38 protein-coding genes and 4 tRNA genes (1 of these 42 only partly in view) are annotated in these 41,357 nt (G+C 53.9%); 23 read left to right on the top strand and 19 right to left on the bottom strand.

Annotation, left to right across the window (positions count from 1 at the left end; all coding sequences use genetic code 11):
• The first annotated feature begins 213 nt into the window (after positions 1 to 213).
• Positions 214 to 301 (top strand) — tRNA-Ser (locus tag OMR58_RS09065).
• Positions 302 to 632: 331 nt separating this feature from the next.
• Positions 633 to 2,297, top strand: a complete 1,665-nt coding sequence (gene agp / locus OMR58_RS09060) for a bifunctional glucose-1-phosphatase/inositol phosphatase (protein WP_264545746.1) — start codon at positions 633 to 635, stop codon at positions 2,295 to 2,297.
• A gap of 79 nt (positions 2,298 to 2,376) precedes the next feature.
• Here the strand turns inward: agp and OMR58_RS09055 are convergent, their stop codons facing one another.
• From OMR58_RS09055 to wrbA, 3 genes are all read right to left on the bottom strand, one after another.
• Complete coding sequence (locus tag OMR58_RS09055) at positions 2,377 to 3,747, bottom strand: NAD-dependent succinate-semialdehyde dehydrogenase (RefSeq protein ID WP_264545745.1); 1,371 nt, start codon at positions 3,745 to 3,747, stop codon at positions 2,377 to 2,379.
• Between the two features lie 150 nt (positions 3,748 to 3,897).
• Positions 3,898 to 4,128, bottom strand: a complete 231-nt coding sequence (locus OMR58_RS09050; RefSeq protein ID WP_105593389.1) for a YccJ family protein — start codon at positions 4,126 to 4,128, stop codon at positions 3,898 to 3,900.
• Between the two features lie 17 nt (positions 4,129 to 4,145).
• Positions 4,146 to 4,745 (bottom strand): NAD(P)H:quinone oxidoreductase, encoded by a 600-nt coding sequence (gene wrbA / locus OMR58_RS09045; RefSeq protein ID WP_200561371.1) that lies wholly within the window; start codon positions 4,743 to 4,745, stop codon positions 4,146 to 4,148.
• A gap of 256 nt (positions 4,746 to 5,001) precedes the next feature.
• Here wrbA and OMR58_RS09040 point away from each other — a divergent pair, with 256 nt between their 5' ends.
• Positions 5,002 to 5,928 (top strand): DMT family transporter, encoded by a 927-nt coding sequence (locus OMR58_RS09040; protein ID WP_105593555.1) that lies wholly within the window; start codon positions 5,002 to 5,004, stop codon positions 5,926 to 5,928.
• Here the strand turns inward: OMR58_RS09040 and rutG are convergent.
• The 6 genes from rutG to rutA all read right to left on the bottom strand — a co-directional run bounded on the left by rutG (position 5,925) and on the right by rutA (position 10,931).
• The gene (gene rutG / locus OMR58_RS09035) at positions 5,925 to 7,253 is read right to left on the bottom strand and encodes a pyrimidine utilization transport protein G (RefSeq protein ID WP_200548032.1); all 1,329 of its coding nucleotides are present in this window, start codon (positions 7,251 to 7,253) and stop codon (positions 5,925 to 5,927) included. The genes OMR58_RS09040 and rutG overlap by 4 nt on opposite strands.
• A gap of 93 nt (positions 7,254 to 7,346) precedes the next feature.
• Positions 7,347 to 7,859: an NADH-dependent FMN reductase RutF gene (rutF, locus tag OMR58_RS09030; RefSeq protein ID WP_200561369.1), complete on the bottom strand. Its 513-nt coding sequence runs from the start codon at positions 7,857 to 7,859 to the stop codon at positions 7,347 to 7,349.
• Complete coding sequence (rutD, locus tag OMR58_RS09025) at positions 7,844 to 8,668, bottom strand: pyrimidine utilization protein D (RefSeq protein WP_264545744.1); 825 nt, start codon at positions 8,666 to 8,668, stop codon at positions 7,844 to 7,846. Before rutD ends, rutF begins: the two co-directional genes overlap by 16 nt.
• Before the next feature lie 11 nt (positions 8,669 to 8,679).
• Positions 8,680 to 9,066 (bottom strand): pyrimidine utilization protein C, encoded by a 387-nt coding sequence (gene rutC, locus OMR58_RS09020; protein ID WP_105593384.1) that lies wholly within the window; start codon positions 9,064 to 9,066, stop codon positions 8,680 to 8,682.
• A gap of 27 nt (positions 9,067 to 9,093) precedes the next feature.
• A complete protein-coding gene (rutB, locus tag OMR58_RS09015; RefSeq protein WP_105593383.1) occupies positions 9,094 to 9,840 on the bottom strand; it encodes a pyrimidine utilization protein B in 747 nt (248 codons plus the stop codon).
• Complete coding sequence (rutA, locus tag OMR58_RS09010) at positions 9,840 to 10,931, bottom strand: pyrimidine utilization protein A (RefSeq protein WP_264545743.1); 1,092 nt, start codon at positions 10,929 to 10,931, stop codon at positions 9,840 to 9,842. Before rutA ends, rutB begins: the two co-directional genes overlap by 1 nt.
• A gap of 291 nt (positions 10,932 to 11,222) precedes the next feature.
• Between rutA and rutR the strand changes: the two genes are divergently transcribed.
• On the top strand, positions 11,223 to 11,894 hold the full coding sequence (gene rutR, locus OMR58_RS09005; protein WP_264545742.1) for an HTH-type transcriptional regulator RutR: 672 nt from the start codon (positions 11,223 to 11,225) through the stop codon (positions 11,892 to 11,894).
• Positions 11,895 to 11,945: 51 nt separating this feature from the next.
• On the opposite strand, the gene cycA is transcribed toward rutR, so the two are convergent.
• Positions 11,946 to 13,340, bottom strand: a complete 1,395-nt coding sequence (gene cycA / locus OMR58_RS09000) for a D-serine/D-alanine/glycine transporter (RefSeq protein WP_105593380.1) — start codon at positions 13,338 to 13,340, stop codon at positions 11,946 to 11,948.
• A gap of 814 nt (positions 13,341 to 14,154) precedes the next feature.
• Between cycA and sdiA the strand changes: the two genes are divergently transcribed.
• Positions 14,155 to 14,877 carry a transcriptional regulator SdiA gene (gene sdiA / locus OMR58_RS08995; protein WP_200561363.1) on the top strand — a complete coding sequence of 241 codons (723 nt, stop codon included), beginning with the start codon at positions 14,155 to 14,157 and terminating at the stop codon, positions 14,875 to 14,877.
• 128 nt (positions 14,878 to 15,005) lie between these two features.
• A complete protein-coding gene (locus OMR58_RS08990) occupies positions 15,006 to 15,629 on the top strand; it encodes an acyl-homoserine-lactone synthase (protein WP_105593378.1) in 624 nt (207 codons plus the stop codon).
• Here OMR58_RS08990 and OMR58_RS08985 read toward each other — a convergent pair.
• Positions 15,626 to 15,964, bottom strand: a complete 339-nt coding sequence (locus OMR58_RS08985; protein WP_105593377.1) for a GlpM family protein — start codon at positions 15,962 to 15,964, stop codon at positions 15,626 to 15,628. The genes OMR58_RS08990 and OMR58_RS08985 overlap by 4 nt on opposite strands.
• Before the next feature lie 142 nt (positions 15,965 to 16,106).
• Positions 16,107 to 16,331, bottom strand: a complete 225-nt coding sequence (locus tag OMR58_RS08980; protein ID WP_105593376.1) for a DUF2594 family protein — start codon at positions 16,329 to 16,331, stop codon at positions 16,107 to 16,109.
• Between the two features lie 524 nt (positions 16,332 to 16,855).
• Between OMR58_RS08980 and uvrY the strand changes: the two genes are divergently transcribed.
• The 7 genes from uvrY to OMR58_RS08945 all read left to right on the top strand — a co-directional run bounded on the left by uvrY (position 16,856) and on the right by OMR58_RS08945 (position 21,396).
• A complete protein-coding gene (gene uvrY / locus OMR58_RS08975; protein WP_105593375.1) occupies positions 16,856 to 17,512 on the top strand; it encodes a UvrY/SirA/GacA family response regulator transcription factor in 657 nt (218 codons plus the stop codon).
• 1 nt (position 17,513) lies between these two features.
• Positions 17,514 to 19,340 (top strand): excinuclease ABC subunit UvrC, encoded by a 1,827-nt coding sequence (uvrC, locus tag OMR58_RS08970; protein WP_264545741.1) that lies wholly within the window; start codon positions 17,514 to 17,516, stop codon positions 19,338 to 19,340.
• A gap of 71 nt (positions 19,341 to 19,411) precedes the next feature.
• Positions 19,412 to 19,960 (top strand): CDP-diacylglycerol--glycerol-3-phosphate 3-phosphatidyltransferase, encoded by a 549-nt coding sequence (gene pgsA / locus OMR58_RS08965; protein WP_105593373.1) that lies wholly within the window; start codon positions 19,412 to 19,414, stop codon positions 19,958 to 19,960.
• A gap of 173 nt (positions 19,961 to 20,133) precedes the next feature.
• Positions 20,134 to 20,209: transfer RNA gene (locus OMR58_RS08960), tRNA-Gly, on the top strand.
• Positions 20,210 to 20,253: 44 nt separating this feature from the next.
• A tRNA-Cys gene (locus OMR58_RS08955) sits at positions 20,254 to 20,327 on the top strand.
• Positions 20,328 to 20,340: 13 nt separating this feature from the next.
• A tRNA-Leu gene (locus OMR58_RS08950) sits at positions 20,341 to 20,426 on the top strand.
• A 256-nt stretch (positions 20,427 to 20,682) separates the two neighbouring features.
• A complete protein-coding gene (locus OMR58_RS08945) occupies positions 20,683 to 21,396 on the top strand; it encodes a YoaK family protein (RefSeq protein WP_264545740.1) in 714 nt (237 codons plus the stop codon).
• 102 nt (positions 21,397 to 21,498) lie between these two features.
• Here OMR58_RS08945 and OMR58_RS08940 read toward each other — a convergent pair whose 3' ends face one another.
• Both OMR58_RS08940 and OMR58_RS08935 read right to left on the bottom strand, forming a co-directional pair.
• Positions 21,499 to 22,083: an RraA family protein gene (locus tag OMR58_RS08940; protein ID WP_264545739.1), complete on the bottom strand. Its 585-nt coding sequence runs from the start codon at positions 22,081 to 22,083 to the stop codon at positions 21,499 to 21,501.
• Positions 22,084 to 22,124: 41 nt separating this feature from the next.
• Entirely contained in the window at positions 22,125 to 22,592 is a 468-nt protein-coding gene (locus tag OMR58_RS08935; RefSeq protein ID WP_264545738.1) for a GNAT family N-acetyltransferase, read from the bottom strand.
• 154 nt (positions 22,593 to 22,746) lie between these two features.
• On the opposite strand from OMR58_RS08935, the gene OMR58_RS08930 reads away from it, so the two are divergent.
• The 4 genes from OMR58_RS08930 to OMR58_RS08915 are packed head-to-tail and all read left to right on the top strand — an operon-like array spanning position 22,747 to position 27,343.
• Positions 22,747 to 23,178 (top strand): MarR family winged helix-turn-helix transcriptional regulator, encoded by a 432-nt coding sequence (locus OMR58_RS08930; protein WP_264545737.1) that lies wholly within the window; start codon positions 22,747 to 22,749, stop codon positions 23,176 to 23,178.
• A gap of 60 nt (positions 23,179 to 23,238) precedes the next feature.
• A complete protein-coding gene (locus OMR58_RS08925) occupies positions 23,239 to 24,876 on the top strand; it encodes an MFS transporter (protein ID WP_200546886.1) in 1,638 nt (545 codons plus the stop codon).
• Positions 24,876 to 25,967, top strand: a complete 1,092-nt coding sequence (locus OMR58_RS08920) for an HlyD family secretion protein (RefSeq protein WP_264545736.1) — start codon at positions 24,876 to 24,878, stop codon at positions 25,965 to 25,967. Before OMR58_RS08925 ends, OMR58_RS08920 begins: the two co-directional genes overlap by 1 nt.
• The gene (locus OMR58_RS08915; protein ID WP_444861307.1) at positions 25,967 to 27,343 is read left to right on the top strand and encodes an efflux transporter outer membrane subunit; all 1,377 of its coding nucleotides are present in this window, start codon (positions 25,967 to 25,969) and stop codon (positions 27,341 to 27,343) included. Before OMR58_RS08920 ends, OMR58_RS08915 begins: the two co-directional genes overlap by 1 nt.
• Positions 27,344 to 27,378: 35 nt before the next feature.
• On the opposite strand, the gene OMR58_RS08910 is transcribed toward OMR58_RS08915, so the two are convergent.
• Complete coding sequence (locus OMR58_RS08910) at positions 27,379 to 29,388, bottom strand: putative bifunctional diguanylate cyclase/phosphodiesterase (RefSeq protein ID WP_264545735.1); 2,010 nt, start codon at positions 29,386 to 29,388, stop codon at positions 27,379 to 27,381.
• Positions 29,389 to 30,146: 758 nt separating this feature from the next.
• On the opposite strand from OMR58_RS08910, the gene OMR58_RS08905 reads away from it, so the two are divergent.
• Positions 30,147 to 30,320 carry a hypothetical protein gene (locus OMR58_RS08905; RefSeq protein WP_172606586.1) on the top strand — a complete coding sequence of 58 codons (174 nt, stop codon included), beginning with the start codon at positions 30,147 to 30,149 and terminating at the stop codon, positions 30,318 to 30,320.
• Here OMR58_RS08905 and OMR58_RS08900 read toward each other — a convergent pair.
• Entirely contained in the window at positions 30,302 to 31,465 is a 1,164-nt protein-coding gene (locus OMR58_RS08900; protein ID WP_264545734.1) for a beta-glucosidase, read from the bottom strand. The two genes, OMR58_RS08905 and OMR58_RS08900, sit on opposite strands and share 19 nt — an antisense overlap.
• 123 nt (positions 31,466 to 31,588) lie before the next feature.
• Here OMR58_RS08900 and OMR58_RS08895 point away from each other — a divergent pair, with 123 nt between their 5' ends.
• Entirely contained in the window at positions 31,589 to 33,055 is a 1,467-nt protein-coding gene (locus tag OMR58_RS08895; protein ID WP_264545733.1) for a phospholipase D family protein, read from the top strand.
• A gap of 24 nt (positions 33,056 to 33,079) precedes the next feature.
• Here the strand turns inward: OMR58_RS08895 and mdoC are convergent, their stop codons facing one another.
• Positions 33,080 to 34,204 (bottom strand): glucans biosynthesis protein MdoC, encoded by a 1,125-nt coding sequence (gene mdoC, locus OMR58_RS08890; RefSeq protein ID WP_264545732.1) that lies wholly within the window; start codon positions 34,202 to 34,204, stop codon positions 33,080 to 33,082.
• Between the two features lie 253 nt (positions 34,205 to 34,457).
• Between mdoC and OMR58_RS08885 the strand changes: the two genes are divergently transcribed.
• From OMR58_RS08885 to OMR58_RS08875, 3 genes are all read left to right on the top strand, one after another.
• Positions 34,458 to 36,011 carry a glucan biosynthesis protein G gene (locus OMR58_RS08885; RefSeq protein ID WP_264545731.1) on the top strand — a complete coding sequence of 518 codons (1,554 nt, stop codon included), beginning with the start codon at positions 34,458 to 34,460 and terminating at the stop codon, positions 36,009 to 36,011.
• Positions 36,004 to 38,544 (top strand): glucans biosynthesis glucosyltransferase MdoH, encoded by a 2,541-nt coding sequence (gene mdoH, locus OMR58_RS08880; RefSeq protein ID WP_200560461.1) that lies wholly within the window; start codon positions 36,004 to 36,006, stop codon positions 38,542 to 38,544. Before OMR58_RS08885 ends, mdoH begins: the two co-directional genes overlap by 8 nt.
• 172 nt (positions 38,545 to 38,716) lie before the next feature.
• Positions 38,717 to 38,950: a YceK/YidQ family lipoprotein gene (locus OMR58_RS08875; protein WP_105592834.1), complete on the top strand. Its 234-nt coding sequence runs from the start codon at positions 38,717 to 38,719 to the stop codon at positions 38,948 to 38,950.
• Positions 38,951 to 38,976: 26 nt separating this feature from the next.
• On the opposite strand, the gene OMR58_RS08870 is transcribed toward OMR58_RS08875, so the two are convergent.
• Positions 38,977 to 39,375, bottom strand: coding sequence for a MysB family protein (locus OMR58_RS08870; RefSeq protein WP_105592833.1), 399 nt, complete (start codon positions 39,373 to 39,375; stop codon positions 38,977 to 38,979).
• Between the two features lie 292 nt (positions 39,376 to 39,667).
• On the opposite strand from OMR58_RS08870, the gene OMR58_RS08865 reads away from it, so the two are divergent.
• Entirely contained in the window at positions 39,668 to 41,017 is a 1,350-nt protein-coding gene (locus tag OMR58_RS08865) for a carbohydrate porin (protein WP_264545730.1), read from the top strand.
• Between the two features lie 65 nt (positions 41,018 to 41,082).
• Here OMR58_RS08865 and OMR58_RS08860 read toward each other — a convergent pair whose 3' ends face one another.
• On the bottom strand, positions 41,083 to 41,357 hold the end of the coding sequence (locus tag OMR58_RS08860; RefSeq protein WP_200546834.1) for a Kdo(2)-lipid IV(A) acyltransferase. The gene runs 646 nt beyond the window's last position; 275 of the gene's 921 nt are visible here — the last part of the coding sequence; its start codon lies off the right edge, out of view; it ends in the stop codon at positions 41,083 to 41,085.

Below are 41,357 nucleotides of genomic sequence, written 5' to 3'. Positions count from 1 at the left end.
CTGTCATTTTTGTATTGCAACATCATCGGTTTGAGAGGAAAAACCGTCTGTTTTATAATCACTTGCCGCAATGTTTGCCTGTAAAACAGCCAAAAGAATTCATATGTTCACAAAATCAACAAAATAGCGAAAAATAATCTTGGCAAACGAAAAAACTCCCCCTATACTGCGCTCCATCAGTTACCGGCACCTTAGCCCAAGCTGATACCGTGTGGAAGCGTGGCCGAGTGGCTGAAGGCACCGGTCTTGAAAACCGGCGACGGGAAACCGTTCTAGAGTTCGAATCTCTACGCTTCCACCATCCATTCTGACCCCGAGCTTGAAGAAGCTCGGGGTTTTTGCTTTTTACAGCTATCACCTCAAACGTCTTCTGTTTTCCCTCACATCCTGCTATTTTCTTGCTGTGATGAGCGATTGAGCATTACCGAAAACATCTTGTTTCTTTTCAATCTTCTAATGCCACTAAACCGCCGGGGGCAGAGTCTGCTATATTCTCAATATCGATGATGATTGTGAGTTTCTGGACTTTCTCTGGAGAGCGGTGGTGGTGACTCAGCGTTGTGCGCTGTTTTCTTCTGTGCTGCACGTTTATCTGCCAGTTATTCACCCTGATGAATCAATGGAATACACCTATGATTAAAAAGTTAAGTCTCTGTGCACTCGCTGTATGCTCTGCACTTTCCGGCGTGTCTGCATGGGCTGCCGATAGCGATTACCAGTTGGAACAGGTGCTGATGATGAGCCGCCACAACCTGCGTGCGCCGCTGGCGGACAATGGTAGCGTGCTGGCACAGGCGACGAAAAAAGCCTGGCCGAAGTGGGATGTACCGGGTGGTCAACTGACCACCAAGGGCGGCGTGCTGGAAGTTTATATGGGGCGCTATACCCGCGAATGGCTGGCGCAGCAGGGGCTGATTAAAGATGGCGAATGCCCGTCTCCTGACGCGATCTATGCGTATGCCAACAGCCTGCAGCGCACCGTCGCCACCGCGCAGTTCTTTATTACCGGTGCGTTCCCGGGATGCGATGTAGCGGTTTCTCATCAGGATGAAATGGGATCGATGGACCCGATCTTTAATCCGGTTATCACCAGCAACAGTGAAGACTTCAACAAGCAGGCGCTCTCAGCGATGAATGCCGAAGGCGAAAAGCTGGCGCTTAAGCCTGCATTCCAGCGCCTGGAAAAAATTATCGATTATAAAAACTCTGCGGCCTGCAACGGCAAAAAACAGTGCGATCTTTCCAGCACCAATCAAAACACCTTCAGCGCCGATACCGGCAAAGAACCTGGCGTTTCCGGCCCGCTCAAAGTGGGTAACTCACTGGTTGATGCGTTTACCCTGCAGTATTACGAAGGTATGCCGCTCGATCAGGTTGCCTGGGGACAAATTAAAACTCCGGAGCAGTGGAAAGAACTGTCGGCCATTAAAAATGGTTATCAGGACACACTGTTCACCTCACCTCTGGTCGCGCGAGAAGTGGCAGCCCCGCTGGTGGACTATATTCGCAGCATGCTGATCGACCAGGATAAAGACGGCGCGCCGAAAGTCACGCTGATGGTCGGCCATGATTCTAATATCGCCTCATTACTGACCGCACTGGACTTTAAACCTTATGAATTAGCGGATCAGAACGAGCGCACGCCGATTGGCGGAATGATTCAGTTCCAGCGCTGGCTGGATAAGAAAAACAACCGTGAGCTGGTGAAGGTGGAATACGTTTATCAGAGCACCGAGCAACTACGCGATGCAGAACCTCTGTCGCTGGATAACCCGCCGAAACGCGTGACCCTGCAAATGGCCGGTTGCCAGACTGATGCTAACGGTTTCTGCCCGTGGGATCAGTTCACTGCGGTGTTGAATACTGCGCTGCAGGGTACGTCAATGCAGGTTCCTGAACCTGTTGCCGCTTCAGCCGATGCGGCTGACGTAACGAAAGAGGCATCGGACAAAGCCGCTGCCGATCAGGCTGCTGCTAAAGCAACACAGGATAAAGCCGCGACGGAAGCCAAAGATAAAGCGGCGGCTGAACAGCAGGCAAAAGACAAGGCAGCTCAGGAAAAAGCTGCGAAGGAAAAGGCCGCCGCGGAGAAAGCTGCTGCTGAGAAAGCCGCAGCCGAAAAAGCTGCCGCAGAACAGGCAGCAAAAGATAAGGCGGCCGCCGATAAGGCCGCTGCTGACAAAGCGGCAGCGGATAAAGCCGCAGCAGAGAAAGATAAGGCCAGCGAACCTAAGACCGCTCAGCCTGATTCTGCCAGCAGTGCTGATAAAACACAGGCGCAGCCGTCAGCGAGCTGATTGCGTTTTTCCAGACCCGCCAACGTTAAAAGGCCTACACCCGGGTGTCGGCCTTTTTTTCACTATTTTCAAGGTGGGCTTATTTGCTGATCACCACCAGCTTTTGATTCACAAACTCTTTAATACCAAGATCGGAAAGCTCACGGCCAAAACCAGAACGTTTGATGCCGCCAAACGGTAACTCCGGTGCGGTATTACTGGCCGAGTTGATATACACCATGCCGGTTTCAATACGCGATGCCAGCGCTTTGCCGCGAGCGATATCTCCGGTAAACACGGCACCACCCAGACCATAGTGGGAGTCGTTAGCCAGTTCGACGATCTCATCGTCATTACGCACGATGTAGATCTGCGCTACCGGGCCGAAGAACTCTTCAAACCAGGCGGGATTATCGCGGGTTATTCCGGTAAGAATGGTTGGCTGATAGAAACAGCCTGCACCGTCCACCGGCTTGCCGCCCAGTACCAGTTTTGCGCCTTTTTCAACGGCCTGTTTCACCTGTTTCTCAAGGCGATCGCGCGCTTCAGCAGAAGAGAGTGGACCAAGCGTCGTGTTGGGATCTAACGGATCGCCAATTTTCACCGCCTCAAAAGCAGCAACGAGTTTTGCCATAAACGTCTCGGCGATCTTCTCGTGTACCAGGAAACGTTTCGCGGCGGTACATACCTGACCACAGTTACTGAGGCGCGCACCCGCACCCGCCTTCACGGCTTTGTCCAGATCGCAGTCATCGAGCACCACGAAAACGTCGTTACCACCGAGTTCAAGGGTCGTTTTCTTCAGATATTTACCCGCCTGCTGCGCTACCGCGCTGCCCGCACGTTCTGAACCGGTGAGGGCTGCGCCCTGTACGCGGTCATCGGCAATTAACTCTGCGATTTGCTCATTACTGGCGAACAGATTGGTCCAGGCGCCCTCTGGCGCACCTGCCTGGCTGACCAGATCAGCAAACAGCGTTGCGCAATGCGGAACGTTTTGCGCATGTTTTGCCAGCACCGGATTACCGGCGGCGAGGTTAGGAGCCAGCACCCGCATCAACTGATAGAAAGGAAAATTCCACGGCTCAACGGCGACCAGCACGCCGATCGGATGATGTTCCACCCAGGCCTCACCCAGCTTGCTGGGATAACGTACCGGAGAGAGGAAACGCTCGGCGTTTTCGGCATAGTAGCGAGCGATCTGTGCACAAAGCTCAACTTCTCCCCGGCTTTGGCCAATCAGCTTGCCCATTTCTTCACTGGCGGCGGTGGCCAGTTCCTCTACGCGTTCCTCGATCAGCGTTGCCAGCTTCTGTAGTACCTGCAGGCGCGGTTGAATACTCCCTTTCGACCAGTCGGAGTGATACAACGCATCGGCGGTTGCCAGCGCCTGTTCTACCTGTTCGTCAGTGTGCGCGGGCCAGGACTTTATCAGCTTATTGCTCGCGGGATTGATGGTCTGATAGGACATTCTACGCTCCTTGGTCGTTAGTCAGCCCTGGCGGGCTGAAATGTGTCACGTGGAATTAAGCGTAGTAGAAACCTTGAAGGGCATGCCAGGTTATCGGAAGACTCCCAGTGGGCTACAAACAAAAAGGGCGGGAAAATCCCGCCCCTGGCTTCAGACGTTTTTGCGTTCGACGACTTTGTTATCCCAGGTCAGCACATCGTCTTCGGTTTTGTTAAATGCGCGGATAAGAACGTCGTCACTTCCCTGCTGCGCCCAGATTTGTTCGGCAAGGCGTTCATCATAGTTAGCCACCTCAAAGATGGCTTCGGCGATTTCCAGCGAGGTACAGCGCAGGGCGGCCCATTCTCCTACGTGATGAGCCTTAGATTGTTGTGTTGCCATAATTGCCTCCTGTCAGATTATCCGTTGAGTTTCACTGCCAGCCCGGCAACATATTCACCCTGATAGCGGGCAATATTGAGCTCTTCCTCACTGGGCTGACGGGAACCATCGCCGCCGGCAATTGTGGTCGCACCATACGGCGTCCCGCCGCGCACTTTGGAGATATCGAACAGTTCCTGGCTCCCGTATCCGATGGGAACGATCACCATGCCGTGATGGGCGAGGGTGGTCCAGGTTGAGGTGATAGTTTGTTCCTGGCCTCCCCCGGTACCGGTAGAGGCGAAGACGCTGGCGAGTTTGCCGTAAAGGGCGCCGGAGGCCCAGAGCCCACCGGTACGATCGAGAAAGTTACGCATCTGCCCGGCCATATTACCGAAGCGGGTCGGTGTGCCAACCAGGATGGCATCATAGTCTGCCAGTTCTTTCGGGTCAGCCTCCGCTGCGGTCTGGCCGGTTTTACCGCCAACCTCGGCGAAACGGGCGGCATCCATCGTTTCCGGCACGCGTTTAATGGTGACTTCTGCACCAGGGACTTTACGGGCACCTTCCGCAACGGCCTGCGCCATTGTTTCAATATGTCCGTACATGGAGTAATAGAGCACTAGAATTTTAGCCATACGCTACTTACCTCCTCAAACGCCAGGTTAATTTTTTAACTGATTTTTCAGTATAGAAGAAGCCTCTGCGGCTGCCTGGCGGCAGATCAATTTTGTATTAAAAATCATTGCAGGATGGTCCAGGGTCTGTCTATGCAGGCGACGGGCAGGGCCAGCAAACCCGGCAGAGGGGGATGAACGCAGCCCACACCGTGCGGTGCTTGACCGGCCGTCGTTATCCCCGCAAACTGACGCCAAAATTACAGCAGAGTGCGTTATGTCTGGTTTACTTTCCCGTTATAAATTCTCCATTAATACCAGCGAGCTGGTGCTTATTCTGATCACCATGGTCTGGGGTGGGACGTTTCTTGCCGTGCATCATGCGATGACCGTCAGCGGCCCGTTCTTTTTTATTGGCGTGCGGTTTGCCGTTGCGGCGCTGTTACTTGGGCTGGTTTCATGGCGCGTTATGCGCAACGTTACCTGGCCTGAGATCAAAGCCGGTGTGCTGATTGGCATTGCGATCGGGTTGGGATATGGCCTGCAGACTTACGGTATGCAAACCATCTCCAGCAGTAAGTCGGCCTTTATTACTGCAATGTACGTACCGCTCGTTCCGCTAATGCAGTGGGTGTTTTTGCGTAAAATGCCGGGGCTGATGTCGTGGATTGGCATTGCGCTGGCGTTCAGCGGACTGTTGTTGCTGGCCGGGCCTGATGGCGGAGAGGTGGCATTTAACGTCGGTGAAATTGCCACGCTGCTCAGCACGCTGGCGATTGCCGCAGAGATCCTGTTGATTGGAGCCAGTGCGGGGAAAGTGGACGTGCGGCGTGTGACCGTCATTCAGCTGGCCGCCGCCTCGATTTTTGGTTTTCTGATGATGGCCCCGAACGGCGAGTCTGTTCCGGCGTGGAGCCCGTATCTGCTGTACAGCGCGGTGGGCCTGGGTATCGCCAGCGCCATCATTCAGGTGACGATGAACTGGGCACAGCGCAGCGTTTCTCCGACCCGCGCCACCGTGATTTATGCCGGTGAACCGGTATGGGCAGGCGTTGTAGGGCGCATTGCCGGAGAACGCCTGCCGGCTATCGCTCTGCTGGGCGGCGCATTGATTGTGATGGGGGTGCTGGTTAGCGAGCTGAAACTGAAGCGCAAAAAAAAGGCGAAGGGATCGCCTTCGCCCGTAGAGTGTAAAAACGGCTAACTGTCCTGGCGTACTACGCTGCCGTCGCTTAAGGCAGCGGCACGCTTATGGCTCAGAATCGCATTGAGCAGAATCGCACCAAACGTCGCCGTGCCGATGCCGCCAAGTGTGAAGCTGCCGATTTTCAGTGCGAAATCACCCGCACCCAGTACCAGTGTCACCGCCACCATAATCAGGTTACCGTTCTGGCTAAGATCAACATTGTTCTGTACCCAGATCCGCGCGCCGGCCACGGCGATCAGGCCGAAGACCACGATCGAGGCACCGCCGATGACCGGGCCCGGAATCGTGTGGATCAGCGCACCAAACTTAGGTGAAAAGCCCAGCACCATGGCAATCAGCGCTGCTGCAACGAACACCAGTGTCGAATAGACTTTAGTGACGGCCATCACCCCGATATTTTCCGCATAGGTGGTCACGCCCGTTCCGCCTGCGCTACCGGAAATCATCGTAGCCAGACCATCACCGACGAACGCTCGCCCCATCCACGGATCGAGGTTGCGCCCGGTCATTCCGGCTACGGCTTTGATATGGCCAAGATTTTCCGCCACCAGAATCACCGCCACCGGCGCGATCATCACGATGGCCTGAGTACTAAACGTGGGTGACGTAGTCTGCGGCATACCGAACCAGGCCGCAGCGGCCAGCGGGCTGAAGTCCACCGGCGTGCCAAAACCCAGCACGTTGGTCATCAGTGCATAAATCGCCCATGCGACAATCAGCCCGACCAGGATTAGCAATCGCTGCACCATGCCGCGGGTAAAAACCGCCACCACGCCGATACACATCACCGTCATCACGGCCATCCAGCTGTCGAACATCGAAGCGGATACGCCGCGAACCGCAATCGGCGCCAGGTTCAGGCCGATGGCCATGACCACCGCCCCGGTGACCACAGGCGGCATCATCTTTTCGATCCAGCGGGTTCCCGCCTTCATCACCACAAAGCCGATCAGCGTGTACAGTGCGCCGCAGGCAATGATCCCGCCCAGCGCAACGCTGATATTGGGGTTGATGCCCTGGCCGTTAAATCCGGTGGCAGCGATGACCACGCCGACGAACGCCGCACTCGAACCGAGGTAGCTGGGGATACGCCCGCCGGTCACCAGGAAGAACAGCAGGGTGCCAATACCCGACATCAGGATCGACAGGTTGGGATCAAAACCCATCAGCAGCGGCATCAACACGGTGGCACCGAACATCGCCACCGCGTGTTGCAGGCCCATAATCAGGGTTTGCCCGACGGGCAACGCTTCATCGGGCGCGACAATATCCTGCGCTGACGCCGTTTTTTTCGACCATTGAGGAAACCAGGAACTCGCCATCGTCTTCTCCAGAGTGTCATAACCACATTGACCGGCCGCGTTGCCGCTGAATGAGCCAGTAGGTATGCGGGCCGAGTAGCCCGCGAAGAAAAATCAGAAACTGTGCTCTCCCACCGGGTGATAGCGGCGATCGAAATAGATCAGGCCGCTTCGGCTATCGCCAAACACCAGTGCGCGGGTTTCACAGACCAGGATGTCATGCGTACCGACGCTCACAATCTGGCTGACGGTGCAATCAAATGAGGCCAGCGCGCCGCTGAGGATCGGTGACCCGGTTACCTGGGTCGTCCAGTCGGCGGCAATAAAGCGCTCGGCCATTGGCGTTTTACCACCGAACAGACCGGACAGCGACTCATGACCTGCGGCCAGCGTATTGACGCACAGCTGCATGTTCTCTCTGAATACCTCGTATACCGAGGCAGAACGATTCAGGCATACCAGCAGCGTCGGAGGTGAATCCGTGACGCTGCACACCGCCGAGGCGGTAAAGCCAGCGCGCCCCGCGGGGCCGTCGGTGGTGATAATATTGACGGCGGCGCCAAGGCGAGACATGGCATCACGAAACTGCTGTTTTTCTACCGTCGGGTCATTCAGGGTTTCAGCCATATCAGCTCCATATCAACGGTTTCGGGGCTGCGTTCGGTATGCTGCAGCCAGGTCAGTAAATGGTGATTAAAGGTGGCACTGTCGGTAACGCTCATGGCATGGCCCCCCCAGTTCATTTGTTGTAGCGTGGCATTGGGCAGGGCAGCATGCAGGCGTTCGGAACAGGTCCAGGGAACCAGCAGATCGTCGCGGGAGCAGAGCAGAAGTACCGGCTGGGTGATACGCGCTGCCTGCGTGCTGTAATCACAGCTCATCAGGGCGTGCAGTCGTTTAAGCAGATTCTCCATCCCCTGAAAATGCGCGGTATGCAGGGCATCTTCGGCTTCAATACGTTCCTGATGCTCCGACAGCCAGTCTGCGGGATAGAGAAACAGCGGCTGCGCGCGGACATAAGCCTCGACACCCGTATTGAGTAACAGATCCTGACGCACGCGAAAGCAGCGACGGGTATGGGTATCCAGCTGAAGCCAGCCGTTGACCAGTACGAGTCTTTCCACCCTTTGCGGATGGTCGAGCGCCAGCTGCATGGCGATCATCCCGCCCAGCGCGTGGCCGATAACATCGAAGCGTTCAATCCCATGCCGGTCTAGTAGCGCGATCAGCTCGTCGGCCATATCCTGCATGCTGTAACCGTCAGGCAGGCTGTCCGCGCTGCGACCGGTGCCGCGCTGGTCATATACCACCACGCGATAGGCGGCGCGAAGGGCGTTCATTTGCGGTAGCCAGAAGCTCCCCAGTCCGCCCAGTCCGGCGGACAGTACAAGGGTTCTTGCCTCGGGATCGCTACGGCCTGACAGTTCGATATGCATCAGATATCCCCTTATTTACCGATATGCGCCACGCTGGCGATTTCAACCAATGCATCCGGTTTCACCAGCCCGCACTGAATGCAGAAACGGGCGGGCTTCTCGCCGGGGAAGTAGTCGGCATACACCGCGTTCACCGCCGCGTAGTTGCTCCAGTCGGTAATAAAGATGGAGTTAAAGGTAACGTCATCCATCGTGCCGCCCGCCGTTTCGATCACGCTCTTAATCGTTTCCAGCACGTGGCGGGTCTGCGCCGCCGCGTCACCAACGTGGACAACGTTATTGTCCTTATCAAAAGGCAACGTTCCGGAAACATACACGATACCGTCGGCCAGCGTTCCGGGGACGAAAGGTGCAATGGGGACGCTGGTCCCGGGTGGCGTAATAATGGTTTTAGGCATGATGGTTTTTCCTCAGTCAAGTGATGGTTATGCCGTTTGCGGCAGCGCGTTTTGCCCGGCCTTCAGCGTGGCGCAGAAGCTGTCAACGTTAGACACCCAGCCGAAGAAGGTCTCGATATTGAAGATCGCCGCCTGTTGGGCAAACAGCGGTCCGGCCTGATAGGTCGCGTCTTCCAGTACGATGCCGAAATATTCGAGGAAGAAACCATCACGCAGCGTTGACTCAACGCAGACGTTGGTAGCGATTCCGGTGAATACCAGATGGCGGATGCCGCGGCTGCGCAGCATGCTGTCGAGTGCGGTATTAAAGAAACCGCTGTAGCGGGGCTTGGGTAAAACGATATCGCCGGGCTGTGGGGTAAGCTGATCGACCAGCTGATAGTCCCAGGTTCCTTTGGCCAGCAGCGTACCCTCCAGTTCAGGGCGCTGGCGCATGGTTTTCAGGGCGTTGGATTTATGCCAGTTTGGCGATCCGGGGCCGCCTGCTTCAACGTAGTTATCGTCCCAGCCGTTCTGGAACCAGATAATCTGTATCCCGGCTTCGCGCGCGGCGTTAACCGCAATGTTAATCCGATCGATAACCGGTCGTGTTGCCGAAACATCAAATCCTGCCAGATCCAGATAGCCACCGGGCGTGGCGTAGGCATTCTGCATGTCCACCACGATCAGTGCGGTCTGCTCGGGCGGGAAGACGATATCCTCCGGACGGGCAGGGAGGGTAACGGCATGTGTTGTTGATGCGGTGGTACAGACTACGGCGCGTTTAGCGTTCATTATGCTACCTCTTTCGCGATATCAATCAGGCCAGCGCGGCTCTGCATCAGTGGCTGAATACGCTCACCGAAATCTTCAATTCCCTGCAGGAAATCATCAAACGTCAGCAGGATGCCCTGAGTACCGGCTACGGTGGCGGCTTCATCCAGCATGCGGGCCACGTTGGACCATGAACCCACCAGCGTCCCCATATTGATGTTGACCGCCGAAGTCGGGTCGGCCATCTGGCGGACGTTGGTATCGCTCCCGGAGCGTTTATCCTGCTGGCTCTGGGTGGTCAGCCAGGCGAGTGCTTCCCCATCGGCACCGTCTTTGTAGTGCTCCCATTTGGCGCGGGCCGCCTCGTCGGTTTCCGCGGCAATAATCATAAACAGTACGTAAGAGCCCACGTCGCGGCCTGCGGCATCGGCAGCAGCCTTCATGCGAGCGGCGGTAGGGGCAAAAGCGGTTGGCGTGTTGACGCCTTTACCGAAGCAGAAGTTGTAGTCCGCATGCTGCGCCGAAAACGCCATTCCGGCATCGCTCTGCGCGGCGCAAATCACTTTCATCGGGCGCTGCGGCTGCGGGCTGAGGCGGCAGTCGTTCATGGTGAAGAATTCACCTTTCAGGTCGGATTTACCGGTGCCCCACAGATCGCGCAGCACGTTGACATATTCCGTCAGGTAGTCGTAGCGGCGGGAGAAATATTCATCGCCCGGCCACAGTCCCATCTGGTCGTATTCGGGTTTTTGCCAGCCGGTGACCAGATTCACACCGAAGCGGCCGCCGGAAATGGAATCAATCGTTGAGGCCATCCGCGCCACAATGGCCGGAGGCAGAGTCAGGGTGGCGGCGGTGGCATAAATCTCGATGCGGGAAGTCACTGCGGCCAGGCCGGCCATCAGCGTGAAGGATTCCAGATTGTGGTCCCAGAACTCCGTTTCACCGCCAAAGCCACGCAGCTTAATCATCGACAGGGCAAAATCGAAGTTGTAGGCCTCCGCTTTCTGCACAATGGCTTTATTCAGCTCGAAAGTTGGCATGTACTGCGGCGCGTTGCGGGAGATCAGCCAGCCGTTGTTACCGATAGGAATAAAAACACCGATTTTCATATGGAACCCTCTGATTAATTGAAAGATTTAATCCCGGCGCTGCGTTGCATCCTGCGGTTTCCATTAAAGCGGCGCGTTGCAGGAAAGATTGCAAAGGTTATGCCAGAATTAAAAATGTTAATTAAAGCAATGGGTTGTTTTCGCTCTGTGAATTTAAAGGTAGAGCAGTCGGTCAAAACGGACCATTTGATAAAAAATAACTGCACAAATAACTGGCAGCGGTGCGCAATAAAAGTGCAGCGTCGCGATTAGGTGTGATTCGGGCGATTTGGTATTATCCCCGCAACCCATATGGATCACGGAGTCACGGTGAATTCGACAGATAAACAACCGGTCAAAGCCCCAACGCGGCGCTCCCGCGCGGTCGCGGCGAAGCGTTCCGCTATTCTGGCGGCGGCGCTGGAGTATTTTTCACAGTTTGGCATCCACGGCACCAGCCTGGATAAAGTGGCCGAACGCGCCGATGTATCCAAAACCAATCTGCTGTATTACTTCCCTTCTAAGGAAGAGCTGTACATTGCGGTGTTAAAAGATCTGCTGGATATCTGGCTGGCACCGCTGCGAGCGCTGCGCGCCGACCAGCATCCGCTGGATGCTATTCGCCAATACATACGTCTTAAACTGGAGGTATCGCGCGATTATCCTCAGGCCTCCAGGTTGTTCTGTATGGAGATGCTGCAGGGGGCACCGCTGCTGAAGGCTGAGCTGGCGGGGGATTTGCGTCATCTGGTTGAAGATAAGGCGACAATCATTGAACAGTGGGTTCGCGAGGGAAAACTGGCGGAAGTTCAGCCACACCATTTGATTTTTATGCTGTGGGCAACCACGCAGCACTATGCTGATTTTGCGACTCAGGTTGAAGCCGTGACCGGTCAGACGCTGAGCGATGAAGCCTTTTTCAATCAGACGGTGGAAAACGTGCAGAAAATGGTGATTGAGGGAATTCGCGTACGCCAGGTATAGCGGAGTGGTAAAACAGGGCGGTCCAGTTAAGGACTGCCCTGTAGATAAGACTTATGCCTGTTTACGGCTGCGCAGGAACCAGCCCACGGCCAGAATCAGGAACCACAGCGGCGTCACCATCAGCGCCTGACGGGTATCTTCTTCCAGCGTTAACAGCACCAGTACAAAGGCGAAGAAGGCCATGCACACCCAGCACATAAACTTGCCCAGCGGCATTTTATAGCTCGACTCCGCATGGCGCTGCGGATGCTTTTTGCGGTATGCGAGGTAGGAGCACAGAATAATCGTCCAGACGAACATAAACAGGATGGCGGAGACCGTGGTGACCAGGGTAAACACCGTCATGACGTTCGGGATCAGATAAATCAGCGCCACGCCGCCCAGCAGGCAGAAGCAGGAGAAGAACAGACCGGTCGTCGGCACTGCACGGCTTGAAAGCACTCCAAAACGACGATGCGCCACGCCCTGCTGTGACAGGCCGTACAGCATACGGCTGGTGGAGAAGATACCGCTGTTGGCGGAGGATGCCGCCGAAGTCAGTACCACGAAGTTAACGATACTTGCCGCAGCCGGCAGACCAATCAGCACAAACATTTCAACAAACGGGCTACGGTCGGCGACGACCTGATTCCACGGCGTAACGGCCATAATCACCATCAGTGCCAGCACGTAGAACATGATGATACGCAGGGGAATGGCGTTAATCGCACGCGGCAACACTTTTTTAGGATCGTGCGTTTCGGCTGCTGCGGTGCCCACCAGTTCGATCCCAACGAAGGCGAATACGGCAATCTGGAAGCCGGCAAAGAATCCGCTCAGGCCTTTCGGGAACATACCGCCGTGATCCCAGATGTTGCTTAAGGATGCAGTACCGCCGCCCGGCGAAGGATAGTGCATGGCAACCAGTACAATACCGGTGGCAATCAGCGCAACGATGGCGACGATTTTAATAATCGCAAACCAGAACTCCATCTCACCAAATAGCTTAACGGTGGCGACGTTGAGCGATAAGAACACCACGATACACAGCAGGGCGCTCATCCAGATAGAGAAGTCAGGGAACCACAGCTGGAAGTACGAACTGATGGCCACCACGTCGGCAATGCCGGTGACAACCCAGCAGAACCAGTAGGTCCAGCCGGTAAAATAGCCGGCCCACGGGCCAAGCAGGTCCGCCGCAAAATCACTGAAGGATTTGTACTCAAGATTGGAGAGCAGCAGCTCACCCATAGCGCGCATGACGAAAAACAGCATAAAGCCGATGATCATATAAACGAAGATGATTGATGGCCCGGCCAGGCTGATTGTTTTGCCCGACCCCATGAACAGCCCGGTGCCTATTGCCCCACCGATAGCGATGAGCTGGATATGCCGATTGTGCAGGTTACGCCTGAGCGTTTCCGGGCCTTCCTCTGAAAGCGTTGCCTCTTTTGATTGATCAACCATTAAGGTTCTCCTGTCGTGTTCTGTCCTGTGTAAATGAGTTAAAGCTCTGATGGCTTTTATTTCATTCGGTCCTGCCATGATTAGCTGGCATAAGATAGTGTAATAACGCGTTAAACGGGTAATTCTTTTCGGTAATAGTGATGGCGATCGAAGCGAATGATTCCGGTTGACACCACAGGAAGAGGAGCTTAACGCAAAATCAGAATGATAAAGCAGAAAAAACAACGACATTGCGTTAAAGCGGTATTGTCTGCTCAAAAAAGCGCCATGCTAAAGGGGGCAGGGTTGGATTCCGGATTAGGAACGTCAAAGAGGAATTGTGTAAACAGATAATGGCTTGCGCCTTTTTTGAACATTTATGGCGATTTCAGTTCATCGGTGAGGTTGGTTAATGTTATAAAAAATCAATTAATTAGTTATTGCCGGGTATTCTGGTTTGGCTGCAGTCACTGTCAGGGGAAGACAACATGCAGATCAGGGGGAAAAAAGCGCAAAGTTGATGTATGCTGATAAGATAAATCCTATGATACAAGTGTTATCTGAGGCTTAATGATTGTTGCAAAGTGGGAAGTCAGGACACTCAGGTGATAATAACATACGGTATTGTGATGGATTGGATAAAAGTTGGGCTTGTTTCGGTGAAAAAATAGCTACACTTAATAAAAATTAGTAAACGGTCCTGTAATTTACTCACGAAAACATTATTACAATAATCATTTATCTGGTCACATTTAATGTCTAATTACACAGCAATATTTACAATGAAAACCAGAATCAACGCGAGTGGGTTCCCTTACGTTCCGTTGGGGAATTGATGACTGCTGACACTTATTTCAATTGGCGAGACGAAGTTCAATTAGCATTCAGTAAAAAGACTGAAATTGAACAGGTGACTCTGTTAATTGAGCAACAGGCAAAACGCCTTGGGTTCGATTTTTATGTGCTTTTCATCAAGCACCCTGTGCCATTTACGCGGCCCAAAACCTTCTATTACTGTAATTTGCCTGAGAAATGGATAAATTTTTATTTTCAGGAAAACTATTCCCCTGTAGACCCGATACTGCAGAATTGTCAGCTCCCGGGAAGTCTGTGGGTGTGGGACGATGAGAGCGCAGGCGAAGGGGCTGTCATGATGCGTGCGGCAAGGCGGCATGGGATTTATCACGGCATCTCAATCTCAGCCATCGCACAAAACAGAGCAACGGGGATATTATCATTCGCCTCATCAGATCCGTTAAATAATGTAAAGTTAACTACCGAGTTACAACTTAAACTCCAGTATATGGTGGAACTGTCGCTGGCTACGCTCAGCAGGCTTGAAGATATTTCCATGGTCTCTGTGAAACTGGAATTAAGCGATCGCGAGCGCGAAATCCTTAAATGGACGGCGGAAGGGAAAACGTCAGCTGAAATATCGCTGATACTTTCTATTTCTCAACATACGGTTAATTTTCATCAGAAAAACATGCAAAAACGATTAAATGCGCCAAACAAGACGCAAATTGCCTCTTACGCAGCTGCAATCGGTTTGATCTGAAAGACAACGCAACTACTAATTTTGGTAGTTTCGTATTACTAACTGGTTGTCTACCCTTCGCAAGGGTAACAACCCTGCGCGTCCCGCCCGGGGCGGTTTTCGTGCGGGAGTGCGACGGGGATTTATAAATGAAAATTATCCAGACCAAACTGAAGGATATGCCTTCCTCGTTGCTGGCCGAATTGGGGAGCTACCGTTACAGCGTTTTTGCCAGAGAAGAAGGCTGGTCAATTCCTTCACGGCTCAGCACCCCAGGCCAGGAGTACGATCGCTTTGATCGTTCCGATGTCTGCTGGCTGATCGCCTGGCATGCACAACACGGCATTTGCGGCTGTGCACGGCTGATGAAATGGCAGTGCCCGGAAAATAGCGAACTTTCTGACGCCGACCGGGAAAGCCTCGACGGTGGGCAAATTTGGGAGATGTCCCGTTTTTCAGCGCGCCTGGAGATAGACAGTGAGCTGCCATTAAATATCTTATGGCACGCGCTTCAGCTCGCTGAACAGTCCGGAATCAGCAATTTATTCAGCGCCGCGACACCGATGCTGGAAAACATGTTCGGTCAGTATCAGGTTAACTATCTGCAACTGCCGCCGGGCGTCATTCAGTCGGAAGATAATCTCTTTGCTGTAAGAATACCGATTTCCCAGCCTCATCTGGCCAGCCGTTTCCATGGCTCAAGACGTTTTAAGCCCGAAGAGGTCCTGCCGTCTCTGGGCGTTTCAATCAGCTGGGGTATGCGCGGGCGCTAGGCCTGCCATTTCGACCACAGCGTTATCAACAGCCATGCCGCCGCGGACCAGCAGGCTACCGCGGCCATCAGTGCAGGCACCAGTCGCATCATATTGATGAAATACCACAGCGATAACAGATAAACGAAGTAGGGAATGATCGCCCACATGCCAAACAGGATGGTTGCGCGCAGCGCTTCAACTCCACGCTCGCTTCCGACGATATAGTGTGCAATTAGCGCAAAAGTGGGAAACAGGGGGATCAATCCGGCAAGATAGTAATTACGTGTTTTTGCAAGAATGCCGATGAGTAACACAACGACAGCACCAAGTATCGCTTTAATCAGTAAGGCCATTATTTCATCAACTGGTTATTGTTTATTTTTCTGAAGGCCTGACGCTTATCCGATGATGCAGAAAGGCGGTATCGTCAGGGAAAATTAAGCACGCCCGATGCCGACAGCGGGATCGATGTCCCTGCTGCCGGCCCCTGTCTGGTTACTGGCGGAAAGCGTGTTTGATTTGTTTTACGGTGTTGCTGAACACTTCAGCCTGCTGTTCATCTTCCAGGCCCGCAATGTAGCGCTCCATATTGATGATCACTTTGCCTGCGTCGGCCTGACCAATCGATTTCAACATCAGCGTAACCAACGCCTTCATACAGGTGACTTCGTTAGCTAAAGCTTTAACGTCTTCACTGGTTGAAAAGTCAATCTGACTCATGATCTCTCCTGATAAATGATAAAAAACATGCTCCTGAGCCACAGGGCAGGGCGCGAAAAATTGTTAAAAGTATATCATACATAGCATAAAAAAAATCAGACGGGCACGCTTCGTTTTCGATCTCGTTTACGAAGTAAAGCGTGATGCAGTAACGGTAACGTCATCCTGCTTACTTATCGCTTTAGACTAAACTTAATTTAAGTTCGCAGAGATATCCGGATGTCTGTAGAATTTACTTAACGAAGAGTTGTCGCGATTGGTTTTATCTAACGCCATGTAATTATTGGCTATTGTGTATTTTATATTTATTTTGGTAAGTATTTATTGCAATTTTATCGACGATTATCAATGTCTCTGCCTTGGAGATTTTCTTGAGCGTTATTTTTTATTTTGCATTATGATTTAAGAAACGAAATTGTTAGTCGCTGTGTTAAATATGTTCTACCAGTGAAAAAAAAGTAGTAGAATTATGACCCTGCGTTATTGCACATCATCACCTGCCTCAGCCATTTAGGGAGTTCCGTTTGATAAGCGTTTTTCTCGTCGATGACCACGAACTGGTGCGTACAGGGATCCGTCGCATACTGGAAGATATCAAAGGTATCCAGGTTGTAGGTGAAGCCAACTGTGGTGAGGATGCAGTGAAATGGTGCCGCGGCAACAATGTTGACGTGGTACTCATGGATATGAACATGCCAGGCATTGGCGGCCTTGAAGCTACGCGTAAAATTGTGCGTTACTCGCCGGATGCTAAAGTGATTATGCTGACCATTCATACCGAAAGCCCGCTTCCGGCGAAGGTAATGCAGGCGGGTGCATCAGGTTACCTGAGTAAGGGTGCGGCTCCGCAGGAAGTGGTCAACGCGATCCGTTCAGTCAATGCCGGGCAGCGCTACATCGCCTCTGATATCGCGCAACAGATGGCGTTAAGCCAGATAGAACCGCAGTCAGAATCACCTTTGAGCTGTTTGTCAGAACGCGAACTGCAGATTATGCTAATGATCACCAAAGGACAGAAAGTGACTGAGATTTCCGAGCAGTTGAATCTCAGCCCTAAGACGGTGAATAGCTATCGCTATCGTATGTTCAGCAAGCTGAATATCAGCGGTGATGTTGAGTTAACGCATCTGGCTATTCGCTATGGTCTGTTCAATTCGGAACCGTTAATCAGCAGTGAGTAGTATGGTATTTGATGCCCGTTCCTTTCTGAAAACCGTTACCAGCCAGCCTGGTGTCTATCGTATGTACGACGCCAGTGAAACGGTCATTTATGTTGGTAAAGCAAAGGATCTGAAGAAGCGCCTTTCCAGCTATTTTCGCGGTAATCTTGCCAGCCGAAAAACGGAAGCGCTGGTGGCATTGATCCAGCAGATAGATGTGACCGTGACCCACACGGAAACAGAAGCCCTGCTGCTGGAACACAACTATATAAAGCTCTACCAGCCGCGCTATAACGTTCTGCTGCGTGACGATAAATCCTATCCTTATATCTTCCTCAGCGCTGATGCCCATCCGCGCCTTGCCAGCCATCGCGGTGCCAAACACGCGAAAGGGGAGTACTTTGGTCCTTTCCCTAATGGCTACGCGGTGCGGGAAACGCTGTCGCTGTTGCAAAAGGTGTTTCCCGTTCGCCAGTGTGAAAACAGCGTATACCGCAACCGCACGCGGCCCTGTTTGCAGTATCAGATTGGCCGCTGTTTAGGTCCCTGTGTAAGCGGGTTGGTGAGCGAGGAAGAATACGCCCAGCAGATTAACTACGTGCGGCTGTTTCTGTCCGGCAAGGACGATCAGGTTCTCAACCAGCTGGTCAGTCGGATGGAGGCTGCCGCCATGGATCTGCGTTTTGAAGAGGCTGCACGCCTGCGCGATCAAATCCAGGCTGTGCGCCGCGTAACGGAAAAACAGTTCGTTTCCAATCAGGGCGATGATATGGACGTCATCGGCGTTGCTTTCGATGGCGGCCTGGCCTGCCTGCACGTGCTGTTTATCCGGCAGGGCAAGGTGCTGGGCAGCCGCAGCTATTATCCGAAGGTCCCGGCAGGAACGGATCAGGCCGAGGTGGTGCAAACCTTCGTCGGGCAGTTCTACTTACAGGGCAGCCAGGCCCGAACGCTGCCGTCAGATATCCTGCTCGATTTCACTCTACCGGAAAAAGACCTGCTGGCTGAGTCCCTGACCGAGCTTGCCGGGCGGCGGGTCAGCATACAAAGCAAGCCGCGTGGCGATCGCGCGCGGTATCTGAAGCTGGCCCGGACCAATGCCGCCACGGCGCTGGCGACGCGGCTGGCACAGCATTCCACCGTTCATCAGCGTCTGTCAGAGCTGGCTCATGTGCTGGAACTGCCTGAAATCAATCGAATGGAGTGTTTCGACATCAGCCATACGATGGGGGAGCAAACTGTGGCTTCCTGTGTGGTATTTGATGCTAATGGTCCGGTGCGCAGTGAATACCGGCGTTATAATATCAGCGGAATCACGCCAGGGGATGACTACGCGGCGATGAATCAGGTACTGCGCCGCCGTTATGGCAAAGAGCTGGAAGAGAGTAAAATCCCCGATGTGATTCTTATTGACGGCGGTAAAGGTCAGCTGGCGCAGGCGAAAAGCGTTTTTGCGGAACTGGACGTCAGTTGGGATAAACAGCATCCTTTGCTGCTCGGTATTGCGAAAGGCACCGATCGCAAAGCGGGACTGGAAACACTGTTCTTCGAACCGGAGGGGGAGGGCTTTTCTCTGCCGCCGGATTCCGCTGCGCTACATGTATTGCAGCATATTCGTGATGACTCTCACAATCATGCAATTACGGGTCATCGCAATAAACGGGCGAAAGTGAAAAATACCAGCGCACTGGAAACGATAGAAGGCATAGGCCCGAAACGTCGCCAGATGCTGCTGAAGTATATGGGGGGCCTGCAACCGCTGATAAATGCTTCGGTGGAAGAGATTGCCAAAGTACCGGGAATATCGCATGCGCTGGCCGAAAAAATCTTCTATGCGCTGAAACACTAAGCATTGCAACACCCGTAGCAATGTAGGAACATAGAGACAAATTCTACTCTGTCCAAACAGTTAGCATAATTATGCCATTTAATATCCCGACCTTACTGACCCTGTTTCGCGTAGTTTTAATTCCATTTTTCGTGCTGGCGTTCTACCTGCCGTTTGAATGGGCTCCACTACTTTGTGCATTGATCTTTGTCGTTGCTGCGGTAACGGACTGGTTCGATGGATTTCTTGCCCGTCGCTGGAAGCAAACCACCCGTTTTGGTGCGTTCCTCGATCCGGTGGCCGATAAGGTGATGGTTGCCATGGCGCTGGTGCTGGTGGCGGAATACTTCCACGCATGGTGGATCACCTTGCCTGCTGCAACCATGATTGCCCGTGAAATTATCATTTCTGCGCTGCGCGAGTGGATGGCGGAAATCGGTAAACGCAGCAGTGTTGCCGTATCCTGGATTGGTAAAGTGAAAACCACGGCGCAGATGTTGGCACTTTTTGCTCTGTTATGGCGTCCGAACTCGATCGTTGAGGGCATTGGGGTGGCCGCACTGTACATCGCCGCCGTGCTGACTTTCTGGTCAATGTTCCAATATTTGAGCGCTGCACGCGGTGATTTGCTCGAACGTTGATCGAAGCGACTTAAAAAGCAGCAAACGGACGCATTGTACGGATAATTTGATTGACTCAGTGCGCCATCTCAGTAGAATGCAACGCATCGAAAGGCAGCACGGTCTGCCAGAAGATAAAGCAAATCAGCAGCTTCTGAGTTTCACTCAAACAAAGTAGCAAAGTTGATGGCCAAGCGGGAATAGCTCAGTTGGTAGAGCACGACCTTGCCAAGGTCGGGGTCGCGAGTTCGAGTCTCGTTTCCCGCTCCAGTTTAAGTCAGCAGAGAATTTCTCTGAAGGCAAAAAAGAATAAAGGCGCGTTGGCAGAGTGGCCATGCTACGGATTGCAAATCCGTCTACCTCGGTTCGACTCCGGGACGCGCCTCCAATCTTACATCCAGGCCCGGATGGTGAAATCGGTAGACACAAGGGATTTAAAATCCCTCGGCTTATGGCTGTGTGGGTTCAAGTCCCACTCCGGGCACCATATTCGCACTATCGATTAAAACGAATAAAATCAAAGCAATATGTAGTAATGTCGTGACCGCCCAAGGGCGGTTTTTTTGTTTTTGTCCCGCAGTTTCCTGATAACCTCTCCTGATATTATTCAACTGGGCCCGGCCACTAACGCGCGTCCGCGTATCGCACTCCGCGATTTACAACAACATATGTTCCTCCACTTGTTCTCCGGAACATTTAAGCCGATGATGGCGGCTCCTCCGCCTGAGAATGAGCCATCGCAGATGTTAATCAGTACCGACGAAGCCAGAACCATCAATACCGACAGCCGTCTGGCCTGTACGCTTGCCGCCGTTGCGGGTGCGCTGAATACAGCGGCTTTTGAGATCGTTGGTTTTTTCTCGGCGAATATGACCGGCAACGTTTCGTCACTGTCGGACAATCTGGCGAAAGCAAACCTGAAGGCGGGTGCTCTGTTCCTGGCGGTTCTGCTGCTGTTTATTGCCGGATCTGCTTTTTCCACGCTGATCATCAATGCCGGGCGTAGAAGGGGAATTCGTACCATTTTCGCGGCGAATATTCTCGTTGAGGCACTGGCGCTGATTGCGCTGGGCATCGTTGAAATGTGGTGCAATCCATCGTATCCCGGGCTGCTGCTGATTTTTTCATTGAGCTTTTTGATGGGATTACAGAATGCGGTAGTCACGCGGATCTCTAATGCCAGGGTCAGAACCACCCATGTTTCCGGCACCGCCACGGATATTGGCATTGAGGTTGCGATGCTCATCGATGTCTTCCGACGCAAAGAATCGCCCAAGGATGCACCGCTTTACCTGGATCGTCTGGGGCTGCACTCATCAACGCTTTTAGCGTTTTTTGTGGGTGGGATCGCCGGGATCTGGCTGTCTAAGCTGTTTGGCTATATTTTTCTGATAATTATCGGTGCCGGGCTGCTTTATCTTTCGCTGGCAACGATATTCAGAAAACGCTCAGCATAAAAACGCCTGATTCAGGCCGAAATCACCAATACGGCTCTCCCGTAGCACCGATTCAGCCCGGCAGGCCACCGGGCAGATATCGACTTAAAAACGCAGAACGGTTTATCGCGGGAAGCGTTGTTCAAGCCTGTCGGCGACGTCGGCGGCATATTGCAGCGGAATAACGCAAACGCCATTACGATCGGCAAATACAATATCTCCAGGATTTACCACTACGCCACCGCAGCTGATCGCTACGTTGATTTCGCCGGTGCCCGCTTTTCCTGAAGCGCCACAGGTCAGCCCTCGGGCAAAAATCGGCAGGCCAATTTTCTCGCAGTCATCAATATCGCGGAACGCACCGTCAATGATTACTCCGATTGCTCCGTGTTTTACAGCAAGGCTGCTGCGCTGATCGCCCCAGTAGGCGCTTTCGGTATTGCCTTTCCCGTCGATCACCACGATATCACCGGGCTGCGCCAGTTCAATGGCGGTGGGAATGATACCGCCTTCGCCAGGCGGCACTCTGACGGTCAGGGCCGGTCCAACGATTTTACCGGCGGATACCCGCGGTTTGATGCTGCTGGTCATGCAGTCGAAGATACCCGCAACATCACATAAATCCGGTGTGGCATAAACCGCCAGCCGTGCCAGAACCTGAGGATCAGGGCGTTCAAAGGAAGCGTTAATGCGTTTACCGTAGCTCATCGTCATTACCTTTCTTAGTCGTTATGGGTTATCTATCGCCTTTATGCCGCCAGGTTCAGCACCATCACCGAAACCCATTCGCCGGAGACTTCACGTTGTTCAATCTCACGCCAGCCAAGCCGCTGATACAAACTTTGCTTATCCGGCGTATAGAGCCACAGACTGTCCATACGATCGTTTCTCGCATACTGGATACAGGCATTGACCAGCGCCGATCCCACGCCCTTACCGCGCCAGGCAACCGGCGTGAAAACTTCTCCCAGCCAGAAGCGGCGCGACGGATCATCGTCGAGTTCGTACTCAATCACACTGGCGGTTCCCATCAGGCTGCCGTCTGCGTGGTCGGCAAGCAGGGTAAAACTGCTGCGGTCCGGGTGATTGCGTAAAAGCAGACGTTCATTAATCCGCGCGATCGAAGACCAGTTTTGCAGCGCTGACCATTCGCTGTGTAGCAGATGCGCTATCTCCAGGCTTCTTTCAGGCTGCTGGCGCAGGGGCACAATCTCCATTCAATCCTCTCCGATGCGTGAATTCATTTCCACCGCCTGGCGGAAAGTTCAGGAACTATCTAAACTTTTTCCGATCCTCTTCCCATTTTTATCTGAGCGCGTTTATAATTGCCAGGTAATTTAGTTAGAACTCTAATCATCAGGTCTCTATATATTGAAATCCCAGGAACTGAACTTCTCCCGTTTGCTGCATCTTACGGCGCATGCCTGGCGTCAGGCGATCGATCGGCGGATGAAAGATAACGGTCTGAGCATGAGCAGCTGGATGGCGGTAGCCACCATTGCCATTCAGGAAGCGCCAATCAGTCAGAAAGAGCTGGCTCAGGCGCTGGGGCTGGAAGATGCCAGCGTGGTGCCATTGATTGACCGACTGGTTAAACAGCAGCTGGTGGAGCGCATCCAGCCGGAGGAAGACCGGCGTAAACGGCTGCTGCATGTGACGCCTCAGGGCGAAACGCTGTATCAGCGGCTGAAGGTTGAGGCGGATGCACTGCGCAATGAGCTGCTGGCCAACGTTGATAAAGATGACCTGGCGGTCACCCAGCGAGTACTGCAACAGCTACTGATTGCCACCGAGGGTAAGTAAGTGCGCCGCGATAAGCCTAACCCCTATGCGCCGCGGGAGTGGGCTCCCGGTGAAAAGCCGATGCTGCCCGGCTCCCCCTCCACGCCGCTGCACCCCGGCCATAAGCGTATTGCCTTTGGCATTGTTGGCCTGCTGATCTCCATCACCGGAGCATTGAGCAATGCGCTGGTGACGGCCAATCTGACCAATCTTCAGGGCGTCTTTGGCGCTTACAGTAATGAAATCGCCTGGCTGCCGGCGGTTTATGTGATGGGCAACATCTCCATCAACCTGCTGCTGGTCAAGTTTCGCCAGCAGTTCGGCCTGCGGGTGTTTACCGAGGCATTCCTGGTCCTGTACGTGCTGGTGGCGTTCTTCCATCTGCTGGTCAACGATCTCAGCTCGGCAATTATCGTGCGTGCGGCGCACGGTATGGTGGGGGCAGCGCTGAGTTCACTGGGGATTTACTATCAGATTCAGGCCTGGCCTGCGAAGCATCGGCTGAAGGCGTTGGCTATCGGGCTGGGCGCATCGCAGCTGGCGATCCCACTGGCGCGGCTGTTCTCTACCGAGCTGCTGCAGCTGGAGGAGTGGCGGGGGCTGTATCTGTTTGAGCTGGGGCTGGCGCTGATGGCGCTGGGCGCGGTGCTGATCCTCAAACTGCCGCCGGGCGAGCGGACCCGCGTGTTTGAGAAAAAAGATTTCCTCACCTTCTTCCTGATGGCGCCTGGCATGGCGCTGTTTTGTGGCGTGCTGTCACTGGGCCGCATTGAATGGTGGACCAGCACGCCGTGGCTGGGTGTCTGCACGGCGCTGGGCCTGGTACTGGTGACGGCCGCCGTGCTGGTGGAGCATAACCGCAGTAACCCGTTAATCAATACGCGGTGGCTGGGCAGCGGGGCGATTATTCGGCTCGGGATCGTGATGATCCTGCTGCGTATCATGCTGGCTGAACAGAACACCGGCGCGGTGGGCTATTTGCAAACGATCGGAATGTTAAACGATCAGATGCAGGGGCTGGCGCTGGCGATCCTGGCCGGCGTTGCGGCAGGCATTATTTTCAGTGCGTTGACCATTAATCCGAAGCATCTGAGCTGGCCGATCGTTGTTTCGCTGATTATTGTGATGGTTGCCTCGCTGATGGATGCGCAATCCAACCCGCTGACGCGTGCGCACAATATGTATTTCAGCCAGTTCCTGCTCGGCTTCAGTACCTCTTTCTTTATCGCACCGGCGATGCTGCTGGGGGTGGGGGGCGTGGTCACCCAGCCTAAAAACCTGGTGAGCTTCGTGGTGCTGTTCGGCATGAGCCAGAACATTGGCGGACTGATGGGATCGGCGCTGCTGGGAACATTTCAGACATGGCGTGAAAAATATCATTCCAGCCTGCTTGGCGACCAGCTTTCGTTGCTCGACCCCAACGTGACCGATCGTCTTGCACAGTATTCCAGCCTGTTCAGCAGCCAGTTGACCGATTCTGTTCTCACCAGTGCGCAGAGCACCACGCAGCTACAAACGGTTGCTACTCTACAGGCAAACGTCCTGGCTTATAACGATGTCTATCTTCTGACGGCGGGTATTGCCGCCGTGACTTTACTCTGGGTGCTGTGGCGGCTGTCCCGCCTGCGCTATCTCAACTGGCAGCAGGCAAAACGGGAAGCGGAAGCTGAGCAGCGGGCAATGCAACAAACGGCGACAACGATCGCAACGGGGAAATAATGAGCCAACAGGAACAGCAGCAGGCCGAGCGCCAGAGAAACAACAAGCTGCGAATTTTATCGATTGCTCTGGGATCGAGCATTGCCATCGTCGGTGTACTGGTGATCCTCTACGCCTGGCAGCTGCCGCCGTTTACCAGCCAGGTACAGTCGACGGAAAATGCCTACGTGCGTGGACAGGTGACCTTTATCAGCCCGCAGGTCAGTGGTTACGTTACCTCGGTTAAGGTGCTGGATTTGCAGCCGGTTAAGCGTGGCGATCTGCTGATGACTATCGACGATCGTATTTATCGCCAGCGTGTGCATCAGTCTCAGGCGCAGCTGGAGATGAAGAAAGCGGCTCTGGCGAATAACCAGCAGCAGCGGCGCAGCGCAGAGGCGGTCATCAAACGTAATGAAGCCGCTTTGCAAAATGCCAAAGCCCAGGCGGTGAAAAGCGGGCTGGATCTGAAGCGCGTAGAAAATCTGGTGGCGGACGGATCGCTGTCGCTGCGCGAGCGCGACGCCTCACGGGCCAGCAACAGTCAGACGCAGGCGGACGTTCAGCAGGCGCAGGCCACGCTGGAAGTGTCCCGTCAGGATCTTCAGACCACTATTGTTAATCGCGCTTCGCTGGAGGCCGACGTGACCAGCGTGCAGGCAGCACTGGAGCTGGCGCAGATCGATCTGGACAATACCCGTATTATTGCCCCGGATGACGGCCAGCTTGGCCAGATTTCGGTGCGCCAGGGTGCATACGTGACCGCCGGCACCCGGCTGACGTCGCTGGTGCCGCAGCAGAAGTGGGTGATCGCCAATATGAAAGAAACGCAGATGGCACGCATCCGCCCAGGCCTACCGGTCAGCTTTACCGTCGATGCGCTGAACAACACGCGCTATGACGGAGAAGTGGAGTTTATCTCTCCGGCGGCAGGTTCTGAGTTCAGTGCGATTTCACCGGATAACGCCACCGGTAACTTCGTAAAAATCGCCCAGCGTATTCCGGTGCGTATCCGCATTACCAGCGAGAACACGGAACAGCTGCGCCCCGGTATGTCGGTGGAGGTGAACATCGATACCACAGGGGATGATAACGGCAGGGAGAAACGCTGATGCCGGCTCAAAAAGCCCTGCTGGCACTGCTGCTGGCATCTATGCTGTCGGCCTGCGCCACACAAGTAGACCAGGCACCCGCTTCGCTGCCGATCCCTGATGGCTGGCGCAGCCAGGTCGGGCCGGGAGCCGCCGTTGAGGCGAACTGGTGGCGGGCGTTTGGCGATCCGCAGCTGAATCAGCTGGTGGAGCAGGCGCTGCGCAATAATCCGGACATCCTGATCGCCCGTTCGCGCGTGGATCAGTACCGTGCCCAGCTGCGTGGGGCGCAGGGCGACAACTTCCCGACGCTGGATGCCGGTGTGGCCGCGACCCGCGCGCGGGCAATTTCGGCCGTCACCGGGCAGCCGTATCAGTATTCGGTGTTCCAGGGCTTGCTGCAGGCAAACTATAACGTTGACCTTTGGGGGGCGCGCAGCAGCAGTATTGACGCGGCAAAAGCCTCGCTGGCAGCACAGCAGGCCGCCGCCAGTGCTGCGGAGCTGACCATCGCCGCGTCGGTCGCTTCTGGCTATATGACACTGGTCTCGCTGGATGAACAGCTTCGTGTTACCGAGGCAACGCTGGCAACCCGGCAGAACTCACTGAATCTGGCTAAACGTCAGTTTGAAACCGGCTATACCTCGAAGCTGGAATGGGTACAGTCCGAGTCGGAATATCAGACGGCAAAGGCACAGATCCCGCTGTTGCAGCATCAGATATCCCAGCAGGAGAATGCGCTGAGTATTCTGGTCGGTATGAACCCACGTCAGATCGCCCGGCAGAACAACTTTGACCATCTGGCTCCGCAATCGCTGCCTGCGGTGATGCCATCGCAGCTGCTGCAGCGACGGCCGGATATTGTGCAGGCCGAACGCCAGTTGCTGGCGGCGGATGCCTCTTTACAGTCTTCCCGCGCCAGTTTGCTGCCGTCGCTGAATCTGACCGCCAGCGGCACGCTGCAAAGTTCCGTTCTGCATGAGCTGGCGGCCAATCCCTTCCGACTCTGGAGCATCGGTGGCAGCGTGCTGGCTCCGCTGCTCAACCGTGAAGCGCTGACCGCGCAGGTGGATGTTTCAATGGCGTCGCGAAATCAGGCACTCTACACCTATGAAAAGGTGGTGCGCAGCGCGTTCGGTGAGGTGAATGACGATCTTGATGCGATTGCGCGCTACCAGCAGCAGCTGGTCGAACTGGAAAAACAGCAGCAGGTGGTGAGCGAAGCGCTGCATATTGCCAGCAATCGCTATCGCAACGGCTACGCGTCTTATCTGGATGAACTGGATGCTCAGCGCACGCTGTTCAGTACCCAGCTGAGCGTGGTACAGGCAAAAAATAATCTGCTGCTGGCGCAGATCGATCTCTACCGTGCACTGGGCGGAGGCTGGCAGCAGTAAATATCTGCCAGCAGGTTTTTTGCCCCGATCCCGCTTTAGTTAAACAGATGGACCAGTCGATCGGGGGTCTGAGAGCGGGAAAAATACCAGCCCTGAAAGCGATGACATCCCATATCGCACAGGGCTGAAAACTGTGTTTCTTCTTCCACGCCTTCGGCAACAATGTTGATCCCCAAAGCCTGGCACATGGCGATCATCGCGCGGATCGCCATCAGATGATCTGGATTACGTTCCATATCCATCACAAAGGAACGATCGATTTTGACCTCGCCGATCCCCAGCTTACGCAGCCCGGTCAGCGATGCCATGCCCGTACCGAAGTTATCCAGCGCGATATTAATGCGCATGTCCCGCAGTGCGGAGAGCTTACGCTGAACGTCATCGATATCGCTGGCCAGCGCTGATTCCAGTATTTCAAAACTCAGCCGCTGAGGATCAACGCCGCTGCGGCTCACAATGCGCTCCGTTTGCCGAATAAAGTCACTGCGTTTCAGCTGTCGCGGGCTGATATTGACCGAGACACGCACCGTTTCCATTCCGGGCTGAGTCTGCCACTGCTTGAGCTGTGCGCAGGTTCTCTCCAGTACCCACTCGCTGATATTGAGAATCAGCCCACTGTTTTCCGCTACGGGTATAAAGGTGGCTGGAGAGATCAACCGACCGTCCGGCGTTCGCCAGCGCAGCAGTGCCTCCAGGCCGGTAACGCTGCCACAGCGGGAAAACTGCGGCTGATATTCAAGGAAAAATTCGTCTTCTTTTAGCGCGCGCCGCAAACCGTTTTCGATAGTATCCCGCTGGCGCTGTTCTTCACGCAGGCGCGTTGACCAGAACATCCACTTGCGCTGATTCTTTTTGGAGTAGTACTGCGCCATATCGGCCTTGTGCATCATTTCGGCGATAGGAGCGAGATCGTGGCGGTAGAGGTAAATACCGATGCTACTGGTGATATTGAGCTGGTTATCGCCAATAATGGCATCCTGCTCAAGATTCTGGAGTAAGCGTTCGGCGAGAAGGGTGAGTTTATTTCGCGCTTCCTGATAGCTGTCACCGAGATCGGTGACCAGCACGGCGAATTCGTCGCCGCCAAGGCGGGAGATAGCATCATGACTGCGCAGAGTACTGCGCAGGCGCTGAGCGATAATTTTTAGCAGTTCGTCCCCGGCATTATGACCGAGTGTGTCGTTAACCTCTTTAAACCGAGTGAGATCGAGATAAAGTAGGGCCGAAAACTGGTGACGATCCATTTGACCGCGAGCCTGTTCAACCTTGTCGTAAAACCGATTGCGGTTATCGAGTTGGGTTAACGGATCCTGCCACGCCAGCTGAAGCATCTCACGCTCGCGGCGCTTTTTTTCGGTAATGTCTTTTGCTTTACCCAGCATCTCCAGCACCGTACCCGAATCGCTGTGACGTACTGCCTTGCCGTGATTGAGGATCCAGCGCTGTCGTCCAACCCGATCGACAACGCGGTATTCACAGTGAAAAAGTGGGGTCTGACCGGAGAGATGATTCTGGAAATGTTGTCTGGTGGCTGCGATATCGTCAGGATGGATCAGGTTAAACATCGCATCCTGGTGATGCGTCAGCCGATTATCATCAAAGCCAAAAAGTCGGTTCCAGTCCTGATTATGGGAAATAATCCCGCTGCTGACGTCCCATAACCAGAATCCCTCCTCCGTCAGCTCCAGCGTCTGTTCCAGGCGCCAGCGTGAAAGCGACTCTTCGCGCTGAGCCTGAACCTCACCGGTAATATCCGTGGCGATCAGCAGTTGGCCGGGCGTGCCCTGGGGCTTGCTGATGTCGACACAGCGGGTGCGCAACCAAAGAGGCGCATCGGCCGTGGACAGGTCAAGCTGAGGACAGTCCTCGGTTAGCGTTTTAGCCAATTGTCCGGTTGCCAGCAAATGATGATAGAGCCGTTCACCCGGATGGTTGGCGAAGGTCAGCGTCAAACTACCGTCAACGATAAAAATCGCATTGCTACTGTGTTCAATAATCTGTTCAAAAATTAAAAAACTTTCTTCAGGAAGGCGATATCGATGCATGATAAACCTGGTCGCGCAGCAGGATAAATTGGCGATGCCGTTGAATGAGCGCCAGCATTATTCAGTCTTTTTTCACGCAAGTCTATCGGGGTGGTGAGAAAAGAAGCACCTGGATAGCCTGCCGAAAGAATTCCCTATTTTATCTCTTAAATTGCTTAAAATTGGTCGAATAATTCAGGGTCAACGGTATTCACCGAATTTATCAATTGTGCTAATGTTTTTTATAGGTGCCGGATTTTGCCACCATAGCTGATTTTAAGGTGTGATGACAAAAAGGAATATCTTATAGCCAATCGGGCCAGTGTTAACTGATTTGTCATGTTAATATGTTTATTCGCCATGTTATCATTGTTTTTAAACTTATTTTAGCGGTATCTGGTGTGAACAGACTGATTAAAACAGGCTGTTAATGATTTTTTCAGGTTAATTATTCTTTATTTAATCGCCGATAACATCAAAGCAAAGATACGTTTTCTTAAAATTTTTGAAAAGGATTTCGCACAGTTTTCTGGCTATAAAACAGGGTTGTTTTGCTCAAACGCTGCGGCTTAACATGAAAAAAAGTTCTGAATCTGGCTCCGAATCTGAAGTCGAAAAACACGCGCGGGTGCCGCTTGATGATGCCCCATTTGCGATTGTGGTACTTGCAGTCACCTCTTTTACTCTTATAATCTTTGTCCTCACCATAACATTGTTGATGTCGTAATTTTTCCGAGCGACATCCTGACGTGTTGATTATCCTAAGGATTGAGGATTATATGGAATCCAGAGACGATAAATTACTGGCGCTGGTCGGACTGCTTTCCGCTGGACTGATTACTGTAACGGTACTGTTTACCCTGACCTGGCTTTCCGATGTGCGGTATCCCGCAGAGCAGCCGCTGGATACCCGAACCTGTCCCTCATCTTTGCATCATTCTTCCCGATCCTGATTCTGCTTAAATTTAATTTGCTGGCTGCGCAGGGATAAAGCGCAGGCTTCATTGACCGTGCGATTACCGTTGGCATCGGGCAGCCCAAACAGCCCCGCCGGTAAGCGACGGTCATCGTCCCAGCTGGGATAGTCAACCAGCGGATAGAGTGAAATGCCTTCAACCGCAACGCCCATATCGAGTGCCGATCGGACTTCTTCACATACCCGATTCAGCCACTCCGCACATCTGATTGCTTCGGCACCGGTTTCTGCCAGCAGAAGGGGGCGCTGGTAGCGCGTGGCGATATCCCGCAGCAGCAGATGGAGCGGGCGATAATCGGGGTGATGAGGCTCCAGAGGATCGCCATTGTGAAACCACTGGTGGTCCGGGTACCAGGTCAGGCCAATAATATCCAGCAATTCTTCACTGCCCCCCAGCTCGGGAAGGCTACGCCCCGATATCCAGTCCCACACTTCAAACTGTGCTTCATGCTGCTGCTGTGCGGCATTTTTTGCGGTGCTGGAATAGCCGGACGCAGCGACGTGTACCAGCGGATCGGTAATAACAAATCGGGCTTCCGGCAGTTCGTTACGTATCGCATACATTGCCGCGATCGCAGCCTTAGTGAGCTGCTGCTTAAGTTCGTATCCCCGGCCCGTATCAAACGGGTTAAACCAGGCGATTTCAGCCCCGGCCCATGACCAGAATGAAATTTGATTCATTGGCGAGATCAGCGGCTGAGTTTCGCCTTGTTCGCGCAGAAGGCGGGCAAATGCCGCCCCGAAGGCCGCGAAACGGTCAACAAACTCAGGCTGCCAGATATCCATCCCATCCGGCCAGCCAAAATGCGCCAGCTCCCAGGTCATCTGAATATGGTACTTTCTTGCCGCTTCGAGCTGTGGCAGAAAGCTTTCCCAGCAGTACTTTCCAGGCTCTTTTTCAATCAGATACCAGCGAACACCGTCACGTGCGCTCAGTAGCTGATGCTCAGCCAGCAGGGCATAATCTTTATCCACAAGCGTGTCGTGGCCGCTGTTGATCATCAGGTCGGCGCGCTTTCCCGGCGATCGGCAGGCACTTGAACCGGGGAAACTGCCCTGGAAAAAACTCTGGAACAAACGTGGATGGTGCCGGGAGCGGGAGGAATCGGTGTCATTACACATGATGCTCTCCTGTTTGCAGAACTGAGCGGAACAATGGGATAAGTCTAGACTAAAAGAGCGACCAGACCGTGGATGAGGGGCGCTGATGAATATGATCTACCGAAACTCCGTTAAGGACAGATGATGAGTGATGTTACCGTTTCAATGCAGCCCGATGTCGACGGATTTACACGCCTCGCCCAGGCCATCAGACCGCTGGTGTCCGTGCATCCTCAGGACAGCGGCATCTATCCTCTTGCTGAAGGGCTGGATGCGTTTGCCGCCCGCTATCTGCTGATCGCCATGGCAGAAAAAACGCTGGATATACAATATTATATCTGGGAAAACGATATGTCAGGACAGCTGCTGTTCAGCGCCGTGCTGGAAGCCGCCCGGCGCGGCGTGCGCGTTCGTCTGCTGCTGGATGACAACAATACCCTGGGGCTGGACAAGACGCTCAGTGCGCTTAACAGTCACCCTAATATTGACGTTCGTCTGTTTAATCCCTTTTCATTTCGCACGCTGCGCCTGTTGGGATATCTCACCGATTTTGCCCGGCTTAACCGCCGAATGCACAACAAAAGCTTTACCGTGGACGGAGAAGCCACCATCGTCGGCGGGCGGAACGTGGGTGATAAATACTTTGGTGCCGGTGATGAGCCGCTGTTCTCTGACCTGGATGTGCTGGCGGTGGGGCCCGTAGTCGAGGAAGTTGGGGATGATTTTGAACGTTACTGGCAGTGTCGTTCGGTTGCGCCGTTCAGTACGGTAGTTGATATGGAGCCAGGCTCAGAAGCGGATATCGGTCTGCAAGAGGGGTGGCGGGAAAACGAACAGGTGCAGCACTATTTCAGGCGCTTGCAGGAGTCAACGTTTATCACCCGGCTGGAAAGCCGCACGCTGCCGTTTATCTGGGCCAGCAGCCGACTGCTCAGCGACGACCCACGTAAAGGGCTGGGGCGAGCCAGAACGAAAAACCTGTTGCCCCAGCGCTTACTCTCTGTGATTGGCCGCCCGCAGGAGCAGCTGGATATTATCTCTGCCTACTTCGTTCCGACCCGTGCCGGTGTGGCCCAGCTGCTGGCGCTGGTACGCAGGGGCGTAAAAATTGCCATCCTGACCAATTCTCTGGCGGCCAACGATGTCTCTGTGGTGCATGCCGGCTACGCAAAGTGGCGTAAGAAACTGCTGCGTCACGGTATCGCACTCTACGAACTGAAGCCAACCAGTACGCCTCCGGGCGGCGTGCTGCACGACCGCGGCCTGACCGGGAACTCCGGCTCCAGCCTGCATGCGAAAACCTTCAGCGTGGATCAAAAAACGGTGTTTATCGGCTCGTTTAATTTCGATCCGCGTTCGGCGGTGCTGAACACCGAAATGGGGCTGGTGATCGAAAGCGGTGAGCTGGCGAACAGCATCCATCAAAACCTGCTGGTCAACCTGCGTGAACACGCGTGGACGCTGAGGCTTGATGAGCGGGGAAAAATCAACTGGGTGGAATATCCGGGGGAGGCTGAGGAGGTTGTGCACCGGCATGAGCCACGTACGCGATTTATCCAACGACTGCTGGTCAGGCTGGTGTGGCGTCTGCCGATTGAGTGGTTGCTGTAGCCCGGCTGATGCCGGGCATAAGGATCAGCGCTGGGGCTTACCGGAAAACAGGAAACGCAGCAGCGGGATACGCAGATGGATCTCATACAGCAGGAATGCGATGCCGAAAACCATCACCAGCCCGATGAAGAAGCCCAGCGTGCTGCTGCCAATCAGCGGCACAACAAAAATACCGTACAGAATGGTCAGCGGATGGTGGACCAGATAGATAAATAACGATGAATTCACCAGATAGGTGACGCGAGGCGAATGGGAATTCAGCATGCGGTGGCCGAAGGAGAACACCACGTTAACCATCCACAGCCCCATCAGCATAGATGCGATCGTGTCCAGTTCGTACATCCAGCCTTCGCCCGTACTCCACGTCAGATTCGCCACATAGGCAGCAAACGCCAGAGCGGCTCCAAGAAACGTCCACGGATTCGGCTTTACAAACAGGGCTTTGATTGCCGGGTATTTCCAGGCCATCGCGCCGAGCATAAAGAACGGCAGATACATCAGCGATTGCATTACCGCCATATTGAACAGGCCATCAGCAGTGACCTGAGGTGCAATGAACAGAATCAGCCGGCGGAACGCCCCCCATCCCAATGCACAAAGCAGGATAACGACGGTTAATTTTCCCCAGGTCAGGTCGGAATAGTCTGCTTTTTCCCTTTTACCATCGCGCAGCAAGCGGAAAAGCCAGAATCCGGCAACGGTAAGAACCAGCAGTACCAGCAGGAACCAGAGGTGAGAAATCAGATCCCAGACCAGCGCATTGTACTTCTGGTAGGGGCTCATTTTGCTCCAGTCGCCAATCTTATTCGTCAGCTCCTTCAGAATGAAGAACTGAGGTAGGGTAATCAGCGGAATAGCGGCCAGCATCGGGATGCCGACACGCTCAACGCGCACCTTCAACCAGTGGCCGGGTGTGTAACGCAGGAAGAGCATATAAGAGAAATAGCCGGATATGACAAAGAACACCTGCATGCGAAAAGCATGAATAAACTCATTGAGCAATGTCAGCCACTCAGACGGAGCAGGACTGTTTACTGACCAGTTTTGTGAAGAATAAATCAGAGACAGATGAAAGGGGACGCCCAATAACATCAGCCAGGCGCGAATCGAATCCAGGAAATATTCTCGTTGTGGTGATTTTTTAGTCATATATGTCCAATTTTCAATGCGTTACAATGCTGGTTCACCCTGAACCGGCCTAAAGCTTGCTGCTTACTTTAATAGAGTAAACACAGGTATACTATCAGTCGAATCTGTATCCGCTAACCACTTGAGAATCCGGCGCTTGCGCGTTCGGAATAGTGGAACAAAAACGCGGTCATGCTGTCGGAATGCTTAATTATCCATTAAGATGTTTAGGATTGATTTTCGCACCCGTAAAGGGGGGGATGTGCTGATTAAAATGAACAAAAAACCAAAACTTATGCAGCTACGTTGGGTTGGTGCTGCGGTTTTGCTTGCGATGTATGCCAATTCGGGATGGGCGTTTAGCATTGACGATGTTGCAAAACAGGCAAAGGATTTGGCCGGTAAAGGTTACGAAGCGCCGAAGAGTAATCTGCCTTCTCAGCTGCGCGATATGAAATATGCCGACTATCAGCAGATTCAGTTCAATCATGATAAAGCCTACTGGGGTAAGCTGAAGACACCATTTAAGCTTGAATTCTATCACCAGGGCATGTATTTCGATTTGCCGGTCAAACTCAATGAAGTGACCGCCAACAGCGTTCGCGCCATTAAATATTCCCCGGACTATTTCAATTTTGGCAATGTGCCGCACGATTCGGATACGGTGAAAAATCTCGGGTTTGCCGGATTTAAGGTTCTGTATCCGTTAAACAGTAAAGATAAGAAAGACGAGATCAGCAGTTTCCTCGGCGCGAGCTATTTCCGTGTTATCGGCGCGGGCCAGGTCTATGGCCTGTCCGCACGCGGTCTGGCGATTGATACCGCACTGCCTTCCGGTGAAGAGTTCCCGCGCTTTAAGGAGTTCTGGATTGAGCGTCCTAAACCGCAGGACAAGCATCTGGTTATCTATGCGCTGCTGGACTCACCGCGTGCGACCGGTGCTTATCGTTTCCTGATCTCTCCAGGTAAAGACAGCACTGTTGATGTCACTTCCAAAGTCTATCTGCGCGACAAAGTGGGTAAACTGGGCATTGCGCCGCTGACCAGCATGTACCTCTTCGGTGCAAATCAGCCGTCGCCGGTGACCAACTATCGTAAAGAGCTGCACGACTCGAATGGCCTGTCGATTCATGCCGGTAATGGTGAATGGATCTGGCGTCCGCTGAACAATCCTCGTCACCTTGCTGTCAGCACCTTCACCGTGGAGAATCCTCGCGGATTCGGTCTGCTGCAGCGTGGGCGTGATTTCAACCTGTACCAGGATCTGGACGATCGCTACGATCTGCGCCCAAGCGGCTGGATTGAGCCAAAAGGCGACTGGGGTAAAGGCCGCATCGAGCTGGTGGAGATCCCAACCACCGATGAAACGAACGACAACATCGTGGCGTTCTGGAGCCCGGAAAGCCTGCCGGAAGCGGGTAAAGAGATGAACTTCTCCTACCGCCTGCACTTCACCCGCGATGAAAATCTTCTGCATTCGCCGGAAACGGCCTACGTGAAAGATACGCTGCGATCTACTGGCGATGTTAAGCAGTCTAATCTGGTACGCCAGCCGGACGGCACCGTGGCCTTTATCGTTGACTTTGTCGGCCCGGAAATGAGCAAACTGGCTCAGGATACACCGGTCTCTCCGCAGGTGAGTATCGGTAATAACGGTGAGCTGGTTGAGAACAGCGTCCGCTATAACCCGGTCACCAAAGGCTGGCGCCTGGTGATGCGTCTGCGAGTGAAAGACAATAAACAGCCGACTGAAATGCGTGCTGCACTGGTTAACGGTGATAAGACGCTGACAGAAACCTGGAGCTATCAGCTGCCTGCCAATGAATAAGACAACTGTGATACCCGTTGAATACATTGACGCGCTGCCGCTTCCCCCTGAACGGCAGGGGGAACTGCGTGGTGAAGAGAGCTTCAGCCAGCTGCATTTTGATCTGGCGGGTGAAGCTCCGTCTGAAATCCGTCCCGACGACGCACCTCAGCAGTCGGTAAAGGCGCGTGTTGAGATGAGCTGGCCGGAGTCAATTGATGAAGGCCGTCAGTTCGATCAGGATGCCCTTAACCGTACTACGCTCAAGGCGATGCCGCCGCATACTCGCTCTTCGATGTATCCTGAGGAGTGGCGTACTAACCCGGTTGCCAGAGCGTGGGACTCGCTGCGCGGGCGCAAAAGTACCCATCGCTATGCCACTAAAGAAGAGCAGAAGAGCGAAGATAACTGGCGCTATGTCGGTTCCATTCGTCGTTACATTTTGCTGTTCCTCACCGTTTTCCAGACGGTGATTGCGACCTGGTATATGAAGACCATTCTGCCTTACCAGGGCTGGGCGCTGATCGATCCTATGGATATGATCAATCAGAACTGGCAGCAGTCGCTGCTGCAGATCCTGCCGTATGTGCTGCAAACCGGGATTCTGTTCCTGTTTGCCATCCTGTTCTGTTGGGTTTCGGCAGGTTTCTGGACCGCATTGATGGGCTTCCTGCAGCTGTTAATCGGCAAGGACAAGTACAGTATTTCGTACAAGACCACCGGCGACGAACCGATCAACCCGGAACACCGTACCGCGCTGATTATGCCGATTTGTAATGAGGATGTGGAACGCGTCTTCGCCGGTCTGCGCGCGACCTGGGAATCGGTGGTGCGTTCCGGAGAACAGCAGCATTACGACGTCTATATTCTGAGCGACAGCTACAATCCGGACATTTGCATGGCCGAGCAAAAGGCGTGGATGGAACTGGTGCGTGACGTCGGAGGAGAGGGGCGTATTTTCTATCGCCGCCGCCGCCGCCGTGTGAAGCGCAAATCCGGTAACATCGATGACTTCTGCCGCCGCTGGGGCAGCCAGTACAGCTACATGGTCGTACTGGACGCCGACAGTGTGATGAGTGGCGAGTGCCTTAATGGCCTGGTGCGGATGATGGAAGCTAACCCGAACGCCGGTATTATCCAGTCTTCGCCGAAGGCTTCCGGCATGGATACGCTCTATGCGCGCTGCCAGCAGTTTGCTACCCGTGTTTACGGTCCGCTGTTTACTGCCGGTCTGCACTTCTGGCAGCTGGGTGAGTCGCACTATTGGGGCCATAACGCCATCATCCGCGTTAAGCCGTTTATCGAACACTGTGCGCTGGCTCCGCTGCCGGGCGAGGGGTCTTTCGCCGGTTCGATCCTGTCCCATGACTTCGTTGAAGCTGCGTTGATGCGCCGTGCGGGATGGGGAGTCTGGATCGCTTACGATCTCCCGGGTTCTTATGAAGAGCTGCCGCCAAACCTGCTTGATGAGCTGAAGCGTGACCGCCGCTGGTGCCACGGTAACCTGATGAACTTCCGCCTGTTCCTGGTTAAAGGTATGCACCCGGTACACCGTGCGGTATTCCTGACCGGTGTGATGTCCTATCTCTCCGCACCGCTGTGGTTTATGTTCCTTGCACTGTCAACGGCGCTTCAGGTGGTTCACACCCTGATGGAACCGCAGTACTTCCTGCAGCCAAGGCAGCTATTCCCTGTCTGGCCACAGTGGCGTCCTGAGCTGGCCATCGCGCTATTCTCGACTACGCTGGTGCTACTGTTCCTGCCGAAGCTGCTGAGCGTAGTGCTGGTGTGGTGCAAGGGCGCGAAACCTTACGGTGGAGCCCTGCGCGTGCTGGTCTCGCTTTTCCTGGAGATGCTGTTCTCTGTGCTGCTGGCACCGGTGCGTATGCTGTTCCATACGGTGTTTGTGGTCAGCGCATTCCTCGGCTGGGAAGTGGTGTGGAATTCACCGCAGCGTGATGATGATGCAACGCCGTGGAGCGAAGCCTTTAAGCGTCATGGTTCGCAGATGCTGCTCGGCCTGGTTTGGGCCGGTGGTATGGGCTGGCTGGATCTGAACTTCCTTTGGTGGCTGTCTCCGATTGTCTTCTCGCTGATCCTGTCGCCGTTTGTTTCAGTATGGTCCAGCCGTCGTACGCTTGGTCAGGCGTCGAAGCGCGGTAAACTGTTCCTTATTCCGGAAGAGTATCAGCCGCCGCAGGAACTGCTGGATACCGATCGCTACGTGGAGCTTAATCGCGAGCGTGCGCTGGATAACGGCTTTATGCATGCGATGTTCCACCCGTCGTTTAACGCACTGGCTAGTGCGATGGCAACGTCTCGCCACCTGAAAAGCGATATCCTCGACTATGCCCGTGACCGTCGCGTTGAGCAGGCACTCAGCCAGTCGCCGGCTAAGCTGGATCGCGACAGCCGCCTTGCGCTGCTGAGTGACCCGGTTACGCTTTCGCGTATGCACTATCGCCTGTGGCAGAACGCGGATAAGTATCACGACTGGCTGGATCATTACCATTCGTTGCCGCTCAATCCACTGGCGTTAAATAATGCGAAGTAAGTGATTGTATTGCGCCTTAACGGGTGCGGCATCAGAAAGCCGGGACAGTGTCCCGGCTTTTTTTCGCCGGCTATCCGAGTATTTACGCATAATTTTCACTGTCGGCTATGGTGTGGCGCAGAACTGCGGGTAGAATAGTGCGTTTTTTACCCTAAAGTGTGATGTGATAAGTATGTTCTTACGTAGTTTAACGGTTGGTTTTTGCGTGCTGCTACTGAGCGGCTGTGGCAGCATTATCAGCAGAGCCGTGCCCGGACAGGGACACGGCAATCAGTACTATCCGGGTGTACAGTGGGACGTTCGGGATACGCCCTGGCGATTTCTGACTATTATCGATCTGCCGCTGTCGCTGGTTGTGGATACGTTATTGCTGCCGGTAGATGCTAAGCACGGACCCTACGAATAAAAATCACCCTCCGGCTGAATCGAGGTTTATGCCCAGCGGTCGGACTCACTGTTATCATCCTCCCACTCATCGGCAGCGGCGTCGGCTTCTTCACTGCCTTCCGGCGGCACCAGCTGAAATTCACCTTCATCCCATTCGTGCAGGGTATTTTCAGCCAGCCACTCCTGACGAAGTTCGATCTCGTCGAAGTCACCGTCAAAAATTGCCTGCGCCGCTTCACCGCTGCGCAGCGGCAGGCATTCTCCTTCATCACCTTCGTTGGTGAAAAACTCCACCTGCCACATGATGTCGCCATCCTGCATCACGTATTTCTGCATCGCGAACTGTTCAACGGACGCTTCTTCCTCAATCACTTCAGGATTCGCGGCAAGATACTCTTCGCGAGCGGCATCAATGGCTTCTTCCAGGGTTGCATAAAGGGTCATGTACTTCTCCTTGCTGGCGTTTAGATAAAAACATCGTTAAGTGTTGTCGCTGTGCTTCAAGATGCAAGGAGCCGGCGAGGAAATTTTTGCCAGATGTGCTGATGGCGTTGCTGTAGCGCAGCTATCTGCATTCGCAGGCAGCGATGTCTACGCGACTCTGTGCGGTTTATCCACGAAGCGCACGATTTAAATAAAGGAAAATGCCTGAGAAGTGGTTAATTAGCGCCGCGCACAGTGATGTGCCGCCAGGCGGTCTGCCGCCCCGAACTTTCACTATTTAAGGATGACTGATATGGCAAGGAATTTAACCACGCGTAAACCCTGGCAAAAGAAAAAGGCCGGACTGCTACCTCTGGGACTGGTACTGGTTTCATTTTCCGCACTTGCTGATACCCCGCCATTTTCGCTGGACTCTCCCTGGCTCATGGGGGACTGGGGCGGCTATCGCCAGAAACTGGCCGATGACGGCGTCGATTTTCAGGTGGGCTATACCATGCAATCCGCCGCGAACCTGGCGGGGGGATATCGTACGGCAACCACCATGCGTTATGCCGATCAGTGGACCTTTGGCAGCACGCTCGATCTGGATAAATTATTGAACTGGCAGGGGGGGACCTTCCAGGCCACAATCACCAATCGCACCGGACAAAATTTAACCTCTCATATTAACGATCCGCGCACCGGCGGTTTATCCAACGTGCAGGGTATCTCCGCGCGTGGTGATTATCTGCGCCTGACGCAGTTCTGGTTAAATCAAAGCCTGTTTAATAACTGGCTGGACGTAAAACTGGGGCGTGTCACCACCAACGAAGATTTTGATACGGCAAAACTGGGGATGTTCCAGAACTGGGCAATGGGGAGCGGACAGCCCGGGCACTGGCGTAACGACCGCTGGTTTAACGCCCCGATATCACAGTGGGGCGGAAGGGTGAAACTGAACCTGCCAGAAGACCTTTACCTGCAGGTAGGTATTTATAATCAGAACAAGGTCAACAATACCAAAGCCAACGGCTTCCGTTTCGATATGCGCCACGGCGAGGGAAATCTGGTGCCGATGGAGCTCGGCTGGCAGCCAAAACTGGGTGCTGACGGACTCCAGGGTAACTATCGTCTGGGGGGCTATTACAGCTCAACCAGCGGCGGTAATTACAGCAGCTGGCATGACGGAAAATACGGCAAGAGAAATCATGCCTACGGCGGCTATCTGCTCGCTGAACAACGGCTTACCGCGACCGGCGGCGATAATACTCGTGGTCTCGGCATTAACTTCCAGTACATCATGAACGATCACCGAACCTCAAAACTGGATAACTACCAGTCGCTCGCCTTAACCTGGGCCGGGCCATTCGATGCGCGTCCGAAGGATGAAATTGGTATCGGCATGGCACGTATCCACGTTAACCACGATTACGCGAAGATGCGCAATGAGCAGAACCAGGACAAGGGCGTCAGCGACTACCACGATATGTCCTATATGCCGCTGCAGAAAGGATCGGAGTGGAACTATGAGGTCTATTACAATGTGAAAGCAACGCGCTGGCTCAGCATTCGGCCTAACTTACAGCTGATTACTAAACCGGGCGGTGTTGATCAGGTGCAGGACGCGTTTGTTGGCGGTATTGCCGGGGACATTACGTTCTAAATCGATAACGGTTGAGGAGTTCCTGCCAGCCCGGCAACGCGGTCTGGCAGGAATAACGCGACAGGTCAGTAAAGTGAAGGCTCGCCTTCCGGGCGAGTTTTAAAACGGCGGTGCAGCCACATATACTGCTCGGGTGCCATCAGCACACCGTGTTCCACAATCTTGTTCATTCTTGCGGCAGTGGCGCTTTCATTTTCCAGGGGAATATCCAGCTCTTCCGGCAGGATCACCATCTCATAACCTTTACCGGACGGCAGACGGCGAGGTACGAAAGGAATAACTGCCGGATTACCGCTGCGGATTAACAGATAGCTGCCTTTCGTTGAGGCGGCCTGCTCCA

Source organism: Erwinia sp. INIA01, from assembly GCF_025947915.1.
Taxonomy (GTDB): domain Bacteria; phylum Pseudomonadota; class Gammaproteobacteria; order Enterobacterales; family Enterobacteriaceae; genus Erwinia; species Erwinia coffeiphila.
Note: the sequence above shows the minus strand (reverse complement) of the source record. Positions and strands in the feature narration are given on the sequence as shown.

Excerpts from the sequence above, each read along its gene's own strand:
- agp (WP_264545746.1), top strand. The coding sequence starts at position 633 with ATGATTAAAAAGTTAAGTCTCTGTGCACTCGCTGTATGCTCTGCACTT.
- OMR58_RS09055 (WP_264545745.1), bottom strand. The coding sequence starts at position 3,747 with ATGTCCTATCAGACCATCAATCCCGCGAGCAATAAGCTGATAAAGTCC.
- OMR58_RS09050 (WP_105593389.1), bottom strand. The coding sequence starts at position 4,128 with ATGGCAACACAACAATCTAAGGCTCATCACGTAGGAGAATGGGCCGCC.
- wrbA (WP_200561371.1), bottom strand. The coding sequence starts at position 4,745 with ATGGCTAAAATTCTAGTGCTCTATTACTCCATGTACGGACATATTGAA.
- OMR58_RS09040 (WP_105593555.1), top strand. The coding sequence starts at position 5,002 with ATGTCTGGTTTACTTTCCCGTTATAAATTCTCCATTAATACCAGCGAG.
- rutG (WP_200548032.1), bottom strand. The coding sequence starts at position 7,253 with ATGGCGAGTTCCTGGTTTCCTCAATGGTCGAAAAAAACGGCGTCAGCG.
- rutF (WP_200561369.1), bottom strand. The coding sequence starts at position 7,859 with ATGGCTGAAACCCTGAATGACCCGACGGTAGAAAAACAGCAGTTTCGT.
- rutD (WP_264545744.1), bottom strand. The coding sequence starts at position 8,668 with ATGCATATCGAACTGTCAGGCCGTAGCGATCCCGAGGCAAGAACCCTT.
- rutC (WP_105593384.1), bottom strand. The coding sequence starts at position 9,066 with ATGCCTAAAACCATTATTACGCCACCCGGGACCAGCGTCCCCATTGCA.
- rutB (WP_105593383.1), bottom strand. The coding sequence starts at position 9,840 with ATGAACGCTAAACGCGCCGTAGTCTGTACCACCGCATCAACAACACAT.
- rutA (WP_264545743.1), bottom strand. The coding sequence starts at position 10,931 with ATGAAAATCGGTGTTTTTATTCCTATCGGTAACAACGGCTGGCTGATC.
- rutR (WP_264545742.1), top strand. The coding sequence starts at position 11,223 with ATGGATCACGGAGTCACGGTGAATTCGACAGATAAACAACCGGTCAAA.
- cycA (WP_105593380.1), bottom strand. The coding sequence starts at position 13,340 with ATGGTTGATCAATCAAAAGAGGCAACGCTTTCAGAGGAAGGCCCGGAA.
- sdiA (WP_200561363.1), top strand. The coding sequence starts at position 14,155 with ATGACTGCTGACACTTATTTCAATTGGCGAGACGAAGTTCAATTAGCA.
- OMR58_RS08990 (WP_105593378.1), top strand. The coding sequence starts at position 15,006 with ATGAAAATTATCCAGACCAAACTGAAGGATATGCCTTCCTCGTTGCTG.
- OMR58_RS08985 (WP_105593377.1), bottom strand. The coding sequence starts at position 15,964 with ATGGCCTTACTGATTAAAGCGATACTTGGTGCTGTCGTTGTGTTACTC.
- OMR58_RS08980 (WP_105593376.1), bottom strand. The coding sequence starts at position 16,331 with ATGAGTCAGATTGACTTTTCAACCAGTGAAGACGTTAAAGCTTTAGCT.
- uvrC (WP_264545741.1), top strand. The coding sequence starts at position 17,514 with ATGGTATTTGATGCCCGTTCCTTTCTGAAAACCGTTACCAGCCAGCCT.
- pgsA (WP_105593373.1), top strand. The coding sequence starts at position 19,412 with ATGCCATTTAATATCCCGACCTTACTGACCCTGTTTCGCGTAGTTTTA.
- OMR58_RS08945 (WP_264545740.1), top strand. The coding sequence starts at position 20,683 with ATGTTAATCAGTACCGACGAAGCCAGAACCATCAATACCGACAGCCGT.
- OMR58_RS08940 (WP_264545739.1), bottom strand. The coding sequence starts at position 22,083 with ATGAGCTACGGTAAACGCATTAACGCTTCCTTTGAACGCCCTGATCCT.
- OMR58_RS08935 (WP_264545738.1), bottom strand. The coding sequence starts at position 22,592 with ATGGAGATTGTGCCCCTGCGCCAGCAGCCTGAAAGAAGCCTGGAGATA.
- OMR58_RS08925 (WP_200546886.1), top strand. The coding sequence starts at position 23,239 with ATGCTGCCCGGCTCCCCCTCCACGCCGCTGCACCCCGGCCATAAGCGT.
- OMR58_RS08920 (WP_264545736.1), top strand. The coding sequence starts at position 24,876 with ATGAGCCAACAGGAACAGCAGCAGGCCGAGCGCCAGAGAAACAACAAG.
- OMR58_RS08915 (WP_444861307.1), top strand. The coding sequence starts at position 25,967 with ATGCCGGCTCAAAAAGCCCTGCTGGCACTGCTGCTGGCATCTATGCTG.
- OMR58_RS08910 (WP_264545735.1), bottom strand. The coding sequence starts at position 29,388 with ATGCATCGATATCGCCTTCCTGAAGAAAGTTTTTTAATTTTTGAACAG.
- OMR58_RS08905 (WP_172606586.1), top strand. The coding sequence starts at position 30,147 with ATGGAATCCAGAGACGATAAATTACTGGCGCTGGTCGGACTGCTTTCC.
- OMR58_RS08900 (WP_264545734.1), bottom strand. The coding sequence starts at position 31,465 with ATGTGTAATGACACCGATTCCTCCCGCTCCCGGCACCATCCACGTTTG.
- OMR58_RS08895 (WP_264545733.1), top strand. The coding sequence starts at position 31,589 with ATGAGTGATGTTACCGTTTCAATGCAGCCCGATGTCGACGGATTTACA.
- mdoC (WP_264545732.1), bottom strand. The coding sequence starts at position 34,204 with ATGACTAAAAAATCACCACAACGAGAATATTTCCTGGATTCGATTCGC.
- OMR58_RS08885 (WP_264545731.1), top strand. The coding sequence starts at position 34,458 with ATGAACAAAAAACCAAAACTTATGCAGCTACGTTGGGTTGGTGCTGCG.
- mdoH (WP_200560461.1), top strand. The coding sequence starts at position 36,004 with ATGAATAAGACAACTGTGATACCCGTTGAATACATTGACGCGCTGCCG.
- OMR58_RS08875 (WP_105592834.1), top strand. The coding sequence starts at position 38,717 with ATGTTCTTACGTAGTTTAACGGTTGGTTTTTGCGTGCTGCTACTGAGC.
- OMR58_RS08870 (WP_105592833.1), bottom strand. The coding sequence starts at position 39,375 with ATGACCCTTTATGCAACCCTGGAAGAAGCCATTGATGCCGCTCGCGAA.
- OMR58_RS08865 (WP_264545730.1), top strand. The coding sequence starts at position 39,668 with ATGGCAAGGAATTTAACCACGCGTAAACCCTGGCAAAAGAAAAAGGCC.